We start from the raw sequence: 55625 nt of genomic DNA on the forward strand, positions 1-55625 counted from the left end.
ACCGACCGTAGAGTTTCACCCATGCGTGCGTCCGAAGCTGCTGGCGGATTGCGGTGTAGCAGCTTGATTCTACGGCGCTTTCAGGCGCACGCAACCTTCCCCAACCGATTTGGATGAATAAGCCGGGTTTATACCTTCCAGATCGAGCCGCATAACTACGGGTTCGCCTTCATCGTCAATATCCTTACGGTCGTGATCCTGGGTGGCCGGACGACCCTGCTGGGACCGATCATGGGTGCGCTGATCATGGCGCTGCTGCCCGAAATCGCGCGCCCCCTGGCCGAAAACCGGCAGGCCGTGAACGGCATCATCCTGATCCTCGTCATCACCTTCCTGCCCAACGGGGTGGGCGACGAGATCGTGTTCTGGTTCCGCAGACGGAAACAGGCCCGCCATCAGGCGGCGGCCAAGAAAAAGGAGGCCCGCGATGCCGTCACTTCATCTTGAGAACGTGGCCAAGCACTTCGGCGGCCTGAAGGCCGTCGACCAGGTCACGATGGAGGTCCGCCCGGGTGAAATCACCGGGCTGATCGGACCCAACGGCGCTGGCAAGTCCACGGTCGTCAACATGATCTCCGGCGTGCTGTCGCTGACCCATGGGGACATCACCGTCGACGGCACCAGCCTTGCGACCGACCGGGCCGATATCGTGGCGCGGAAAGGCGTGGCGCGCACGTTCCAGAACATCCGCCTTCTGCCCGAGGCGTCGGTTCTGGAAAACGTCCTGATCGGCTTTCACAGGCGTGAGGAGGCGTCCATCCTCAGCCAGCTTCTCGGGCTGCCCTCGGCGCGCCGGGACACGAAACGGTTCGAGGCCAAGACCTGGGATCTATTGCGCCGCTTCCGCATGGAGGACTACGCCGAGTTCGAGGCCGGAAACCTGGCCTACGGCCACCAGCGGCGCGTCGAGATGATGCGCGCCATCGCGGCCGAGCCTGATATCGTCCTGCTGGACGAGCCTGTGGCGGGCATGAACGACGTCGAAAGCGAGGAGCTGGCCACGATCTTCAAGGAGCTTGCCGCAAGCGGCATGGCGCTTTTGCTGATCGAGCATAATGTCGGCTTCGTCACCCGGCTGTGCAAACAGGTCTACGTTCTGGACAGCGGGCGCATGATCGCATCGGGCACACCGGAAGAGGTCATTCGCGACCCGCAGGTGGTCGCCGCGTATATCGGAACATCGGGGGGGCAGTGACATGACCAAACTCAAGATCAACGATCTGCATGTCGCCTATGGCGGTGTGAACGCCTTGCGGGGCGTCTCGCTCTATATCGAGGAAGGCGAGATGGTCGCGCTGATCGGGTCCAACGGGGCCGGCAAGTCGACCCTGCTGAATGCCCTGTCCAACGTGGTGAAACGCAAGTCGGGCGAGATTGCGTTCGAAGGACGCGATACCCGCGGGATGTCGCCTTATGCGGTCGCACGTCAGGGTTTGCTGCACGTGCCGGAAGGGCGCCAGATCCTGTCGGACATGAGCGTTTTCGAGAACCTTCAGGTCGGCCTGATCGCCCGGGGAAAGCGTAAGGCGATGTATACGCTGGATCACGTCTATGAGCTGTTTCCCGTGCTGGAAGAGCGTCGCGACCAGATCGCGGGCACCTTGTCGGGCGGTCAGCAGCAGATGCTGGCCATTGGCCGTGCGCTTATGGGCGGTCCGCATCTTCTGTTGCTGGACGAGCCGTCGCTGGGATTGTCGCCGCTGATCACGGATCAGGTGTTCGACGCGCTGAAGAAGCTGAATGCCGAGGGGCTGACCGTCCTGCTGGTCGAACAGAACGCGCATCGGGCGTTGGCGGCCACCAGCCGGGCCTATGTCCTCGATCGCGGAACGATCTCGTTCGAGGGCAAGAGCGCCGAGATCGCGGGCAACAAGGCCGTGATCGACAGCTATCTCGGCGCCTGATCCATGCACCGACTTGCCCTTCATCAACTCAGCCTGCGCGATGTCGCGCCGGTCGATCTTCCCGGCATCGCGGCCTCGGTCGGGGTGGATACCGTGTCGGTCTTCGTCACGCCGCCGTCCCCGGATCTCGACATTTTCCCGAAGGTCGAACGCGGGACGGCCGCCGCCTTCCGGTCCGCCTGTTCCGAGAACGGGGTCGGGGTCCACAATATCGAGGTGTTCTCGATCGGCCCCGAGACCGATGTGGCCCAGTTTTCATCGGCGCTGGACCTCGGGGCCGAGATCGGGGCCAAGCGCCTGACGGCCCTGGTCCAGGACAGCGACACGGGCCGGGTGGACGATCGCATGGGCGCGCTTGCCACAGCGGCGGCGTCCCGCGGGATCGCGGTCAGTATTGAGTTCATGAAGTTCTCCGAATGCCGGTCGATCGGCGCGGGCAGCGATCTTCTGACCCGGATCGGGCATGACAACCTCAGCCTGCTGGTCGATCCGCTGCATCTGTTTCGCACGGGCGGAACCGTGGCCGATCTGGCCGCCGTGGATCCGGCACTGATCGGTGCCGCGCAGGTTTGCGACGGGCCGCTGGACGCCCCGAAGAACCCGTTCGCCGAAGCGGTCGAGGATCGCGGCATCCCGTCTGAAGGCGGGTTTCCGCTTCTCGATTTTCTGAACGCTTTGCCGGACGGGACGCCTCTGGACATGGAAATCCCGATGAAGCGCCTGGAAAAGGCCGGCATGGGCCCGGTGGAACGTGCGCAAAAGCTGGTCGATGCCACGCGCGCCCTAATGGCTCGCAAAGGTGCTGGAAGGGGCTGACCCCGCCCCGGCAAGCGCGCCAATCCCACAGACACGATGAATAAAATGGACGGACACAGAATGACCCAAGGCCGCGATGGTGACGCAACAACGGATCGCAAACCTGCATTCGGCGCGGACACGGCAGGCGTGAAACGGGCCGCCGTCATCGGCGCCGGGGCGATGGGAAGCGGCATCGCGGCGCAGTTCGCGAATGCGGGCATACCGGTGGACCTGATCGACATTCCCGGCAAGGACGACCGGAACGGCCCCGCCGAAGCCGGGATCGCCCGTCAGTTGACGGCGGGCGGGTTCATGGCGCCACAGGCGGCCGATCTGGTCGTGCCGGGCAATACAGAAGATCACTTGGACAGGGTCGCCGGGGCCGACTGGATCGTGGAAGCGATCATCGAGGATCTAGACCTCAAGCGCGACCTCTACCGCCGGCTCGAAGCTCATCGCCGACCCGGCAGCACCGTGTCCTCGAACACGTCGACGCTTTTGCGCGGCACGTTGGTCGACGGGTTGCCGGACGGCTTCGATCGGGACTACGTGATCAGCCACTTCTTCAACCCGCCGCGCCACATGCAACTGCTCGAGGTGGTCGAGGGGCCGAACTCGGACCCGGCCAGCGTGCAGCGCGCCTGGGACGCCGGACATCGCATCCTCGGCAAGACCGTGGTGGCCTGCCGCGACACCCCCGGCTTCATCGCGAACCGGATCGGCTGCTACTGGATCGCGATGGCCGTCCTGGAAGCGGACCGGCAGGGTCTGACCGTGGAAGAAGCGGATGCCGTGATCTCGGCATTCGGGGTTCCGCGCACCGGCGTCTTCGGTCTTCTGGACCTGATCGGGATCGACCTGATCCCGCTGGTCTGGGGCAGCCTCATCAAATCCCTGCCTCAGGACGACGGGGCACACGCGTTCGACCTGAACGCATCCGAGCTGTCGCAAAAGATGCAGACGGCCGGGCGGTTCGGGCGCAAGTCCGGCGGCGGCTTCTATCGCAAGGCCGAGGACAAATTGCGCGAGGCGCTGGACCTGACCACCCACGCGTATCGTCCGCAGCACAAGGCCCCCGACCTCCCGGGCAACGGGCGCGACCTTGCGGCCCTGATCGCGGCGGGCGGCAAAATGGGCGACTATGCGTGGTCGGTCCTGCGCAACCTGATCACGTATACCGCGTCGGTCGCCCCGGAGATTGGCCATGACCTGCCGGGGATCGATACCGCCGTCGCGCTGGGATACGGATGGCGCGAAGGCCCGTTCCGGCAGGCGGATCGCGTCGGTGTCGCCGAAATCGTGCAACGGATGAAAGCAGAAGGATCGGCCGTGCCGGCCCTGCTGGACGCCGCGGCCGGGGCAGGGGGCTTCTACGAGGGCGACGCCCCGCGCATCGACCTGTCGGGGACACCCATCGCGCGGACCGACGACACCGCCCCGGCCGCGCCTGCCGTCCTTGCTGGCAACAGTGCCGCCAGGCTCGAGGACGCGGGCGACGGGCTGGGCATTCTGCGCGTCACCACGAAGATGGGGGTGTTCGCACCGGATGTCTTCGATGCGTTCGAGTCCGCGCTGTCGCGCACCGATCTGACCGCGCTTGTCCTTGCACCGGCGTCGCCCAAGGCCCTGTCGGCCGGGGCCGACCTAGCCAGCTTCATGGAATTGGCCAAGGATCCGGCCGCGTTGGATACGTTCCTGTCCCGCGGACAATCGGTCTTTTCGGCCCTGCGCACGGCCCCGATCCCCGTCGTGTCGGCGGTCCGGGGTCTTTGCCTGGGCGGCGGGTGCGAGATGACGCTGCACAGCGACCGGGTCGTCGCGCATGCCGAGGCCAAGATGGGCCTGCCCGAAACGCGGCTTGGCATTCTGCCCGGCTGGGGCGGTTGCACGCGCCTGCTCGCCCGGTTTTCGGACAGCGCGGCCGATCCGGGCTCCATCGCAGCGCGCGTCATGGACACCGTGCTTCCCGGCCCCGTCGCCAGTTCGGCCATGGAGGCGCGGACGCTCGGATTGCTGCGAGCCGAGGATGAAATCGTCATGCACGGGGACGACGTCGAAACCGTGGCCTGCCAGATCGCGCGGACCATGGCGCGCGACGGCTACACCGCCCCCGGACCGGCGTTTCTGAATGTCTCGGGACCGGCGGGGTTGAACGCCGCGCTTGCCTCGGCACGGGCCGCCCATGAAGAAGGCCGGATCGACGAAGCGACGTTCCAGATCGCCGAAGACCTTGCCGCTGTTCTGACGGGTGGCGCAAAGGGCGCTCCCGCGCAGCCGATGGCCGAGACCGCCATGCACGCCCTGGAACGCGACGCGGTCCTGCGGATGGCCGCGCGTCCCGAGACGATGGACCGGATGCGGCAGACCCTTGGGCGGTGATCCCTAGACCAGCTTTTCCACCTCTTCGCGCAGGATCTTTCCGCTGACCGACCGGGGCAGGGCGTCCATCTCGACGAAGATGACCGCCTTGGGGCGCTTGTAGCTGGCCAGTTCGGCGCGGCAGAGCGCGATCACCGCCGCCTCGTCCAGGTCCGCGGCGCGCGCGATCACGGCGACGGGCACCTCGCCCCATTTCGGGTCCGGCTTGCGCACGACGATTGCGTCGGCCACGCGCGGGTCGGACAGAAGCACACGCTCGATCTCGGCGGGATAGATGTTCTCGCCGCCTGATTTGATGAGGTATTTCGACCGGCCGACGAACACGTATCCATCGCCCTCGCGGCGGAACATGTCGCCCATGTGGAACCAGCCCTCGGCAAAGTCCTTCTGGTTGACCGCGGCGTTGTTCCAGTACCCGGAGAACACCGTGGGGCCGCGCACCCAGGCTTCGCCCGCCTCTCCGTCCGGCACGTCGCGGCCTTGAGGATCGCACAGGCGCAGTTCCGTCAGGCTCGACAAGCGTTTGACGAATTCCGTGGGGCGGTCCCCGACCGGGATCAGATGGCTTGAAAGCGGGCCCATTCCGGTTTCGGTCGCGCCGAAGGAATCCAGGTACGGCGCGCCCACCAGACGGGTGATCTTCGCGATCACGTCCGAGGGGACAAGATCCGCCATGCACCCCACCGCGCGCACGCCCCGGATCGTCGGCTTGCGGACTTCGAGGCGGTCGATCAGCGGCTCGATCGTGGCCGGGACCAACAGCAGCCACCCGACCGGGAAACGTTCCAGCGCGTCGATGATCGCATCCGCGTCGAACCCGTCGACCACATAGCCGGGCGCGCCTGACATGAGGGTCGAGACCAGATGCTCCGTGCCGCCGATATGATACATTGGCGCCCACGACACATAGCCGTCCCCGGGCAGGATCCCGAGGTCCAGGCGCAGCGTGCTCATCCGTGCCAGCTGGGCGCGGTGGCTGATCACGGCCGCCTTCGGACGGCCGGTGGTGCCTGACGTATAGATGATGAACAGCCCGTCTTCCGGCCCGGCCGCGCAGGTCGTGTCGCCGTCCGCCGCCAGGCTGTCGAAGCCGGTCACCTCAACGCCCGCCGTCAGGCCGCGCGCCACGTCCATTTGACGCGCCGAGGCCACGATCAGGGACGGCTCGACCAGGGTGGTGCAGTAATCCAGCTCTGCCGGGGACAGCCGCGTGTTCTGACAGGCGGTCATCAAGCCCAGCTTCGCCCCGGCCAGTCCCAGAACGACATAGTCGAGGGAATTTTCCGAGATGACGACCACCCGCTCGCCCCGCACCAACCCCCGGGCGGCAAGACCGGCGGCGCATCGGTCGATCCGCTGGACAAGCTGGTGAAAGGTCAGATCGGTCGCCCCGTCAATCAGGGCAAGTTTGTCTGGCGTCGTTCGCGCCCGCATTGCGATCAGCGGATAGACGGTCGTCTGCGCGGCCTGGGCGATTGGATCGGTCATTGCGCTATCTCCGAACCTTGACCACGGGCAGGTCATCCCCGGCGCGGTAGAGCGCGGCGTGATCGCCTTCATCGCGGGCGATCACGGTGTCGCCCTCCACGACATTCCCAAGGAATTGCGCGTCGATCCGGCTGACGTCGCCGTCCGGATCGGCCGCCATCATCGCGCTGATCAGGTAGGCCAGGTTCGCCGGACCGGGGTTCACCCGGTTGGGCCCGAACCCGGCGGCGGCGGCGGCATCGCGCGAAAGGTGTATCTGGTTGTCGTCTGCCAACAGGTCGCACCACAGGGCCATGTCATCGGCCGAGATCGGGCCGTGGGCGGTATCGGGAAATCGGGTCATGGGGTCTCCGTCGCCGGGAAGATGATGTGAAGGCGCGTCTCGGTGAACGGGGCGCCGTCAGACAATGTGATCGCAAGATGCAGATGATCGGCCTGCCCGAAGCGACGGCTTGGCTTGCGCTGAATGTCCAGGATGCGGGCGGTGACGGTATAGCAGCGCCCCACCTCGAGCGGTCGGGTGGCGTCGATCTGGCACCGTGCCAGAACGGGCCCGTCCGCGAAGGCAAGTCCCAGCCCGGTGCTCAGATCCGCGATGGGTAGGGGCAGCCCGCCAAGCGCGCCCACGAAGGCAAAGATCGGATGTGCCCTTTGGTCCGACCGCGCGGGTGCGTCCGACATCCGCCGCACGAGGTCGTCACGCGCCGCGGTCAGGTCGAACCGGCCGGCGGGAAGGGTCTCTCCGACCTTGGGGGCGGCGGCTTGCGTCATCCGGTCGGGATGGCAAGGTCGATGGGAAGGCGCTTGGCCTCGGCGTGGACCAGATAGGCCGTGGCACTGACGCCACGCGCGTGCAGATCCGCAAGCCCGTCGAGAAGCAGCGTCAGGGTCTGGTCGATGTCGCCGCGTTCCGGAAGCTCGATGAACAGGAAGGCACCGGGCGGGTCGCCCAGATCATCGGCCGGCGGACCGACGCAATCCTCCACATGGCAGGGCAGGGTGGCGCCGATACGTTCCGCCAGGCTTGCCAGCCGGCCCCGCGCGGCCTGGTCTTCCGTGGCGGGGCGATTGACCTGCACCACGATGCGGCGTTGTGCGGGGGGGATCGCAAGATCGCCCGCATGGGTCCAGCAGCCGTATCGGGCAGACAGGAAGCGCCCCTCGTCTTCGCGCAGTTCGTCCACGCGCGCCCATCCATCGATCCGGTCGAAAATGGCACCCGGGGTGTCGAACGCGATCTCGGCGATGCCAAGGTAGGGGGCGCTTTGGCCCGGCGACGTCCACAGGACGCGGCGCACGTGGTTCTGGACGTACCAGACAAGGCCGGGCAGATCGCGCGCGATCTCGGCATGCGGGCCGGACCAGTGGGCGTGAAACGCCGCATCGGTCATGTCGCGGCGCTTCTCGATCAGGGTGACGCGCTTGTCGGGCTGCACGGGGGTCATGTCGACGGCTCGCGCGGGGTGTCATCGAACGCCAGCGCAATGACCGACCGGGCGCCGGCAAGGGCGCGTTCGCACAGCTCGAAATCGGTGGCGCCGGGATGGGCGCGGGTCGGCGCCTCGATATCGATGGTCACGGTGGGGGGCAGGGCGCGCAGGAAGGTGACTATGTCGAAATCGCCTTCGCCGGGCAACCGCCGGTCGCTAATCGCCTCGTCCAGCCAGTCCGCCCGGGGCCGGTCCAGGGGGCCGTCGCACAGCTGCCCGTGGCCGATCGGTCCCGTGTCGCCGCCAACAAGGGAGTCCAGGCCCCCCTCGTTGCGGTAGAAGTGAAGCACGTCCGCACTGATCGTCGCAGGCGCCGTTGCCGAGGCCACGAAATCCCGCGTCTGGGCCAGGGTGTTCAACGTGCCGAAGGCGTGAAACTCGACATGAACCTGCAGATCGCGCGCGGCGGCCATGCCGCAAAAGACGTCGAACCGGTCCCGGGCGCGCGACAGGTCCGGATCGCCGATCGTCACGGTGACCCGCTGGCCGCCAAGCGCCGCGCCGATGTCCAGCGCTTCGTCGAAACTGTCGGGAAGTGCCGCTTCACCGATCGAGAACACGTCGAGGCTGCAAACCCCCACACCCAGCGACGCCGCCTGCCGCCGCAGGTCCCGCGCCTCGGCCACCGTTTCCACATGCCGGCAGGCGCTGCGGCCCGCATGGACGAAGAACGAGACCGTCGGGCAGGACAGGCGCGCGGCGATATCGAGGAACTCGGACGGGGTCGAGCGCACCGCCGTCAGGGGATGTAGAGAGAGCCGTTCCAAGAAGCGTCCTCCTTTAGGGGTCAAGGCTGGCAGTGCCGGCGATGGAGATTGGGCACTGGTTGGGTGTATAAGCCGGGACTAGTTGGGGTATACGAAGCCGGCGCGCTCTTCGCGCGGTCAGGGGGCAGACATGGACACGGAAAAACTCGCGATCCTCGAACGGATCGGCGCATATGGGGATGCCGTGAACCGGCGGGACAAGGCATCGTGGATTGCCTGCTGGGACGAGGATGCCGTCTGGTCGATCCGGGATCACGAAATCCGGGGGACCGCAGACATCCTGAGCGCGTGGGAGACGGCGATGGACGGCTATGCGGCCGTTCATTTCTTTTCGCATATCGGCCGTATCGACATGTCGGGCGACACGGCGTCGGCCCAGGTCTACACGATCGAGTATCTGACCACGACGGCCGGTGAGTCCCGCACGCAGCTGGGTGAATACGACGACACGTTTCGCCAGCGCGACGGAATCTGGCGGTTCTCGCACCGTGCGTTCCGGGTGCGTGAGACCCGGTAACCCGGGAGCAGCCCCTCATGCCGATATCGGCAGAACTTGCTGCGCGGCCCAATCCTCCAGCGGTGTGAGGGAAACCGGAAGCTCTTTCAGGACGGGGCCCATATCGACGTAAAACGGGCGGTCGTCGGGGTCGTTGTACCAGACGTATTTGCGCGTCATCTCGCGCGCCAGCGTCTCGCTGTCCAGGGAGGCGGTGCTCTTGAAAACGGAGGCCATGACCTCGCCGCAGGTTTCCGGCGGCATGCTTTGAAACCGAAGCGGCCGGTCCCAGACCGCGCCAAGCCTGCGCGCAAGATCCGGCCCGCGAATGGCCTCGGGGCCGCCGACCGCCAAGACCCGCCCGGCAAGGGCGGGGCGTTCCGCCGCCGCAACCATGAGCTTGGCCAGATCGGCATGGCAGATCCAGCAGACGTCCAGCGTTTCGCTATGCGGATAATGGATCAGGTTCTCGCGGTCGATCTGGGGCCAGGCCCAGGCTTTCAAAAGGTTGTCCAGATAGACGACCGGCTGGATGACGATCACCGGCGCGCCCGAGGCCAACAGGATCTCGCGCATCTCCAGCCGGGCGTCCTGGGCCGCGATGTCCATGCGAATGTCGGGCACGGGCATGCTGGTGTTGAACACGAGCGTCTTGAGAGTCGGAGAATTTGCGGCCGCCGCCGCGATCACCCGCGTCGCCTCGATCAGCGGCTCGGCTGCCTGGAACGAGGTCGAAGGCAGGTTCAGAAGGATCGCCTCGGCCCCCTCTACAGCCTTGAGCAGGCTGTCGTGATCCGCGTAATCCGCCGGTTGCCGTTTGACCGTTTCGGGCAGCTCCGACGCCTGGGGCCGGCGCGAGACTGCGGTCACATCGTGGCCTGCCGCGATCAGGGCCTGCACTTGGGCCAGTCCCTGGTCTCCGGTCGCGGAAAAGACGGTGGTTTTCATGGCAACACCCTTTGGTTCACGGGATCACAGCAGTCCCGGCAGAAGCAGCACGAAGGCGGGCACGAGGACGATGGTCACGAGGACGAGCATATCGGCGACCAGAAACCACGTCGTTCCCTTGAAGATCGTGCCAAGCGAGATGGATCGGTCCACGACGTTTTTCAGGACGAACACGTTCAGCCCGATGGGCGGCGTGATCATCCCGACCTCGAGGATCTTGGCCAGGAAAATGCCGAACCACAGCTCGTTCACCCCCAGAGTCGACGCCACGGGCAGCACGATCGGCAGCGTGATGATCATCGCGCCCGTCGGCTCCAAGAACATGCCCAGCACCAGATAGATCGTCACGATCCCCAGAAGGAACAGCACCGTCGACGAGCTGACGGCCGCGACGACGTCCGCGATATAGGCGTCCACCCCGCTGAGGGCGACGAACCGGGCCAGCAGATTGGCCCCGATGACGATGAACAAAAGCGCCGAGGTCGTGGCGAAGGCTTCCCCGACCGAAATCCGGAAGTTTCGCATGGTAAGCTTGCGCTGTCCGGCCGCGATCAGCGTGCAAAGCGCCGCCCCGACGGCCCCGGCCTCGGTCGGGGTGAACAGACCCGCGAACAGCCCCCCGAACACCATGAAGGCCAGCAGAAGGGCGGGCAGGACCTTGCGCAGCATGGTCAGCCGCTCGCGCATCGTGTGGGATTCGTCCGACCGCGGGGCAACGTCGGGCCTGAGTTTGACCCAGATGATGACGACAAGGACATAGGCGAACGCGGACAACAGCCCGACACCGGCCCCGCCGAGGAACAGCTTGTTGATCGGCACCTCGGCGATGATGCCGTACAGGATCAGCAGGATGCTGGGCGGGATCAGCGCACCGATCGTCCCGGCGGCGGCGACCGTTCCCGTGGACAGCCGCGGGTCGTAGCCGTGGCGCTGCATTTCGGGCACCGCGATCTTGCCCATCGCAGCGGCCGTCGCGACCGACGATCCGGTCACGGCCGCAAAGCCCGACGCGCCGAAGATGCTGGCGATGGCCAGGCCGCCCGGCAATCGCGCCAGCCAGACGCGCGCCGCATCGAACAGCCCTGCCGTGATGCCGGTGTGATAGGCCAGATACCCCATGAGCAGGAACATCGGGATCGAGCTCAGCTCCCAGCTGGCCGCGAAATCGTAGGGAATGACCTTCAGCGCGCCAAGCGCGGGGCGCCAGCCGAACATCGCATAGATGCCGGCAAACGGGACCGAGAACAGCGCGATAGCAATCGGCACCCGCAGGCCGATCAGGATGATGAGAACCGCAAGCCCGGTCAGACCGATCTCGACATTGGTCATTCGTTCGGCCCGCCGTCGTTTTTGAAGATATCCAATCGGTTACGCGTATCGGGATGCATGCTGGCACCCGCGAGGTAGGCGATGAATTTCAACAGGAACAACAGGCACAGAAGGCCATAGCCCGCCGGTGCCGCGAACCGGACCGGCCAGTTCACGATCTTGATGCCGCGTTCAATGCTGAACGACCCGATGTGGAACTTGTCGACCGCCTCGATCCAGGTGGCATAGGTCAGCATTCCGCAGACGATGCAGCAAAACAGGAAGATCCAGCCGTGGAGGTGCTTCTGACCCCGCGCCGGAAAGAACTGGGTCATCACCTCGACCGAGATGTGGCTCTCAAGACGCTCGACGAAGGCGAGTGGAAGGAAGGTGATGAGGGGCATGTAATAGCCCGCCACCAGCGTCAGCGTGGCCGGGACCGGCGTGCCGAACAGGACGTCCATGACGACGTCCAGGCTGACCTGAACCATCATCGCGACGACGGCCAGCCCGGCGACGATCGCCAGGACGAAGGTTGCCGGGTCGATGAGGGATACGATGAATCGCATAAGTCAGGACCTCTGGGACAGACCCCCTACGGGCACGACGGAAGCCGTGGCGGGCGGATCATTTTGCGGGATTGCGGCGCGGGGAACGTCCCGGTCTCAAGCCGGGCGGTCGTTACCGGGTGACGGGCGGGGGGCGCTGTCGCACGCCCCCGCCGCTGCAATCACTCAAGCCCGTAGGTCGAGGTGTCGATCTTCGAATAGATCTCCTGGACGTACAGGTCCGAGAACGCCTGTATGTCGGCGCCGTCCACCTCGTTCGTCAGGCCCTTCCACTTTTCGACCAGACCCTTGATCATCTCGGCCTTCGCCTCGACGTTCTCCAGGCCGTACTGTTCGGCGAACTGAGCCGTGACGACGGGGTAATCCTGTTCGACGAACGCGGTGATCTTCGCCTTGTCGTCTTCCGAGATCTGGATGACCTCCTTGCCCTCGTCTTCCATCGCGGCAAGCCCGGCCTCGTTGCGCTCCTTGAGGATCTCCCACGCGTTCAGGGCAAGCCGGCCGCCGGCTTCCATCACGGCGCGGCGCTCGTCCTCGGTCAATCCCGCCCAGGTGTCGCGATTCATGTTGGCCGTTCCCAGCCCCGAGAACATGCTGCCGGGCATCAGGTGGGTGATCGAGTCGACCACCTCGATATACCGCAACCCGGTCAGGTTCTCGGGCGAGTTGGTCGAGCAATCGACGTTGCCGGTGCTGAGGGCGTCGTAGATTTCATTGCCCGACAGGGCGACCTGCGTGCCGCCGTAATATTCGATGAAACGCCCCATGTCGGGCGTGCCGGTGCGGACCCGCTTGCCGGCGATATCCTCGATGCTGCGGACGGGGGTGTTGCAGACCAGCCCGTAATCCACCGCGGCCCCGCCACTGAGATACACCGTGTTCAGGCTTTTCAGCTGCTCCTGGCAATCGGGGCAGTTCAGCATGATGTATTCCATCGACGCGCCGATCATCGCGGGCCCGGCATTCTGCGCCGGGGTCCCCGAGGTGGCCAGCATCGACAGGTTGGCCGGCAGGTTCAGCTCCGAAAACTCAGCCGGGAAATACGGAAACAGCGTATATCCGATATCGGCAAGCCCGTCGCGAATGCCCCCCGGAATCTCGTTCAGCCCGAGCAGGGACATCCCGAAAACCTTCACGTCGAGATCGGTGGTCTCGGCCAGTTCTTCCGAGAATGCGACCGCCGCATCGAAATTATAGCTGCTTTCCGGCAAACCGACGGCATAGCGCAGGTCCTTCGCGACCACCGGCCCTGCGGCAACCGCGCCCAGAACCATCCCGGCGAGGGCAAGCCCTGAGCAGCCGGACATCGTCCACTTTCCCGTTTTCATATTCATTCTTCCCTCCCGAAAGTTTGAGCACGTGATTTCAAGCGTATGTCAGTCGCAAATTTCCGCACGGCGGCGTCGGCGCGGCTTGTCCGTTCGATCGGCCATGGCAAGATTCCCCTCCCTTGCCCCTGTCGATCGCCGCAGGTCATCGGTGTTCCCCACGCGCTTCAGCCGACCTTTGTGTGATTGCATCCGCAAGTCAATACACAAGATCTATCGCTAAGTATGCAATACGTCATTCAAGGTTCTGGGGCTTGGCGATTTTGGCCGGACACCCAACACCGTGCCCGGGACATGAAACAGCCCCCCGAACGCGTGTCCGGAGGGCTGTTCAGTTTCACGCACAGGCACGTCCCTGCTTATTTCGGGGCCAGAACGAATTCTCCGTCCTCGACCGTCAGGACGTTCATCCCGTAATGCGGCACGCGCTCGTCGTCATAGCTGAAGCTCAGGTCGCCGATGACGATCTCGACGTCGCGCACATCGTTGACGGCGGCGTTGAAGCTTTCCCGCGTCGGGTTGGGGCCTGCCGCCTTCATCGCATTCGCCAGGACGTGCATCGCGGAATAGCCGATGGCCGCCCAGTTGTCGGCTTCCTTGCCATACGTCTCCTGGTAATGGGCGGCGAACTCTTTGCCCATCTCGCTCGATCCGCCGGGAACCCAGTCGCTCATCAGGTAGGTGCCTTCGACGGCGCCGCCGCCTTTTTCCACGTAGGCGGCAGAGGCAAAGGCCGTGTGCCCCATGATCTTGACGGAAGGATCAAGTCCGGCCTGCTTGAGCTGAAGGACGATGTTCCCGCCCTGCGCCCCCGGCGCGCTGATATAGATGCAATCCTGATCCCCGCCTGCCAGCTTGGTGGCGAGCGACGAAAAATCGCTGTCATTGACCGAAACGCCCTCGCTACTCAGCAGTTCGACGCCATTTTCGGTCATGTATTCCTCGAAATCGCGGGTCAGAGCGACGTAGGCTTCGACTTCCTTGATGCCGATCGTGACGCATTTCGTGACGCCCAGCGTCTCGATGGCGTAGTCGCCGATCGCGGGGGTCGTCACGTAATAGGGCTGCGTGAAGATCGACCCCCATTTCCCGGCGTCCAGAACCTCGGTGCTGTTGCCGGTCGCAAAAAGATGGGTTTCGCGTTCCTGCGCCATCTGGGCCGCACTGCCGGCGACGGCGCTGCTGGTCGGCCCCATGATCGTCAGCACGTCGGGATCGGCGGTATAGCGGGTCATCAGCGACATGGTCTGCGTGCGGTCCGTGGCGTCGTCTGCCGCCTCGTAGACCAGCTTGTTTCCCTCGCCGAAGAACCCGGCCTCGTTCAGTTCGTCCGCTGCAAGCCGCGCGCCTTCCGACAGCGGCGCGCCGATGAATGCGGCCGCGCCGGTCTGCGATTGCAGGATCACGATCTTGTAGTCCTCCGCCTGGGCGGCCGCGGTCGTGGCGACGATGGCAAGTGCCGTCTTCAATATCACTCTTTTCATGGTGTCCTCCCGGTTATGTATCGGGCACCGGGCCTGCGTTGCCCGCCCGTGACCCGCGGCAGGTTGCCCTGCATCGCCCATTATGAGGCCGTTCGTTGTATACACAAGGCATTATTGTGTGTTTTTATGACTGGAGCAATTGTGCGACGCGAAATGGGGGCCCAGCATGGACCATCAGACGAAAGACCAGGCCGAGATCAGCCTTCTTGACCCGATGACGCAAAGCGATCCGTTCGACGCCTATGACGTCATTCGCGAGATGCCGGGGATCTACAGGATGCCCGAAACGGGGTTTTTCATCGTCACGCGATATACCGATCTGCGCGCCGTGCTGACGGACCCGAAAACCTATTCCAACGAAGTCGATCGGGCCTCGTTGCAGGGACCGGAAAACGCGGCATTCCTGCACGATTACCTGCAACAGCACGGATGGCCCCATATCGCGACCCTGCAGCGCACCGATGCACCCGCCCACACGCGGTATCGCAAGCTGGTCGACCGGGTGTTCACCGTCAAGACCGTGCGCGACCTGACCCCGCATATCCAAAGCGTCGCGAACCGGTTGATCGATACCTTCGCGGATAACGGCTCGTGCGAGTTCATCGAGGATTTCGCCGTTCAGCTGCCCGGTGTCATCCTGGCAGAACAGATGGGGCTGAACGCGGACGAGGTTTCGACTTTCCGCAAATGGGCCAATGCGCTGCTGGCCCCGGCATCCTATGTCATGTCCCGGGACGAGCTTCGCGCGAATGCGGATATCGAGCTTGAGGCCCAGCATTTCCTGCGCGACGTGTTCGAGGATCGCCGCAAGGCGCCGCGGGACGACCTGATCTCGAAACTGGTCCATTCCCATCAGGAGGGCGAGGACCCCCTGACCATGGGCGAGCTTCAGTCGATCATGGCGCAGCTGATCGCGGGCGGGTTCGAGTCGACCACCACCACCATCGGCCATGCGTTGCGCCAGCTGATCCTGAACCCCGACCAGATGAACGCGCTTCGGGCCGACGAAAGCCTGATCCGCGGTTTCGTGGACGAGGTCATACGCTATGAAAGCCCCACCCAGGGTCTGCGGCGGCGCACCACCCGGGACGTCGAACTTGCCGGGACGCTGATCCCGAAGGATTCCGTCGTCATCGTCCGCTACGGCGCGGCCAACCGGGACGCCGAAAAGTTCGAATGCCCGCACGCTTTCGACATGCAGCGCAAGAACGCGGGTCAGCATCTGGCCTTCGGGGCGGGACCGCATTTCTGCATCGGCGCGATCCTGGCCAAAGCCGAGATCTCGGAGGGGATCCTTGCCGTCCTGAACCGACTCGAAGACATCCAGCTGGCGCATCCGCTGGAGGAGCCGATCCATCACCCGAACTTCCTGACGCTGCCTCTGAAGACGCTTCCAATCACGTTTTCCAAGCGCACGGGCTAAACGACAACCGGCACCGCGTGGCCGGTCCTTGATTATCATAATACCGATTACAGGCTTTGAAGATATAGCCTGTCACTGGCCGGATCGATCGGCCTCCGGTTCCAGGAACGCGCGGATCTCGGCGGCAACGGCGTCGGCCGTTTCGATGTGCAGCATGTGCGGCGCGCCGTCGATCACCTTCAGCCGTGCGCCCGGAATGGTATCCGACAACGCTTCCATCGCGGCGCGCGGGGTTGCCGGATCGGCCCCGCCGGCAAGGCAGAGCGCGGGGCACGTGACCCCGCCAAGCCGGTCGCGCAGATCGAAGCGAGAGATCGTCTGCCACGCGGCCGCATAGTTTTTCGGATCATCCGCCATAAGCCGCTGGCGCACGGTCCGCGCCGGGGCGGTGTCGCGGAAGCTGTCGGTGAACCATCGGGCCATCGTGGTCTCGACAATTGCTTCCATCCCGCCTTCCAGCGCGGGGGTGCCGCGTGCGGCCAGGCTGGGGCGGTTCTGTTCCAAGATGCCGGGCGGACAGGCACAGCAGATCAGGGCAGCGACCTGTTCGGGATGGTTGACCGCCAGCGCTTGGGCGACCATCCCGCCGAACGAGACACCGATCACCGGCACCGGCACCGGCACCGGCACCGGCCCAAGGTCGAGATCTGCCAACAGGTTCAAGACCAGCGCGGCGTCGTCCTCCACAGTCTGATCCGCGTGGCGGTCCGGCGACGCACCGTGTCCGGCCAGATCGACGCAGACCAGTTGATAGCTGCCGGTCAGGCGTTCGGACAGTTCGGCCCAGCACGTCCGGTCCAGCCCGATGGGATGAAGACAGACCAGCGGGGCGCCCTGCCCCATTCGTTCATATGCCAGGACCGTCATCGCACCCACCTTCAGTTCATGGCCGTGGGCAGCCAGGTTGCAATGCCCGGAACCGCCACGACCACCGCCATCAGGACGATGAAGACGCCGACGAACGGCCACGCGGCCCGGTAGATGGGGCCCAGGCCGATCTCCGGGGCCGTCGCCTTGAACGCGAACATCGTATAGCCGAAGGGCGGCGTGATCCCTCCGACCGACAGGTTCAGAAGCACCAGCAACCAGAACCAGATCGGATCGAAGCCAGCCGCCTCGACCAGGGGTTTGTAGATGGGGACCAGGATCAGCATCAGAGCGATCTGGTCGATGAACATGCACAGCACGAAGACGATGGCCAGAAGCAGCGTCAGCAGCACGCAAGGATTGTCGGCCAGCGCCCCGCCCCAGTCGATCAGCCCCCGAGTCGCGCCGGTCAGCCCCAGCATCTGCCCGAACAGGTTTGAACTTGCGACGATGACCATGATCATCGCGGTGATCAGCATCGCGCTGGACACGCTTTCCCGAATCATCCGCAGAGAGAACCTGCCATAGATCGCCGCGACCAGCACCGATCCCAGAACGCCCGAGGCGGCGGCCTCGGACGGGGTGGCGACGCCCAGCAGGATCAGGCCCATGACCGCGAAGATGATGATCGAGAACGGCAACAGCAGCCCGATGGAGCGCACGATCTCTCGCCATCCGCGCCGCGCCGTGTCGGGAACCTCTGGCGCCGATTTTTCCCGGCGGGAGACGCGCAGGGCGATATACAGCAGGATCAGAACGGCGGCGACCAGCCCCGGCCCCACACCCGCGATCAGCAAACGCCCGACCGACACGTCGGCCAGCGTGGCGATCACGACGATCAGGACCGAGGGCGGGATGATCGGCGCCAAGGACGCCCCCGCCAGGATCGTGCCGATGGACAGCCCCCGGTCATAGCCGCGGTCGATCATCGTCGGGTACAGCGACCGCCCCAGCATCGCCGCGACCGCCATCGCGGCCCCCGAAAGCGCGCCGAAGATGACCGAGATTGCGACCGTCAGCACGTATTGCCGCCCCGGCACGCGCCCGATCAGCCCGTCCATCGCGCGAAACAGGTTCTCGACCGAGCCCGAGCGCGTCAGGATCTCGCCCATCAGGATGAACAGCGGAATCGCGGAAAGGCTGGCGATATTGGCACTGTCGAAGATCGAGTTGGCGACGAGGATCAGGCCCCGCTCGCCCAGCAGCATCAGCACCGTGCCCAGATTGACCAAAAGGAACGACACGAACAGCGGCGGGCCGCTGAGGAACAGGACCAGCAACACGCTGAGGCTGACCGACAGGAAGACGTACCATTCGATCACGGTGCGGCGCCCGTTTCGCCCGCGGCCTGCCGCAGGAAGTGCAGGCTTGCGCCCAGAAAGCCGTAGGTGATCCAGGCCGAAATCCAGATCTTCGGGATCGGCGTGATGCGGGTCAGCATCTCGCTCCGCGCGACCTGAGAGATATTGCCATCCAGAAGAACCCACCCGACATAGAGGCAGACGATCCCGGCCACGCCCGCGATGACCCGGGTGACGGTCCTGCGGACGCCCCCGCGTAGCACGTCCGTCAGGATCGAGATCGAGATATGCCCTCCCTGCCGGGTCACTTCCGGCAGGGCAAGGAACGTGCCGATGCACAGCGCATAGGCCACCACCTCGTTCGACCACGAGGTCGGCGCCGCGAAGAAGTATCGCGACACCGTCTCGAAGCTGTAGGCCCCGACGATGACCAGAAGGCAGATCTGCGCCAAACCGAAGCCGGCGCGGGTGACGGCATCATGCGCGGACGCAAGGCGCGACAGGGCTGGCGTCACCCGGACCCCCTCAGTCCGTCAGGCCGGCATCGCGCGCGGCGCTGCGGATCTCGGCCGACAGCTCTTCCCCGCAGCATTCGGCCGCCAGTGCCCAGACACCGTCGTAATAGGCCTGTTCGACCGCCTCGAACTGCGCCTCTGGCAGCTCGGTCACTTCGACGCCTTCTGCGGCCATCGCCTCCAGATCCGCGTCAATCACCTCGTCGCCGATGCGGATTGTGTCACTTTCGGTTTTCTGCGCGGCCTCCATCACGGCGGTCTTCTGCTCGTCCGTCAGCCCGTTCCAGGTATCGAGGTTCATCGCGATGTAGGAGACCAGCTGCCCGAAAGTCGGCTCGGTGCGATAGGGCGCGACCTCGTAATGCTTGGTGGCGCGATAGACCGATTGCGGCGCGCAGGCGCCATCGACGACGCCGCGTTCGATCCCGGCATAGACCTCGCCCATGGGCGTGTTGACCGCCGCGCCGCCCAACGCCTCGATCACCGGCACATAGGTCGACACACCGCGCAGCTTGCGGCCCTGCCATTCTCCGCCGTCCAGCGGCTCGCTCAGATAGCAGTGATACCCCGCCGAGCCCACGGCGACGTTCGCCAGAAGCTTCAGGTTATGTTCGTCCTGGAAATACGTGTCGATCATGTCGAACACGCCCGAGGACCGGATCTTTTCCGGCTCGGGCGTCATCGCGTTCGCCACCACCGTCAGCGCCTTCGAGTGATAGGCGGGATAGGTATAGATGATGTCGAAGACGCCCATGCTGGTGGGCGTGATCTGTTCGAACGGCGGAACGCTTTCGGGGCCGTTGATTGTGACCGAAAGGCCGGTGTCCTTGGCCTCGAGGTTCTCCTTGAAGCGGGCGCCGGGCATCCACGCCATCTCGTTGGTTTCGGGCCAGCTGACGATCATGCGCAGATCCTGCGCCATCGACGGGGCGGCCACGCAGGTAGAGACTGCCGCCGCGACGAGACTGGCGGCCAGTGTGGTCGTTTTCATTCTTTCCTCCCTTGATCGGCGGATCCTGTCCGCCCGGCAGCCCGGGGCGTTGAGATTCTGAGGTGCTGCTGGGAGGAGCATCCCCCATATGGGGAAAGCCCGTCAATTCGCGCGCCACGGCGCGGATCCGACAGCGCCGGCCCGTACTGGACGGCTGGGCCACAGAGATCCGGCTTAGGCGGGGCGCATGTAGGTAATTGATTTATATGCTAATTACATGATTTAGCATCCCGAGCTGTTGGCCCGTGTGTCGCGCTTTGAAACGACATTGCCGCATCGTTCCGTATTCCGGAAAACAGGTTCTTGCCCGGATACAGCACCTTTCGTCCGTCCCACGGGGCAGGTCTGATGGCGCCGAACCGAACTGACAGGGAAACCACCATGTTCTTCGAGCCGGCTAACGGGCACGGTCTGCCCCACGATCCGTTTCGCGCCATCGTCGCCCCGCGGCCTATCGGCTGGGTCTCGACCCTGTCGGACACGGGCCTGGTCAACCTGGCACCCTACAGCTTCTTCAACGCGGTGGCAGGCCGTCCGCCCATGGTCGCGTTGTCCTCCGAAGGGATCAAGGACAGCATCACGAACATGCGCGACACGGGCGAGTTCGTCGTGAACCTCGCCACGATGGCCCTGGCAAAACAGATGAACGAGACGTCGCGCGATTTCGACTCGGACGTGGACGAGTTCGGACCGGCCGGCCTGACGCCCGAGCCGTCGAAGCTGGTCAAGCCGCCGCGGATCGCGGGCGTGGCCGCCGCATTGGAATGCAAGGTGACGCAGATGGTCGACCTGCCCGATCTGCAAGGCGACAAGGGTCAGCGCCTGATGGCTGTGGGCGAGGTCGTGGGCATCCATATCGACGACGCCATGCTGACCGACGGCAAGTTCGACATGGTCAAAGCGGGCACCATCGCGCGCTGCGGCTACTGGGACTACCAGGTCACGAGAGAGCTATTCGACATGCCCAAACCCGACGTGCCAGGCGCGCACTAAACCCGGTCACGTCAGGACGCGGACCGGATCGCCGTCCAGCCAGGCGGCGATCGCCTCGACCGCGCCGCCGAAATAAACCCGGTACGAGTCTTCGGTGACATACCCGATATGGGGCGTGACCAGCACGTTCGGCAGGTGCAGGAAAGGATGATCCGCGGGCAGGGGCTCGGTCGCGAAGACGTCCAGCCCCGCCTGGATCCGGCCGGACCGGAGCGCTGCGATCAGGGCGTTTTCCTCGACGATGGGACCGCGCGAGGTGTTTACCAGGATCGCGCCCGGCTTCATCTGCTCCAGGCCGTCCGCCCCGATCAGCCCGCCTGTCGCCCTGGACAGGGGCACATGAATGCTGAGCACATCCGACGTTTCCAGCAGCGTGCCGAGGGTTTCGGCCCGCTTCACCCCGTGGTCTGCCGCGTCGGCATCGGTCAGGCTGCGCGACAGGGCCTGAACGCGCATGCCGAAGGCCGCGCCGAACCCGGCCATGCGTTTGCCCAGTTTGCCGAACCCCAGAAGGCCCAGCGTCTTCCCGTTCAGCGTCATGCCCAGGCCCGTCTGCCACGCGCCATTCTTCCGCAGCGCGCGATCCTCCTGCGGGATCCGGCGCGCCAGGGCGATCATCAGCGCGAAGGCCAGTTCGGCCGCGTCCGGCCCGCCGCTCGACGTGCCGCAGACGGTCACACCCTGTTCGCGGGCCGCATCCAGGTCGATGGACGCGTTGACCATCCCCGTCGTCACCAGAAGCTTCAGATCGGGCAGGCACCCCAGCATGTCGCGGTCGAAGACGGTCCGCTCGCGCATCGCGACGACGATCTCGACCCCCGCAAGACGGTCGGCCATCGCAGCCCGGTCGCCGATATAGCGCCGCTCGACCTCGATATCGGCGCGGGCCTCCAGGGCCCGCCAATCGGCCATGTCGCGGGCCACGCCCTGATAATCGTCCAGGATCACGATGCGCATCGGCTCAGCGTCCCTTGAATACGGGTTGCCGCTTTTCGACGAAGGCGCGCTGCGCCTCTTTCGCGTCCTCGGTGCGCGAAAGGCCCACGGTCAGCGATTGTTCGTAGCGATAGGCGTCGCGCACTGGCATCTCCTGCACCGTCCCGAAGGCGCGCTTCGCGAACTGGATCGCAACCGGGCTTTTCGCGGCAATCTCGCGCGCATAGGTCATGGCTTCGTCCATTAGCTTGTCCACGGGCACGACCGCCTCGATCACGCCAAGGCGATACAGCTCCGACGCCGGATAGCGCCGCCCGGTGTAATACATCGCACTGCACCGGGACTTGGTGAAATGTTCAAGGATGAATGCCGCCCCGCCCGCAAGGCCCACGTTGACCTCGGGCATCTGGAACCACGCATCGTCCGAGGCCAGCATGATGTCCGCCGACAGCATCAGCGCGAAGCCCGCGCCGATGGCCGCACCGTTCACGGCGGCGATCACCGGTTTTTCGCAATCGGCGACGGCATGGAAATACTCGCGCGCCAGCCGGTTGTGGCGCACGTAGTCGCCCCGGCTGGCCTCGATCCCCGTCCGTTCGCGAATGTCGGCCCCGGCCGAGAACGCCTTGCAGCCCGAGCGCAGGATCACCACGCCGACACGCTCGTCGTCGGACAGGGCGTCGAAGATCTCGATCAGCTCTTCGCGCATCCGGCGGTTTTGGGCGTTGACCGGCGGGCGGTTCATGGTGACGACCGCGATCCGGTCCTCGATCGTGACGTCGTGATACTCAGGCTCGGCCATGGCCGGCGGTCTCCTTCTTGCGGCAGGCCAGACGGGCGGCCCCGATGGCGGCGAACTGCCGTGCGGCTCCCCCGCCGGTCGCGGCCCTCTGGCGGATCGAGATCAGGCGATGGTGCAGCCCCATGTCCCATGTGAACCCCATCGCCCCATGGGCGTGGATCGCGTTTTCGGCCACGATCGGCCCGTGATCGGCGGCCACGGCCAGCGCGATGCGGGCCAGGTCGATGGCCTCGGGCGCGTCCTGATCGTGGGCAACGGCGGCCAGGTCGACGGCGGTACGGATGTCCTGAAGGCGCACCCAGTCGTCCGCGGCGCGGTGGCGCAGGGCCTGATAGCTGCCGAGCTTACGGCCGAACTGCTGCCGTTCGCTCAGGTGGACGACGGCGGCGTCAAGAAGGGCCTCGGCCGCGCCCAGGATCTCGGCCGCGGTCAGCGTCCAGGCGATGCATCGCAGGTCGATCTGGCGCGTCTCTGCGGTGGCGGGGTCCAGTTGAGCCCAGCCACCATCCCCAAGCGGGTCCGAGGTCGGTCCGGGTGAAACGGGGCCGAGAAGACTCGTCGCACCCTCTTCCGGCAAAAGCACCGCGACCGGATCGCCATTCAAAGGCGCATGTATGCCGCCGCCTTCGTCTTGGATGGCCAGAACGGCCCGCAGCGTTTCGGGCTTTCCGGCCTGCCCCGTCAGGGTGGCATGGCACAGCGTTGCGGCAACGGGAAAGCCAATTCCGGCCCGGGCCGCTTCGCGCGCGACGATGGCCGCCGACACCAGCGTCAGGTCGCCGCCGACCGGGCCGATCAGGCCCAGATCACCCAGCGCCGCGGCCCCTGCCCCGGCGTCCAGCGCGCGCCGGACCGAGTCCGTTAGCATGGTGTCGAATTCGTCCTCGTGGAACCCGATCGTCATGCCCGGTCCCCCCTCGGCTGGCGCGGCAGGTTCAGAATGCGGTCGGCGATGATGGTCCGCTGCACCTCGGACGCGCCGGCATAGACCGTCTCGGCCTGCGCTTGCAGGTAGGCGTGGCGCAGGTCGGCCCAGTCGGGATCGGCATAGAACGACACGCCGGCCATCTCCTGCGCCGCGCGCAGCATGTCCATGTGAAGTTCGGACCACGCGATCTTCTGCAGGCTGGCCTCGGCGCCGATGGCCTGGCCGGCCGCGACCCGGCTGACGATGCGCAGGTTGTGGCCGCGCAGAACCTCGAGCGCGGCATGCAGCCGTCCGATCCGTTCCGGATCGGCGCGATCCTGAAGACGGTCGATCATCAGGTCGAGTTCGGCGGCGAAGCGGGCCTGCCGGTAAAGCCGCGTCGTTCCACGCTCGAACGCCAGCACGCCCTGGGCGACGCCCCACCCCTCGTTCACGGGGCCCAGACGTTGCGCATCGGGGACGCGCACGTCGTCCAGGAACAGTTCGTTGAACGTATGCTTGCCGGTGATCTGGCGGATGGGACGGCAGGTCAGACCCTCGGCGTCCATTGGCACCAGGAACAGCGTCAGGCCCTTGTGCTTGGGCGCGTCTGGATCGGTGCGGGCGATCAGGATGCACCAGTCAGCATATTGGGCATAGCTGGTCCAGACCTTCTGTCCGCTCAGACGCCAGCCATCGCCATCCCGCACGGCGCGGGTAGCTACGGCCGCCAGATCCGATCCTGCCTGCGGTTCGGAAAAGCCCTGACACCAGATCTCGTCGCACGCGACGATCCGGGGGATAAACCGGTGCTTCTGATCCTCGGTGCCGCGGGCAAGTATGATGGGGCCGACCAGTTCGCGCCCGATATTGTTCGCGCCTTCGGGCGCCATGGCCGATCCGAGCTCGACCATGGCAAGGTAATGCTCGGTGATGCCAAGGCCCTGCCCGCCGTAGGCTTCGGGCCAGTGAAGACCGGCGAACCCCGCCTGCGCCAACGCGCGTTCCCACGCGACCTCGGTCGCGAAGGCCGTAGCTTCATCGTGGGCAGCGGCGGCGGCGCTGCGGTGGTCGGCCAAGGCTTGCGGCAGCCATGCGCGCAGGCGTTCCCGGAACGCGATCTGGTCGGTGCCAAGCTCGATCTTCATCGTTCAGGCCATCTCTGTCAGGGTCGTGTCGCCGCCAAGATACCGCGCCGAGATCTCCTCGCGCGTGCCGATGGTGTCGCGGGTGCCTTCCAGCGCCACCCGGCCGTTTTCCAGGACATAGACATATTCGGCATAGCGCAGCGCCAGCCCGACATTCTGTTCCACGATCAGGATGGTCAGGCCCGTATCGGCATTGATCCGGCCCAGGATCTCGAAAATCTGTTCGGCGATCATCGGCGCCAGTCCCAGCGAGGCCTCGTCGACCAGCATCACGCGCGGCTCGGCGGCGATGGCCCGGCCGATGGCCAGCATCTGCTGCTCGCCCCCCGACAGGTATCCGGCGGTGCCGCGACGCCGTTCGCCCAGAACCGGAAAATAGCCATAGATCCGGTCGGCGATCCGCGCCGTCTCGGCCTTGGACCGGGGCGGGGCGGCGAACCCCGCGACGTCCAGGTTTTCCTCGACCGTCATGTTCGACAGGATGTGACGGCCTTCACGGACATGCGCCACGCCCATGCGGGACCGGCGATGGACGGGGATGTCGTTCAGCTGCTGGCCGCCGAACGTGACACGGCCCGTCGAAATGCGCCCCCGCTCGAACTCGAGCACGCCCGATATGGCCTTGAGCACGGTGGATTTCCCGGCCCCGTTCGCGCCCATCAGCGCCGTCATGCGGCCCTCGGACACCGTCATCGTGACATCGTCGAGGGCCGCGATCGCCTGACCGTAGACGACCGAAAGATTTTCTACGGTCAGATCGGTCATTCCTCGCCAAGCTCCGTCATCGAGAAATCGTCCTCGGACACGTTATAGCGGTAGAGGACCGTCGCCGGGATGCGCTGATCCTCGAAGCTGACATCGCCCACGATGCCCTTGCTGTCCCACCCGTCCAGCGCGTTCACCTGCGCGATCAGGTTGTCGCCGTTCAGCTCTTCGCCCGCCTCGATGGCGTTGCCGATGGCCTCGCGCAGGACCAGGGCCGTGATCCAGCTTTGCACGTACCCCATGTTGGCATAGCCGTTGTATTCCTTGACCTCCCAGTCCTGCAGGCTGTCGCGGATGGCGGTCGCATACTCGCCCTCGGCGTCTTCCATGGTCAGGTCATAGGGCACCACGCCGACATAACCGTCGGCCGCCGGGCCCACGCCGCGCACCATCTCGGGGTCCGAGTTGTAGGCCGTGCCCATGAAGGTCGTCTCGACGCGGTAATCCAGCGCGGTCTTCATAATCTCGGGCCAGACATTGCCGGCGTATCCGTGGAAGATCGTGTAATCCGGCGCGGCGTTGCGCAGCTTGATGGCCGAGGACGTGACGTCCACGCCCGTCCACTTCGTCTCTTCCTCCAGCACGATCTCGACGCCCAGTTCTTCGGCATAGGCGCGGGCGTTCTCGATGGGGTCGCGGCCGAACTCGGTCGTCGAATAGACCAGCGCGACGGTCGGGTTCTCGGTCTCTTCGACCATGTACTCGAACAGCGCGCGGATCATGTCGGAATAGGTCGGACCGGGCAGGAAGTGATACTTGTAGCGTTCCGTATCCACCAGGTCCGACGCGAAGCCCGTGGCCGACATCAGGATGCGGTAGGTGTCGTTGTTCTCGGGGCTGATCGCGCGGACGAAGGGCGTGCCGTCGCCGGCGGCAAAGACCAGATCGCCCTGCGACGCGGCCCGCTTGAAGCCTGCGACGCCCAGATCGACCTTGTATTCGTCGTCATAGAACTCGGCCTCGATCGGGCGCCCTTCGATGCCGCCGTTGTCGTTGATGTATTCGATGGCTGATTGCCAGCCCGCCTGCTGGACCTCGCCGGAAAAGGCCAGCGGCCCCGACAGCGGCAGCGCAATGGACAGCTTGACGGGCTCGCCCTCCTGCGCGGCGGCGCCCTGGGCGAATGCGGCCAGCGCGAAACCCGCGGCCAGTCTTGCGATATGCTTGGTCATGTCTTTGTTCCCTCCCAGAAATCTGACGTCAGTCTGCTTCGGATTCGGCGGCTCGGTCCTGTCGGCCGGTGATCCGGTCCAGGATGCCTTTCAGCCCGCGCGGCTCGAACATCAGGAAGCCGATGATGAGCAGGCCGAAGATGATCTCGCGTAGCGGCGACAGAAGCCCCGCCACATTGGTCTGTCCCTGCGTCGGCATCGCGCTGAGGATCTCGCGCAGAAGTTCGGGCAGCAGGGTCATGAACGCCGCCCCCAGGATCGAGCCGACGATGGACGCCCGCCCGCCGACGACGACCGCCGCCAAGAAGAAGACCGACACCAGCAGCGTGAACTGGTCGGGGTTCACGAGGCGCAGGAAATGCGCCGTCAGCGCGCCCGACACACCCGCGAAGGCCGCGCCGATCCCGAAGGCCAGAAGTTTGGCGCGCACGACGTTGATCCCCAGCACCTGCGCGGCGTAATCGCGTTCGCGCACCGCGATGAAGGACCGCCCCAGACGGGTGCGGAACAGGTTCGACGCGGCGACGAACAGGATCGCCGCGATCAGAAGCACGCCGTAATAGAAGCCCGTGTCGCCCATCCCGAACAGGTCCGTGGGCGGCAGCGACAGACCGCGATCCCCGCCGGTGACCGAGGTCCACTGCTGAAAGATGAAATACAGCGAATACTGCGCGGCCAGCGTCGCGATGGCCAGATAGACGCCCTTGATCCGCAGCGACGGGATACCGAAGACCAGCCCGACAAGGAACGCGGCGACCCCGCCGATGATGACGTTCAGAAACAGCGGTGTGCCCAGGTGGATCATCGACAGACCGGCGGCATAGGCCCCCACGCCGATGAACGCCGAATGGCCGATGGACAGCAGGCCCGCATAGCCCACGGTCAGGTTCAGCCCCACTGTCGCGATGGAATTGATCGCCACCAGCGACGCCATGTAAAGCACGTAGACCGAGGCATAGGCGGGCAGCGTCAGGGCGATCAGCCCCAGCACCACGACCGCCGTCCATTCGAAGTACGGCGTGCGGCGCGGCTGTGATGCGATCTGCGGCGCGATGGGATCGACGGTCGACTGGGTCATCAGATACGCTCCACCCGTTCTTCGCCGAACAGACCGCTGGGCTTCACCATCATGACCAGAAGGACGATCACGTAAGGCAGGAAGCTTTGCCACGCGGCCGACAGGTACGCGCCCACGATGGTCTCAAGCCACCCGATGAAGAGGCCCGCGACGAGCACGCCGAAGACGCTGGTCATCCCTGCCAACATGATGACCGCCAGCACGTTCAGCGCGACGAAGCCAAGCTGGGGCGAGACGCCGTTGACCGACGCGGCCAGGATCCCCGCCACTGCGGCCAGCACACCTGCCAGCATCCACGCCAGCGTGTAGACCCAGCGGACGTTGACGCCCAGAACCTCGGCCGTGACCAGATCGCTGGCGGTCGCACGGATGGCGATGCCGGCGCGGGAAAAGCGGTAATAGGCCACGAACCCGCCCGCCACGACCGCCGCGGCCAGGAACGACCAGGCCAGCTTGCCGGGGATCAGGATGTCGCCCAGGAAGATCGGATCGCGCGGGATGAAGTTGGGCAGGGTCACGATCTCATGCCCCCAGATCAGGCCCGCGATGCCGCGCATCACCGACCCCGCGCCCAGCGTGACCATGACCAGCACGACGACCGGCCGCCCGATCATCCGCCGCATGACTACCCGTTCCAGGATCAGAACGATCACGATGCCGCCCAGGATCGCGACCATAAGCGCCAGCACCCAATGCAGGCCGACCGTCGCCATGGCCCACAGGAAGATGAACGCGGGCAGCATCATCATCTCGCCCATGGCGAAGTTGAAGATCCGTGTGGCCTTGAAGATGATGACGAACCCCAACGCCGACAGGACGTACATCCCCCCCGAGGCGATGCCGATGATGCTGAATTCCAGGAACTGCCTCAGCATCACGCGGCCCCCAGATAGGCTTCGACGACCTCGCGGTCGTTGCGCACCGTCTCGGGGCGGCCTTGCGCGATGACCTTGCCGAAATTCACCGCGACGACGTGGTCGGACAGGCCCATGACCATGCCCATGTCGTGGTCGATCAGCAGCACGGTGGTGCCGAAACGGTCGACGGTCTTGCGCACGTAATCTGCCATCTTCTCCTTTTCGGGCGGGGTCATGCCCGCCACCGGTTCGTCCAGAAGCAACAAGCGCGGCCGGGCGGCCAGGGCGCGGGCAAGCTCGATCCGTTTCTGCAGGCCGTAGGGCAGACCCGCGACCTGCGCATCGCGCACCGCGCCGAGCTCCAGGAAATCGATGATCTCGTCGTCGATCCGCTGCGTCAGGGTCCGTTCCTCGTGCCGGGCGGGCCCAAGCCACAGGGCCGACCGGAAGAGCCCGGATTTCAGCTGCGCGTGTGCCCCCAGCTTGATGTTTTCCAGGACCGTGAGACCGGCGAACAGGGCGATGTTCTGGAAGGTGCGCGCGATCCCCAGCTCGGACCGGGCATGGGCCGGCGCGCCGTCCAGCCGTGTCCCGTCGAACGAGATCGCCCCGGATTTGGCCGTGTAGAAGCCCGAGATGACGTTGAACAGGGTCGTCTTTCCCGCGCCGTTCGGGCCGATGATCGACGTGACCTTGCCCTCTTCCGCGGCAAAGCTCACCTCGTCCATGGCCTTCACGCCGCCGAAGCTGACGCTGACCCGATCGATATCGAGCAATGCCGTCATGGCTGCCGTCATCCTCCCCCTGTGAGGCGCCCCTCCCAGCGCCGATCCGACGCCACGGCCCCGGATTGGGTCAGCCTAGTCCCGGAAGATGCAGGGCAGGAAGTGAGATGATCGCAAAGCATCTTTCCGGATCTCGGAAGGTCGTGGCTTCATCGTTGCCTGTACCGTAAAGACAGAACCAGACTCACAGGGGAGGAGACCCGCATGATCCGTATCGGCCGCTTTACCATCGACTGCGTCGAAGAAATTGTCCTGCGCGAGCCCAAGGAGCTTTATGCCGACTGGGACGAGTCGGCCGTCGATCCCATCGCGGACTGGTTCGTCGGGCCCTATTACGATCCCGAAAGCGGGACCTTCGCGACCTCGATCCATTCCTGGCTGGTGCGCGACGGCGAACGGACGATCGTGATCGACACCGGCGGGGGCAACGGCAAACCACGCCCCGCGTCCGGCCGGTTCGACGGGCTGAACCAACCTTACCTCGAAGAACTCGCCGGCAAGGGCGTCCACGCCGAGGATGTGACGCATGTCCTTCTGACCCATCTGCACGTCGACCATGTCGGCTGGAACACCCGTCGGCAGGGCGATGCCTGGGTGCCCACCTTTACGAACGCCCGCCACGTGATGACCGAGGTCGAGCGCGACTGGCGCGACCCCGAACGCGGCGCCGCCGGCAAGCCCGAAGGCCCCACCATGCCCTTCGTGGACAGCGTGAAGCCGATCCTCGACGATGACAGCGTGGACGTCGATCTGGTCAAAGGGGACGAGCAGGAGTTCCTGCCCGGCATCAGCTTCATGCAGGTGCCCGGCCATGCGCCCGGCATGATGGCGATTCAGGTGCAGGACGGGGGCGAAGAGGCGCTGTTCATCGCCGACGTCATGCACCAGCCGATCCAGATCTATAACCCTGACTGGTCCAGCCGCTATTGCGAGGACAAGCAGGTCGCGACCGAGACCCGCAAGCGCGTTTTGGAACACGCGGCCGAGACGGGGTGCCTGATCCTGCCCGCGCATTTCGGCGGCACCCATTGTGGGTACGTGCGCAAGGACGGCGCCGGCTATGCGTACGAAGCCAGCAAGATCATGCCCTAGGCGGGTGTCGTCTCCGCCGGCGCCAGACGGCGGCGGAACTCCTGCGACAGGAAATCGACGAAGGCCCGCGTCTTCAGGGGAAGGTGCGGGCTTTTCTGGAAGACGGCGTAGATGCCGTTCTCGAAATGGGTATAGCTGACCTCCCATTCGTCCAGCAGCACGACCAGCCGCCCGGCGGCGACGTGATCGCGGACCGACCAATCGGCCATCAGCGCGATTCCCAGCCCGTCCAGGGCCGCGCTGAGAATGGCGTGCCCGTTATCGCTCTGCATGGCGCCGGTGGCCGGGATCGACAGTTCCGGCTCTCCGGATTTGCGGAAACGCCATGCCGATTCGCCCAGATCCAGCCGGTAGGTCAGGCAGGAATGGCGGTTGATATCGTCAGGGCGCAGAAGCGGCGGTGCTTTCGCCAGATAGTCCGGCGTGGCGACCATCACGCGGCGGCTGTCGGCCAGCTTGCGCGCCACCAGCAAACTATCGGTCAGCTTGCCGATGCGGATATCGACGTCGATCCCCTCGCTGACGACATCAACCGGGAAGTTGGTCATCTGCAGGTCGAAGCGGATGCCGGGATGCTGGGCGATGAACGCCTTGAGGCAGGGCACCACGTATTGCTCGCCCACCAGCATCCGCGAATGGACCCGCAACAGGCCCTGCGGCACGGCCGTCAGTTGCAGGACCGCGTTCTCGGCTTCGGCGATCTGGATCAGGATATCCTCGACCTTGTCGTAATAGATGCGCCCCGCTTCCGTCAGGCTCAGTCGGCGGCTGGTCCGGTTCAGCAGGCGCACGCCAAGCGCGTTCTCCAGATCGTTGATGTGGCGCGAGACCGAGGCGGGCGACAGCCCCTGATGCCGCGCAGCGGCCGACAGCGATCCATGATGCACCACGCTTTCATAGACCTTCACGGCCTTCAGCCATTCCATCGCACCAGCCTTTCGGTTTTCCACAACATACGGTCGGATCGTATCGTCTGACGAAAAGATGCTCCTTGGACATTTCTATGTCCACCCTATCCCGCCTTTCCTAACCTGACCCCGAACCCGTTGGCGTTGTCCGCCCGCCGGGTGAGCAATGGGGGGAGACCGGGAATGGCCACGGGCCGATATGTCAGCGATCTTGCGACGGGTGATCGGCTGGGACCGATCCGCTACAGCGTCAGTGCGTTCACGGTTCGCGAATACTGCCACTCGGTCGAGCTGAACCACGAGGCGTTTCTGGGGATCGACACGCCCGTCGCGCCGCCCACGCTGATCCACCTGGACAAGCTGAAGCTGTACGAGGCCGCCTGCCCCGAAGGCACCGGCCCGGACGCCCGCCTGCATATCGAGTTCGACGCCACCTGGCACGCACCCGTCCCCGTCGGCACCGAAGTCGAGGTCGTGGGCGAGACGACCGAACGGTTCGAGAAACGCGGACGCACATATGTCGTCACCGAAATCAACATGACCGAGGCCGGAACGGGCCGCGCGCTGGTCGACTACCGCGACACGGTGATCCTGGCCTTCCGCTCGGACGCCAAGGGGGAGGCCGCCGAATGACCCGACTTGCGCCGGACTCCGAAATCGTCGCCCCGCCGCGCGCCATGACCCGCGAACGGATGCGGTGGTATGTCGACGCGCAGGCCACGGCGGTCGCCAATGACGGCCGCCCCCGCCATGGCGGTCCCACCATCCATGACGACGACGACTATGCCCTTGCGCAGGGACTTCCGGGGATCATCGCCGATGGCATGGTCTCTACCAACTGGATCCTTGCGCTGATGATCGACACCTTCGGCGCCGAGGCCGCGCAAAGCGGGCGGTTGCGGACCAAATATGTCCGCCCCGTCTACGAGGACGACGTGCTGCGCAGCCGGCTCAGGATCACCGAACGGGTCGCGACCGAGGACGGCGACCGGATCCGGATGGACGTGTTCTGCGAAATGCAGGACGGCACCCCCGTCACGGTCGGCGAGGCGGAAGTCCTGGTGCGCGATGCTTGAGGCCGGACGCTATTCGCTGCTGGAGGGGATCCGCGTGCTCGACTTCTCGCGCGTGTTCGCGGTGCCCGCCTGCGGCCAGTTCCTGGGCGATCTGGGCGCCGAGGTCATAAAGGTCGAGGCGCCGGGCAACGGCGACGAGGCGCGGTATTACGGCATGACCGATGCCGAGCTTGAGGCCGTCGGCGGCGTCAGCCCGTCGTTCCACGCCTTCAACCGCAACAAACGCTCGATCACGCTGGACTTGCGCACCGAGGCGGGGCGCGAAACCGCGCATCGCCTGATCCGCGGGTCGGACGTTTTGCTGCACAACTTCCGCGTCGGCACGATGGAGAAGTTCGGCCTGGGCGCCGAAGCCATCCTGGCCGCCCATCCGCGCCTGGTCTACGGCGCGTTCTCGGCCTATGGCAGCCGCGGCGCCAAGGCCCGGATCGGCGCGAACGACCTGGCCCTGCAAGCTCATAGCGGCCTTCTGCACATCACCGGAGAGGCCGACCGCCCCCCCGTCCGCGTCGGCACGGCCGCCATCGACCTGCACGCCGGAATGGCGCTGGCCGCCGGGATCCTGGCGGCGCTCTTCCACCGCGAGCGCACGGGCAAGGGCCAGCTTGTAGAGACCTCGCTTCTGCAAGGTGCGGCCCATCTGATGAGCTATTTCTACGCCGAATACTGGATGACCGGCGCCGAGCGGCAGCGCATGGGCACCGCGAACCACCTGAGCGTGCCGAACCAGGTCTTCCCGACGGCGGACGGCTATGTCGTCATCATCGCCCCCTCGGACGAGATGTGGGACCGGCTGGCGCGCACCCTCGACCCCGAGACGTTGCTGCGCCCTGAATTCGAGACCATCGGCGGCCGCCACAGCCACCGCGACGCGGTGATCGACGCGATCTCGGCCGTGACGCGCACGCGCAGCTCGGACGATCTGCTGATCGCGCTGGGGGCGGCGAAGGTCAACGTGGCGAAGGTCAACACGATCGGCGAGGCGGCCGAGGATGCGCAACTGGCCGATATCGGCGGGCTGACATCCGTGCCCCATGCCGATGGCCCGAAACCGGCGGTGTCGATGCCGGTGGCGTTCGGCACGGCGGATCGCCAAAGCCACGCCCCGGTCCCCGGGCTTGGCGAGGATACCCGCACCGTCTGCACCGAGTATGGGATCGACGACGCGGAATACGACCGTCTGCACGCGGCCGGGGCCTTCGGTCCTTGCGGGACGGAAACCGAGACATGAGCGGAGGACACGACATGGCCGAACACCCCAAACAGGGGGCCCTGTCGCACCTGAAGGTCCTGGACCTGTCGCGCGTCATGGCAGGGCCCTGGGCCGGTCAGGTGCTGGCCGATCTGGGCGCAGACGTCATCAAGGTCGAACGCCCCGGCAGCGGCGACGACACCCGGGGCTGGGGACCGCCCTTCCTGGATCGCGACGACGGGGCGGCGTCGCAGGAATCGGGGTATTACCTGTGCTGCAATCGCGGCAAGCGGTCCATCACCGTCGATCTGCGCGACCCCGACGGGCAGAAGATCGTGCGCAAGCTGGCCGCAGAGTGCGATATCGTGCTGGAGAACTTCAAGACCGGCACACTGGCCCGGTACGGGCTGGACTACGACACCCTGCGCGAGGCCAATCCGCGTCTGATCTACTGCTCGATCACCGGTTACGGGCAGGACGGGCCGCGCGCGGGCGAGGTTGCCTATGACTTCCTGATACAGGCCATGGGCGGCATGATGTCGATCACCGGCGAAGAAGAGGGCAAGCCCGGGGGCGGGCCGCAGAAGATCGGCGTGCCGATGGTGGACCTGACGACGGGCCTCTATTCCGTCATCGGCATCCTCGCCGCCATCGCAAGACGGGCCGAGACCGGGCGCGGCGAGTTCGTCGACATGGCCATGCTCGACGTCCAGACCGCGCTTCTGGCCAACCAGGCGATGAACCACCTTCTCAGCGGGAACACCCCCCGCAGCTACGGCAACGGGCACCCCAACATCATGCCGCAGCAGGTCTTCGCCTGCCGCGACGGCTACATGGTGCTGGCGGTCGGCAATGACGGGCAGTTCGCGCGGCTGTGCGACGCGCTCGGCGACCGTGAGCTGGCCGAAGACGACGAACTGAAGCAGAACAAGGGCCGCGTAGCCCGGCGCGACTGGCTTCTGGCGCGGCTGGCCGGGCATTTCTCGGGCTATGACCGGGCCGATCTTTTGAAGAAACTGAATGCGGCGAATGTGCCCGCCGGGCCGATCAACACCATCCCCGAGGTGTTCGAAGACCCGCAGGTGAAGGCCCGCGGCCTTGTCGGCACGCTGGACCACCCGACCATGGGGACCGTCCCGCAGGTCTTCGGCCCGGTGCGCCTGACCGACGCCGCCTTCCGCCCCGACCGCCCGCCCCCGGGGCTGGGCGAACACACGCGGGACATCCTAGAAGCGTTGCGCTACGAGGCCTCCGAGATCGAGGATTTGCGGCAGCGCGGGGTTGTTTGAGCGATATGGTTGAAGCGGAGCAGTATGATTTCATCGTCGCGGGCGGCGGGTCGGCAGGGTGCGTTCTGGCCAACAGGCTGAGCGAGGATCCCAAGAACCGAGTCCTTTTGCTGGAAGCCGGAGGGCGCGACAACTGGATCTGGTTCCACATCCCGGTAGGTTACCTCTTCGCCATCGGCAATCCGCGCGCGGACTGGCGCTTCAAGACCAAGGAAAGCGCTGGGCTGAACGGACGGTCCCTGTCCTATCCCCGCGGGCGCGTGCTGGGGGGATCGTCGGCGATCAACGCCATGATCTACATGCGCGGGCAGGCCGGGGACTACGACCACTGGCGTCAGCTTGGCCTCGACGGTTGGGGCTGGGAGGACGTGAAGCCGATCTTCATGTCGCACGAGGATCACCACGCCGGCGCATCCGAACATCACGGCGCGGGCGGCGAATGGCGGGTCGAGGAAAAGCGCGTAACCTGGCCGGTCCTCGCCCGTTATCGCGAGGCGGCGGCCGAAACCGGCATCCCCTTCACCAAGGATTTCAACACCGGCGATAACGAAGGCTCGTCCTATTTCGAGGTGAACCAGAAGCGCGGCCGTCGTTGGTCCGCCGCGCGCGGTTTCCTGCGTCCGGCGCTGGACCGCAAGAACCTCGAGGTACGGACGAACTGCACCGTCGACCGTGTCATGGTCGAGAACGGCCGCGCCACATCCATCGAATGGATCGAGGGCGGCACCCGCCGCAGCGCCTCGGCCAAGGCTGACATCGTACTGACCGCCGGGTCGATCGGGTCAGTGCAGATCCTGCAACGCTCCGGCATCGGCGACCCGGAGTTCCTGCGCGGCAAGGGCGTGACCCCGGTCGTAGACCGCCCGGGCGTGGGGCAGAACCTGCAGGACCACCTGCAACTGCGCCTCGTTTACAAGGTCCACGGGATCCGCACCCTGAACGAGACCTATTACAACCTGTTCCGCCGTGCCTGGATGGGGGTCGATTACGTCCTGCGGCGGCGCGGACCGCTGACCATGGCCCCCTCGCAATTGGGCGTCTTCGCGAAATCCAGCGAGGACGTTGACCGCGCCGATCTGGAAATGCACGTCCAGCCGCTGTCGCTGGACAAGTTCGGCGATCCCTTGCACGAGTTCCCCGCGATCACCGCAAGCGTGTGCCACCTGCGCCCCGAAAGCCGTGGGACGGTGGGGATCACGGGGCCGGAGCCGGACGCCGCGCCCGAGATCGACCCCAATTACTTGTCGACCGAGGGCGACCGCGCGGTGGCCGTGCGGGCCATCCGCCTGGCCCGCCGGATCGCACAGGCCCCTGCCCTGCAACCCTATTCCCCGACCGAGCTTCTGCCTGGGCCGGATGTCAGTGACAGCGACGCGGATCTGGTGCGCGCGGCGGGCGATGTCGGCACCACGATCTTCCACCCCGTCGGCACCGCCAAAATGGGGCGCGAGAGCGATCCGATGGCGGTCACCGATCAGCGCCTGCGTGTTATCGGAGTCGACGGCCTGCGCGTGGCAGATGCGTCGGTCATGCCGAAGGTAACCAGCGGCAACACCAATTCGCCCACGATCATGATTGCCGACAAGGCCGCGCGCATGATCCTGGAGGATGCGAAGGCGCGTTGATGATCAGGTGACGCGGGCTTTGGCGCGGTACTTCTCGTCGCGCCAAAGCTCGTTCGACAGCACGTCGTCCAGCACATCGACCGCCGCCGTCACGTCGCCCGCATCCAGATAGAGCGGCGTGAACCCGAAGCGCATGATGTCGGGCGCTCGGAAATCACCGATCACGCCACGGTCGATCAGCGCCTGCATCGCGGCATAGCCCTCGGCAAAGCGGAAAGAGACCTGGCTGCCGCGCTGCGCGGGGTCACGCGGGCTGGCGAGCGTCAGTTGCGGGCAGCGCGCTTCAACCTCTTCGATGAACTGCTCCATCAGGGCGACGGCGGCGTCGCGGACCGCGTGCATCGACACGCCGTCCCAGATCTTCAGAGCCTCTTCCAGTGCGGTCATCTGGATCACCGGGGGCGTACCGACGCGCATCCGTTCGATCCCGCCTGCGGGGGCATAGTCCAGATCGAAGGCGAAGGGCGCGTTGTGGCCCATCCATCCCTGCAACGCGGGGCGCACGGTGTCCGACAGATCGGGGCGGACATAGATGAAGGCGGGCGCGCCCGGCCCGCCATTCAGGTACTTGTAGGTGCAGCCGACCGCGAATTCTGCGTTGCTGGCCGTCATGTCCACCGGGAACGCGCCCGCGCTATGGGCCAAGTCCCAGATCATCACGGCGCCCGCATCATGGGCCTTTCGCGTGATCGCGGCCATGTCGTGACGTCGCCCGGTGCGATAGTCGACCTCGGTCAGCATCGCGGCGGCGACGGTGTCGTCCATCGCGCCGGCCACCTCCTCGGGGGCGACGACGCGCAGTTCGTGCCCCTGCCCCAGCATCTCCAGCAGGCCGCGCGCCATGTAGAGGTCAGTGGGAAAGTTGCCGCTGTCGGACAGGACGACCTTGCGATCCGGACGCAATGCCAAAGCGGCCGCCAACGCCTGATAGACCTTGATCGACAGCGTGTCGCCCATCACGACCGACCCGACCGGCGCGCCGATCAGCGCGCCCACCACATCGCCGACGCGGCCCGGCTGGCCGAACCAGTCGGCCTTGTTCCAGCCACGGATCAGCAGGTCGCCCCATTCGTCGGTCAGCATCGACTGCGTGCGCGCCGCGACTGATTTCGGCAGCGGGCCCAGAGAATTACCGTCCAGATAGATCACGCCGTCGGGCAAGTGGAACAGATCCTTGCACAGGATGGGCGTGGGGGCATGACGGGTATCGGGCATAGTTCAAAGTCCTCCGCGGACGCTCCAGAGCTCAGGGAATAGTTCAACTTCCAGCATCCTGCGCAGATAGCTTACGCCGCTGGTCCCGCCGGTGCCGCGTTTGAAGCCGATCACACGCTCGACGGTGGTGACATGATTGAAGCGCCACCGCCGGAAATAGTCTTCGAGATCGACCAGCTTCTCGGCCAGTTCGTAGAGGTTCCAGAACCGGGATGTGTCGGTATAGATCTCATGCCATGCGCTCTCGATCTCGGCATCTGTTTGATGCGGCGCGCGCATCCGATAGCTTTCGGGATCGAAGCGGCGTCCGGTGGCGTCGGCCAGGCGATCTAGCGTGACATGATACAGCGACGGCCGCGCCAGTTCTTCCTCGAGCGTGGCGTGAAGATCGGGGCGATGTTCATGGACCTTCATCAGGGCCGTGTTGCGGTTGCCCAGAGCGTATTCGATCAGGCGATACTGGTGGGATTGAAAGCCCGAGGACCGCCCGAGGCTTTCGCGAAAGGTCGTGTAGTCGGACGGGGTCATCGTGCGCAGCACGTCCCACGACGCGTTCAGCTGATCGAAGATGCGTGCCACGCGCGCCAGAACCTTGAACGCGGGCTGAAGCGCCCCCGACGCGATGGCCGTGCGCGCCGCGCCGATCTCGTGCAGCGCGAGTTTCATCCAGAGCTCGCTCGTCTGATGCTGGACGATGAACAGCATCTCGTCATGGGCGTCGGACAGGGGTGCCTGGGCTGTAAGGATCCGGTCGGTATGCAGGTAGTCGCCATAGCTCATGTCCTGCGCGAAAGACATCTTTGCGCCATCGGAAGCCGGGTCGTAGGCGTCGGACATGAGGGCCCCTTTGCACCTGCAAGAGCAGTCGAACGATAGGGAGACGCGGACTATTCTTCAAGCCTGAAGATTTCAGGCTTGAAGAAATCAAGAGAGCGTTCGCCGCAAGGTCGTGCACAGCCTGTCCACCGCATCCATCGTCGTCGTGGCCCCCGGGGACAGGCGCAGGATCGACCCGCGCGCGTCCGTGAACAGTCCTTCCTCGCGGCAGGCCGAGACCACGCCGGACGGATCCGCCCCCTCGGGCAGACGCAGCATCACGCTGCCGCCACGGCTTGCGGGATCGGTCGGCGAGGCCGGTTTCAACTCCGGCAGCCCCTCCAGGATCGCCGCCCCTAGCGTCTGCGCATGATGCAAAAGCGCGGCACTGCCCCGCCCCGCCTGCCATTTCAGCCCGGGGGCCGAGGCGATCGCCGCCAGCGGCGCGGGCGTTCCGGCATCAAACCGTCGCGCGTCGGGGGCGTAGGCGAAGGCGTCGAGGTCCCACGAGAATGGGTTGGGCTGGCTGAACCAGCCTCGCAATTCGGGTCGGCATTCGTCCATAAGGTCGGGCGCGACATGCACGATCCCCGCCCCCGGCGCGCCGCCCAGCCATTTCAGCGAGGTCGACACCACGATGTCGGGCGCGTGATCGGCGACCGAGAACGGGACCACCCCGATACCTTGCGTCAGGTCCAGCGCAATCACGCTTCCGGCGGCCCGGATCCGGGGCAGCAGCCGGTCCAAGTCGGCCCGGTATCCCGCAGTCGAGGTGACCAGCGTCACCAGCGTCAGCGCCACGTCCGGGCCAAGCCGCGCGATCATGTCCTCTTCGCGCACCCATGTCTCGCCCGCGCGCAGGGGCACCGTGTCCAGCGTGAAGCCCCGCCGTTCGGCAAGACCCGCCAGCAGGAAATGCAGGCTGGGGAAGCAGTCCGCGGCCACCAGCACGCGCTTGCCCGCCAGCCGATCGGGCGGCAACCCGCCCAGCACGGAATAGAGCCCGGACGTCACCGACTCGGACGTCGTCAGCGTGCCCTCGGGCGCGTCGATCAGCGCCTCCCACAGGGCGATGAACTCGGCCCGGGCAGCCAAAGCGCGGGGCCATTGGCTGTCGTCGGGGGTGGACCACAGGGCCGCGAACTCGGCCGTCGCCGCCTGCATGTCCCGTTCCTTGCCGGGATAGAGGCCGATGGAATGGTTGAGGAAATAGCCCTCGCCGCTCATCCCTGCATCGTCTCGAACGTGCCGGGGAGGGAGACCTCCAGAAGCTCGATATCGCTCGACGGATCGGCATAGCGCGTGCGCATCCCCGGCGGGATCACGAAGGCATCGCCCGCCGCCAGCGGCACAGGATCGCGGCCTTCGCCTTCCAGCGTCATCGTGCCTTCCATCACGAAGGTGAACAGGATGTCGGCGTCATGGGCGGTCCAAACCGGATCGCCCTCGGCCCGGCGCGCGACCATGACGCCCGCAACGTTCCCGGTGTTCTCGGCAATCGTCGTATCCCGCGCGGTGAAGCCGGGCACGCGGAAAGGGCGCCAGTCGGCCTTGTCCTTCTGGTGGTGCACGAAGCGCTGGCCCTGGAACCGACGGTCAGGGTTCGCAGGCCCGTTGGGCAAGGTCATGTCATGGTCGATGGTCGTCACATGCTCGGCCGGGACGCCGATCTCGATCACCTCGATGTTTTCCGAGGCATAGAGGACGCGGTGCCGGATTTCGGGCGGCTGGATCACACAGTTCCCGGCATGCAGGCGGAAGGGTTCTCCCTGATCCTCGTAGACCAGATCGACCCAGCCGCGGTAACAGAAGATCAGCTGAAACCCGACCGTGTGGTAATGCACCATGTCCGGCACCGGCCCGCCATCGGGGATCCGGATATGGCTGGCGATGATCGACCCGCCCAGCCGGTCGGGGATCAGGTCGCGGTAATGCATCCCCGCGCGCCCCACGATCCAGGGCGCCTGATCGGCGAGTCGTCGCACGATGAAGGAGTTCAGCGCCTGCGGCACCACCAAGGGCGGCTGCATCTCGTCGATCTCGATCCGGGTGCCGTTGGGCGCGGTCAGTTCGCGCGCGCCGTTCGCGAAGCCGTCCGGGTTGTCCATCCGCAGGCGCAGGGTGCCCGGAGGTTCGGTCGCGCCCTTCTCGATCCGCAGCCGAACGCCGTGACCGGAGAACACCGCGACTGAAGGATCGTCGGCGGGATAGATCATGTCCAGCCGCATCCCCAGTGTCTTCGTATAGAACGGAATGTCGTCGCGCAGCTCATCCGTCGGCAGACGGATCTCGGCCAGGATGTCGCTCATCGGGTTGCCCTTATCGTATGCAAATGCATGGTATTCCGAAGGGTCGACGGACCGCAAGCAGGGGGATGGACTATGGACAGGATCGCGGCAGTAACGGGCGCGGCCGGGGGGCTTGGGCGGGCCATCGTGGCGCAACTGGTGGGCGACGGGCTGACCGTCGCGGCACTGGACCGGGACGAGGACGGGCTGGCCGCGCTGACCTCGGCCCATGGCGATGCGGTCCTGCCCTGCCCGGTGGACCTGATGCAGACGGACGCCATCCGCACGGCGTTCGACGGGATCGCGGAAAAGCTGGGCGGCCTCGACGCGCTGGTCAACAATGCCGGTACCTGCTTCATGTCCGAGTTTCCGGATATCCCCGAAGACGAGTTCGAGGCGCAGATGCGGCTGAATTTCGGGGCCGCGTTCCATTGCTGTCAGGCTGCCGTGCCGCGGATGCTGGACCGGCCGGGCGTGAAGAAGATCGTCAACATCTCTTCCAACGGGGCCTACAATTTCGACGTGTTCGACCCGCCCCATTACCGCGCCTCGAAAGCGGCGCTGGACACGCTGACCAAGGATCTGGCCCGCCGCTATGCCCGGCAGAAGATCGCGGTAAACTCCATCGCGCCCGCCATGACCGAGACGCCCCTGTTCGGCGTCGTCAGCAAGGAGGTGCTGGAGGCCGCGATCGCGCAGATGCCCCACGGCCGCGCCATGCAGCCGGGCGAGGTCGCGGCCTGGGTGGGGTTCCTGATCTCTCCGGCGGGGGACGTGTCCAGCGGCAACGTCATCATCCTGAACCAGGGCCGGGACGTGCGTTAAGCGTAGTGGTTGGGGGATTTCAGCAGTTCGGGCCACTGGGCGGGATCGTGGCCATAGATGACGAAGGCCCCCCGCTGGTCCGCGATCCGCATCAGCCGGTCCGCGCTGGCGATGGCTTGCGCGGGATCCCAGGCGGTGTTGAATCGCTCGTCGATCTCCGAAGGGCGAGAGATCGCGTCGGAGGCCAAAAGCACCGGCCCCATCTCCGGAAGCTCGACCAGCAGGGCGATCTGTCCCGGCGCGTGGCCGGGCGTCTGGAACAGCGTCACGCCGGGGCCGATCTGCGCATCCTCGGCAACCCTTACGTACTCCCGATCCGGCCAGTCCCAAGGTTGCCCGCCGCTCCAATACAGCGGCTTGGGCAGTGCGCGCTCGACGTCGGAGATCAGCATGGGCGCCTGCGCAAAGTCGAACAGCCCGCCCAAGTGGTCGATATGGGTGTGGGTCAGGATGAACAGATCGATCTGGTCGGGCGTAACGCCCGCCTTGGCCAGTTGCGGCACCGGCATGTTCTCGGGCCCGATCGACAGCACCTCGCCGAAACTGCCAAGCGCGTCGTCTTCGGTGGCCTTGGCCTGATCGTCGGCGTATTTGGCGGGAAAGCCGCTGTCGATCAGTACATGCTCGTTCGCATCGGTGGTCAGCAGGAAGCCGCAGATGCCGATGTCGCGCGGGCCCGCGTGGACGCGGAACAGCCCGAAATCGAGGACGGTCAGCCGCGCGGGGCGGCCTTTGAGAAGATTGAGATGTAACATGGGGGCAAGGTGCCGATGAAGGTCAGGATACACAAGCTGTTCGAGTATCTGCTGGATACCGTCGATGCCGAACCCGAGGCGATCGTCGGGTTCTCGCTGTCGACCTCGCCCAAGCTGGGCGAATTTCTGGACGACATGGACCCCGACCTGCCGCTGGACTGGAACCAGCGGTCCTTTCGGGGCCTGCCCGAGCTGCGCGACCATGTGCTGCGGCAGGCGGGGCTGACCGGCCTCTGCGCGCCCGACGACGTTCTGATCACCGCCGGTGCAGCCGAGGCGAACTATCTGGCGCTGCGCCAGCTTCTGTCCCCCGGCGACCGGATGGTCACGGAAACCCCCGGCTGGCCCCAGGCCGAGGTTCTGGGCCGCGCACAGGAGGCCGAGATCGTCACAGTTCCCCGCAACGAGGCCGACGGATGGCGCATGCCGCTGGACAAGCTGGCCGAGGCGGTGACTCCGGGGACGAAACTGATCTTCCTGTCCAACCCGAACAACCCGACCGGGCGGATGATGGACGCGAGCGAGCTGATGCAGGTGGCCGAGATCGCGCGCCGCGCCGATGCCTGGCTGATCGTGGACGAGGTCTATGCAGGTCTGGAATGGGAGGGGGAGCGTGCCCCGTCGATCGCGGGCCTGTATGAGAAGGGGATCACCACGGGCAGCGTCTCGAAGGCGTTGGGGTTGCAGGGGCTGCGCACCGGCTGGCTGATCTGCCGCGATCCCGGAATGGTACAGGACGCAGTCATCCTGCGCGAAAATGCCAGCGAGATCATGAATATCCTCGGCGAAGTCGTGGCCGAGATCGCGCTCCGCCCCGAACGTCTGGACCCCGCGCTGAAGGCCGCGCGAGAGGAAGGGCGCGCCGGGCTGGCCCGGATGGACGAATTCGTGGCCCAAACCGACGGGCTGTCCTGGGTGCGCCCTCAAGCGGGGCTGATCGGTCTGGCCCGCCTGCCCCACGACATCGACGGAGAAGACTTCGCGCGCCGCCTTTTGGGCGATCCGTGGCGCACCTTCCTTCTGCCCGGCGCTGCCTACGAGCAGCCGAACCACATCCGGCTGGGCGTCGGCGGCGGGCCGGGCACGAACCTCGAGACCGGGCTGGAGCGGTTGGCCGACTGCCTGAACAGCTGGCCGGGGCGGTGATCAGGCCGACCCGGCGGTCGTGAAGCTGCGGATCGTCTGCAGCGCGCCCTCCAGCGCCTCGCCCTTCGGGTCCTTCAGGGCCGCCGCGATCAGCCGCGCGGTCCAGTCGGCTGCATCCTCGCGCCCCTCGACCAGGGCCGCACCCGACATGGCCTTGTCGAACTTCGCCAACCCGCGGGCGTGGGTGTCGCTGTAGCCCTTGATCAGGCGGCGGATCTTCAGCGTCTCGACCGCGTGGGCATAATCGCTGTCGATCCGCCCCAGCGCGGCCGTCATCCACGCGTCGATATGGTCCATCTCACGCCCGTGCCGCAGCAGCGACCGCCGCCAGCGCCGCAGTCCCGCGGCAAGGTACAGCGCGGTGAAGCCGGCCAGGCGATCCGTCCGCACCCGGCGCCCGCGGTTGACCAGCCAGTCCAGCCGTCGCAAGGCGTTCGGCCGCGCCTCGACCCAGGCACCAAGGCGGCGGGGCATGACGCTGATCGCCTCGGCCGATCCGGGGTGAAGGTACTCGGTCACCTGGACCAGCGTGCCCTCGGGGGCGCGCATCTCGTCGGTGATCCGGGCAAACCGGCCCCTGCGGGTCTTGAGATCCGCGACACGCAGGATGTCGTCATAGGCCATCGCGTTCGCAAGATATTTCGCCGCGGTGGCGGTGAATTCGAACGCCTTCGCCTCGCCGCCCGCGGTACGGTCACGCGCAAGGATCGCGTCCAGCCGGTCGAGGTAATCGCGCCCGTAGTCCAGATCTTGGTAGTCCACCAACTTGCGCAGGCCGACGCGCGCCATTTCGGCAACCGGCCCGGGCAGTGCGGTGGCGCGGTCCGACAGCTTGGCCCACTCGCGCAGCATCCCGTCCGGGCCTGCCATACGCTCGGGGCCGGCATCCTCCTCGACCGGGGTCGCGGCGGGGGGCAGCGTGCCACCGGGGGCGGGGGCATCCTTGTCCAGTTCGACCGTGGTCGGGGTCCGGCCCTGTGCGGCGGCCTCGCGCGAGATTTCGAACGCGGCGAGCGAGGCCTCGACCCCGCGGCCCGAGGCGCGGATCGTCTCGCGATAGGTCTCGACCTCGAAGGGCAGCGCGTCCGATCCGGCCAGCGCGCCGAACAGGCTGGCCGAGATCACGCTGCCCGCCTCGCGGGCCATTTCCTCCATGTCGAAGGCGATGAAGCGGGCGGCACTTTCGCCCGCGGCCTTCGCCACCGCGCTGCTGTCCGCCAGCCCCGAGCCCGGAACGATCTTCTCGCTGACGGCCAGCGCACGATGCGACGACGCGATCAGCGTGGTTCGGTCGGAAGTGACAAAGCCGCGCATGATGGCGCGCCCGGCTTCCATCATCTCGGCCGCGATCAGAATGTCCACGTCCCCTTCGGCCGGGGCCAGAGCGAAGACGGGCTGCCGACCGCTTTCGGGCAGCATCTCGACATAATAGATCGTGGCGCCCGTGCGCTGTGCGACGCCCGCGACCGAGGTGGCCTGCACCGCATATCCGTTGCGCTCGGCCAGGTCGACGATCCAGTTCGTCAGAACACCGCCACCCTGCCCGCCCACGGCCATCACGGCCAGCTTGACGACCTGGTCCAGACGCATGTCGGGGGCCTTCGGCTCGAGTATTGCCGCATCGTTCATCGCACCACCTCCCGCGCCAGACGGGTCGAGGCGCGCCGTTCCTGCAGCCAGTCGATGGCACGGCGGTGCCAGCGGGCCATGCGGCTCTCGGCCTTGCCGGGGTTATGGACCAGATCGGCCTGATAGAAGGACGGGCACAGCACGGCGGCATCGGCAACCTCGCCGCAATTCCCGCAACCGACGCAGGACTGGTCGATATGCGCGATGGGATCGTCGCGCAGCGGGTCGTCGGGCATCTTCAGCGTCAGGGACGGACAGCCCGACAGGCGCATGCAGGCGTGATCACCGGTGCAGACTTCCTCGTCCACGCCGAACTTGGGGCGTTCCACCCTGCGGCCGTCCTTGATCGCCTTGGCCAGCAGGGGCTTCTCGCGCCTTTGCCGGTTCAGCATGCATTCCGAGGAGGCCACGATGACCTTCGGCCCCTCGTGGTCGGTGGTCAGTGCGTCGCGCAGGGTCTTTCGCATCCGGCCCACGTCATAGGTCCGGTCGATCTGGCGCACCCATTTGACGCCGACGCCCTTCAGCGCATCGGTGATCGGGTTCTTCGTGGCCTTGGTGCGGTTGCTCGCGCGGCTGGACAGGATGTCCTGCCCGCCCGTTGCGGCGGAATAGTAGTTGTCGACGACGATGGTCACGCCGTCCGACTTGTTGAACACCGCATTCCCGATCGAAGACGACAGCCCGTTATGCCAGAACCCCCCGTCCCCCATGATCGAGATCGGGCGCTTCTCTCCCCCGCCATCGAACGCCGCATTTGACGCGGGGCCAAGCCCGTAGCCCATCGTCGTGCCGCCGATTTCAAAGGGTGGCATGATGGAAAACAGGTGGCAGCCGATATCGGCCGAAATCTGGTGGGGGCCCATCTCTTCCTCGACCAGCTTCATCGCGGCGAAGATGGGGCGTTCGGGGCAGCCGGTGCAGAAGCCGGGCGGGCGGCCGGGCACGACCTCGGAGAGGTCGGGCGGGGCCGCGGGGCGGTTCGGGGCGCGGCCGCGATCGGGCAGGATGTCGGGGGCATGGCGGACCATGAAGCTTTCGATTCCGTCCAGCATGACCTGACCGGTATATTCGCCCGCCATCGGCAGAACGTCCTTGCCCGCGATCTTCACCGCGTGACCTGCCTTGTGCAGGATCGAGCGCAGCGCCTGTTCGATGTAGTCGGGCTGGCCTTCCTCGACGATCAGGACCGCGTCCTTACCCTCGCAGAACGCCAGGAACTCATCCTCGACCAGCGGGTAGGTCACGTTCAGGCAATAGAGCGGCACGTCGGTGTCGCCATAGACATCCGCCAGACCCAGCCGCTGCAGGGCGCGAATCACGCCGTTATACATGCCGCCCTGAAGAACGATCCCGACCTTGCCGGCATCCGGTCCGAAGCGTTCGTTCAGCCCGTGGGACTTTATGTAGTCGACTGCGGCGGGCCAGCGTTTCTCGATCTTCTCGTGCTCGTGCCGGAACGAGGCGGGGGGCAGGACGATGCGGTTCGTATCGCGGCGCGGCTCCGACAGGGCGTCTTTCACGGTCAGCGGCGGCGGCACGTTGTCCTTGGCCTGAAACGCGCCGTGGACGTGGCAGCATCGGATGCGGACCTGAAGCATGACGGGGGTGTTCGACGCCTCGGACAGCTGGAACCCGTGCGTGACCGCGTCGGTGATCGAGGGCAGGTTGGGCCGCGGATCCAGCAGCCAGATCTGCGACTTCATCGCGAAGGCGTGGCTGCGTTCCTGCATGATCGAGGATCCTTCGCCGTAATCCTCGCCCACGATGATCAAGGCACCCCCGGTCACCCCGCCGGAGGCGAGGTTGGCCAGCGCATCGGACGCGACGTTGGTCCCCACGGTGGACTTGAAGGTCACGGCCCCGCGGATCGGGTAGTGCACGCTGGCGGCCAGCATGGCGGCGGCGGCGGCCTCGGACGCGTTGGCCTCGAACCTGATGCCCAGTTCGGCCATCAGATCCTCGGCATCGGCCAGGACGTCCATCAGATGGCTGATCGGCGCGCCCTGATAGCCGCCAACATAGCCCACCCCGTTCTCCAGAAGCGCCTTGGTGATCGCGAGGATGCCTTCACCGCGAAATGTCTCACCCGCGCCGATGCGCAGGTGTTCGATTTCTTTCTTGAAAGACCGCTCGGCCATGGGGCTCCCTTTCGGCTGGGGTTTGGCCATTTATATCCATTTGCATAGAACTTTGCCAAGCGTCTTACGGCGCTCCCCATCCAGAAAAGCCGCTGCGCCGCCGATGTCCCATGCGATTGCCGGGCACCGCCCTGACGATGCGATCAAAGATCGTGCAGGCGCACGTTCTTCAGCATCTTCTGCAGCGTTCCGACGAAGGCCGCGCGTTCGGCATCGTCGATCCCGGTGAACAGTTCCTGATAGCGGGCGTACATCGTGGGCCAGACGGCATCGAACTCGGCCCGTCCCGCATCGGTCAGATAGATCTCGCGCACGCGGGCGTCGCTTGCGCGCGCTTCGCGCCGGATCAGGCCGGATTTCTCCATCGCCTCCAGCGTGCGGGACATGGTCGACTGTTCGGTCACGGCATAGACCGACAGCTCGTTGATGGTCAGGCCGGGCACCACCGCCAGAACGGCCAGCGTGCGCATCTTGGCCGTCGTCAGGCTTTGCGCGCGGACGGACCCTTGCAGATTCGCGTTATAGCGGCCCATGATCCGGTTCATCAGGTAGGGCGCGAAGTGCCACAGCCCGATCTCGCCCAGCGTCTGGTCCGGGCGATCCTCTTCGGGGGACTGGTCTTCCGCCATGCGCGCTACTTGATCCGGTTCGCCACGAGAACGCCTGACCCGCCACCTAGCCCCGGCCCGGGATGGGTCGAGGCACCGATATGCCACAGGTTGCGGATCTCGGTGCGGTGATTGACCGCCCCCTTGAACGGACGCCAGAGGAAAAACTGGTCCAGCGCGCAGGATCCGCCATAGGGATCGCCGCCGACCAGGTTGACGTTCATCGCCTGAAGATCCGCGGGCGAATGGGCGCTGCGGGCGATCACGCTGTCACGGAATCCATCGATATGCCGTGCAAGGATGGCCTCGATCCGGTCTGCGTATTCCTCACGCAGGGCGTCTGTCCAGCGACCGTCCGCGGGCACGTCGATCATGCCGGCCGCATCGCCTTTGATCTGCACGGGGGCCTCGGGCATCTGAAGCCACAGGGTCGCCTTGCCTTCGGGCACCCGTGACGGATCCAGCGCGCTGGACTGGCCGACGCAGATCGTGGGGGTTTCGGGCAGCATCCCGCGCGCCGCCTCGTTGACGGCCTTCGACACCCCGTCGAGGCCCGGCGTCACGTGGACCAGCGCCACCTTCTCCATCCCCGGTGTCTTCCAGCGCGGTGGGGCGTCCAGCGCATAGTGCATCTGGAAATTGCCCATGCCGTGCCGGAAGGTCTTCGCGGCTTTGGCAGGCTCGGCCGGGGGATCGTCCAGAAGCTGGTCGTAAAGCTGCCCCGGCGCGACCGAGGCGATGACGTGGTCCGCGGCGATCCGCTCGCCCCCGGCCAGCCGCACGCCGGTCGCCGCACCGCCCGAGGTTTCGATCCGCTCGACCGGGGCGTCGGTGCGGATCGTTCCGCCGTTCTCCTCGATGATGGCGCGCATCCCCTCGACCAGCCGCGCGGCGCCGCCTTTCACCACGGGCGCGCCCGCGGCCTCGAGCGCGAAGGCGATGACCTTGCCCATCTGCGCGGAATAGGCGGATTCGGGGCCAAGCCCGCAATGCAGCACCCAGGGCGCGAAGAGGGCGCGGGACGTCTCGGAGGTAAAGGCCGTTTCCAGCCAGCCGCGTGCGGGGGCCAGCCCCTCACCCAGGAACGCGGCCAGCCCGCGGGCACCGCGCCGCCACGCCTCGCGTGCCAGAAGGGTTGCGGTCTGGCGCGACCACAGTCCCTGCCCCAGCAGGCCGAAGATAAGGTCGGCATTCGCACCGACCCCATCTGCAGCCTGGGCGAACGCGACCCCGTCCCCGGCTGCCAGAGCCTCCAGCGCCGCGACGTTCTTCGCCCGGTCCGTGGTCAGAACGACCGAGGATCCGCCGGGCCGAAGGACGGCGGTGGGGTGGTCGGTATGCGCGAACTCGACCCCGTGGCGGGCCAGATCGTCCCCCAGCACGGCATAGGCCGGCCCGGTCAGGAACAGGACGAATGTCGTCGCCATCACGTCATGCAGGAAACCCGGCGCCGTGATCTCGGCGGTGCGCATGCAACCGCCAAGCTGGGATTCCCGCTCCAGCAGAAGGACCTTGCGGCCCTTCTTGGCCAGCAGCGCGGCGGCGACTAGGCCGTTGATCCCGCTGCCGATGACGACGACATCCCGGCTCACGCGGGGACGAGCGCCATTGCCCGGATCGGGCTGCCGGTGCCGCGCTGGATCTTCAGCGGTGCCGCGATCAGGACCGCGCCCTTCGCCGGAAGCTGGTCCAGGTTGGCCAGCGAGGCGAGGCCGAAGCAATTGTCGCGGTGCAGGAAGTTGTGGGCGGGGAACGGCGGCTCGAGGCCCCCCGCACAGCCCGCATCGGTGCCGATGCATTGCGTGCCCCAGCCGACGATCTTCTTCGACAGCAGGTATTCGATGCATTCAGGCGTCGGCCCGGGCGAATGGGGGCCATTCTCGTCCGCGTTCAGAAACTCGTCCTGGCTGCCCGCGCGCTTGTCCCAGTCGGTGCGCATGACGACCCATTCGCCCGCACCGATCTCGCCATGCTCGGCCTCCCACGCCTTGACGTGATCGGGGGTCAGCAGGAAATCGGCATCCTCGGCGCCCTCTTTCGAGAAATCGAGGACATTGACCGGGGCGACCACGCGCTGAAGGTCCAGCGTGTCGGTGAAGCCCTCGTCGTAATCCTTGCCGGTGATCCAGTGGTGCGGCGCGTCGAAATGGGTGCCGGTATGCTCGCCCAGCACCATCCAGTTCCACGCGAAGAACGGGCCGTCCTCGTCATATTCCGAGATCTTGTGGATCTCGACCTTGGGGGTGTTCTTGGCGAAATCGGGCGGCAGCTGGAGGATCGGTGTATCCGGTCCCAGCGATCCCGTCAGGTCCACCACCTTGATCTCACCGGCCAGAAGCCTGGCCCCCAGATCCTTCACGACGTCTTCTGCGGACATATGCGCGCTCCCTGTTGTGGAATTCCTTTTGGTCGGAAGCGTAGACAGAAAAACATGCACATGCAAATATCTCTGCGGCAACGACAGGAGATTTGCATGGCAGACGCAGTGGTGATCGGCGCAGGCCATAACGGGCTTGCCGCCGCGGCGGCGCTGGCGGCGAAGGGCTGGTCGGTCGAGGTGTTCGAACAGGCCGACATGCCCGGCGGCGCGGTCAAGACGCGCGAAGCGACCCTGCCCGGCTTCCGGCACGACATGGGCGCGATGAACCTGTCGCTGTTCGCAGGCTCGGCCTTCGCGGGCGAACACGGCGCGGCGCTGGCCAGGCATGGCATGGCCTTCGCCCCCGCGACAGACTGCTTCGCGACGGCCTTTCCCGATGGGCGCTGGCTTGGCGTGTCCACCGATCTGGACATCACCACCGCGCGCATCGCGGGCCATTCCCAGCGGGATGCCGAAACATGGCGCCGTCTGGTCGCCGAATTCGCCGAAGACGCGCCCCATATCTTCGCCGTGCTGGGCGGCCAGATGCGCATCCCCGCGTTAATGAAGACGGCCTATGGCGTGGCCCGCAAACGCGGCGTCAACCACGTGCGCAGCCTTGCGCGGCTGATGCTGCAAAGCCCCCGAGACTTCTTGGACGAGACGTTCGAAAGCCCGCGTGTGAAGGCGATGTGCGCCGCTTGGGGGATGCACCTGGACTTCCCGCCCGACCAGTCGGGCGGCGCCGTCTTCCCCTATCTGGAAGCGATGGCGAACCAGAGCTTCGGCATGGTGATCGGCCAGGGCGGCGCGGACACCATCATCCGCGCCATGGTCGGCATGATCGAAGACGCGGGCGGCAAGGTGACCTGCAATGCGCCAGTGTCCGAGATCCTGACCGCGGGCGGGGCCGCGAAAGGGGTCTGGCTGGCCGATGGGCGGCGGGTGAAGGCGGACAAGGCGGTGATCGCGACCGTTGCGCCCTCGGGGCTTGCGCGGCTGCTTCCGCGCGGGTCCGGCAACGCCCGGTTCGACGAAGGTCTGGCGCGCTATCGCCACGCGCCGGGCACGATGATGATGCATCTTGCCATGGACGGTCTGCCCGACTGGGCCGCGGGGGCCGAGCTGAAGCGGTTCGCCTATGTCCACCTTGCCCCGTCGCTGCGCCAGATGGCCACGACCTATGCCGAGGTTCAGGACGGCCTGCTTCCGCGCGAGCCGGTGATCGTCGTCGGCCAGCCGACGGCCGTGGACCCGAGCCGCGCGCCTGATGGCAAGCACGTGCTGTGGGTGCAGGTTCGCATGGTTCCGGGGACGATCCGGGGCGATGCGGCGGACAAGATCGATGCGCGAGACTGGGCCACCGTGAAGGACGCCTATGCCGAGCGTGTGCTAGACATCATGGAGGGCTACGCCCCCGGCCTGCGCGCCCAAATTCTGGGCAAGCACATCCAGTCGCCCGAGGATCTCGAGGCAGACAACCCCAACCTCGTCGGCGGCGACCAGATCTGTGGCAGTCACCACCCCGCGCAGAACTTCCTGTTCCGCCCGGTGCCCGGATTCTCGGACGGATCGACGCCGATTAAGCGGCTTTGGCTGGCCGGCGCGGCCACCTGGCCCGGTGCAGGAACCGGCGCGGGATCGGGCACCTTGCTTGCGAAACGGCTTGGGAAGTAACGCCGCGAGATATATGCATTGACACGTTTCAGGCTTAAAGTATCGTCATGGGCAGAAGGTCGCCCAAGCGGCCCGTGACATGTGCAGCCCACGCGCTGCCGTCCAACAGATCAGGAGGTTGCCATGACCCTCTCTCGCCGCTCCGTCCTCGGGACGGGCGCCGCCGGCCTTGCCGTGGGCCTGACGGGACTGCCCCGCCTTGCCGCCGCACAGGATGATGGACTGACCATCGCCTATAACGTCAACCTGCCCTCGTTCGACCCGACAGTCGGCCCCTCGGCGGTGAACCCCACGATCCAGGGCATCTATCAGTCGATCTTCGACCAGTTCATCGCCCAGAACGCCGATCTCAGCTTCCGGCCCGGCCTTCTGACCGATTGGGGCTGGACCGACGATAATACCAAGGTGCAGATGACCGTCCGCGAAGGTGCCACCTGGCACAACGGCGATCCGGTCACGCCCGAGGATGTGGTGTGGTCGCTGGAACGCGCGGGCGACCCCGAGGGCGGGAACCCGATCCAGTTCGTTTGGGCCAAGATCGGCAATTTTCAGATCGACGGCCAGACGATCACGGCCGATGTGCTGGAGTACGACCCCACGCTGTTCAAATGGATGGGCTTCCTGACCGGTTACGTCCTGCCAAAGGCATATTTCGAGGAAGTCGGCCCCGAAGGCTTCGAGGAAGCGCCGATTGGCTCCGGCCCCTATATGGTCGACCGGTTCGAGCGGAACGCCTTCATCCGCCTGAAGGCACACCCCGGCTATTGGGGCGACGCCCCCGATTTCGAGACGGTGACGATCAAGTTCGTCACCGACGCCTCCAGCCGCGTGGCCGAGGTGGAATCGGGCCAGTCCGACCTGACGCTGGAAATCCCGTATGAGGAATTCGACCGCCTGCGCGAGCAGGACGCGCTGGAGGGCACGTCAATCCCCGTGTCGGATATCGGGATGATCTTCATCAACGATGTCGAGCCGATGAACGACCCCAACGTCCGTAAGGCAATGCACCTTGCCATCGACAAGCAGCTTATCATCGACCGGCTGCTGTCGGGTTACGGCGTCCCGATCTCGACCCTGCAAACGCCGGAATACGTCGCCTACGATCCGTCGATCACGGTAGATTACGACCCCGACCGCGCGATGGAGCTGCTGGCCGAATCTGGCTATGGCCCCGACAACCCCGTGACCTTCACCATCCAGACCACCCGCGGCTTCAAGCCCAAGGATTACGAGATGATCCAGGCCATCGTCGGCCTGTGGCGGCGCGTCGGCATCGAGGCCGAGATCGAGGTCTACGAGATCGCCAAGCATTACGAGCTGCGGGCCGCCGACACGCTGGCCCCCGCCGCCTTCTACAACTGGGGCAACTCGGTGGGCGATCCGTCGACCTCGACCGGGTTCACCATGTTCGGCCCCTCGCCCCATTCGGTCTGGGACGGGCAGGAAATGATCGACATGATCGGCCCCCTCTGGGGCGAGGCGTACGAGGAGAAGCGTATCGAGGGCTACAAGGCCGTCGACCGCAAGGTGGCCGAGGACGCGCTGGTCATTCCGATCCTGCAATATGTCCAACCCATCGTGCACCGCGCCGGCCTGACGGTCGAGGCGCAGGCGTCAGGCGCCCTGACCGCCCAGGCCATCAAGCGCGGTTAAGGCCCACGGGCGCCCCGCGGCAGGGGCGCCCCATTCCCCATGCAAAACGCCATTCTCCGCCTTCTGACGACCCTCGTCACGCTGTTCGGCGTGGCCGTCGTGGTCTTCGTGGTCATCCGGCTTGCCCCGGGCGACCCCATCGCGATGATGCTGCCCCCCGGCGCGTCCGAGGACGACATCGCCCGCCTACGCGCGAATTACGGGCTGGACCGCTCGGTCCCCGCGCAATTCGGCATATGGCTGTCGGGCGTGGTGCAGGGGGATTTCGGCACCTCGATCTCGCTGCGGCAGGACGTGGGGTCGCTGGTGCTGGGCCGCCTGCCTGCCACACTGGAGCTTGCGGGCCTTGCGCTGATCCTCGCCATCCTTCTGGGCACAACGCTCGCGGTTATCGGCACCCTGCGGCGACAGCGCATGGCCGAAAGCGCGGTGGACCTGTGGAATGGCATGATGCTGTCGATCCCCGATTTCCTGTGGGGGCTGATCTTCATCGTGCTTCTGGGCGTGGTGGTCCCGCTGTTCCCGATCTCGGGGCGGATTGACCCGTCGCTGAACCCCGATTACGCCACCAATTTCCTGCTGCTCGAAAGCCTTGTGCGTCTCGATTTCCGGGTCACGGCGGATCTGCTGTCTCATATGTTCCTTCCCGCGCTGGCGCTGGCCCTGCCCCTGTCGGCCGTCATCGCGCAGGTGCTGAAGCAATCGCTGAAAGAGGTCATGCATCTGGATTACGTCGTGCTGGCCCGCGCCAAGGGGTTCACGGAAATCACGGTCTTGTTCCGCGAGGCGCTGCGCAACGCCGTGCTGCCCACGCTGACGCTGGTTGGCGTGCAGTTCACCTTCCTGATCGGCGGGACCGTCATCGTTGAGAAGTTGTTCTCGTACGAGGGGCTGGGCAACCTTGCCATCGACGCGGTGATCAACCGCGACCTGCCCCTGATCCAGGGCATCGTGCTGCTGTTTGCCGTGCTGTTCATCGCCACGAACCTGATCGTGGACCTGACCTATGCCGCCCTGAACCCGAGGCTCAGGCATGGTTAGGCTGTGGCTCTCAGGCGGGTGGCTGGCGATCCTTGTCCTGGCCGCAATCTTCGCGCCGTGGATCGCGCCGCACGATCCGCTGGCACAGGACCTGTTCCTGGAACGCTTGCCCCCGGTCTGGATCGACGGCGCGGAACCCGGATACTACCTTGGCACCGACAGTCTGGGCCGGGACGTGCTGTCGCGGATGATCTACGGCGCGCGCATCGCGCTGATCGTGGCGGTTCTGGCGGGCGGGGCGGCGGCGCTGATCGGATCGACGCTGGGGCTTCTGGCGGGCTTCTACGGGGGCTGGACCGACCGGATCGTGGGACGGATCATCGACATCTGGATGAGCTTCCCGCCGGTGCTGTTCGCGATCCTGCTGGTCGCCGTCCTGGGCACGGGCCTGCATTCGGTGATCCTGGCCATCGCCATCATCGACTGGACCCGTTTCGCCCGCGTCATCCGGGCCGAGACGATGGCCCAGTCGCGCATGGACTACGTTGCCAGCGCCGTGGTGATCGGGCGATCCCGCCTTGGGACGCTGGCGGCCGAGGTGCTGCCCAACGTCCTGCCCACACTTCTGGTGCTGTTCTCGCTGGAGATGGGGATCGCGGTCATCGTCGAGGCGATCCTGTCCTTCGTGAACCTGTCGATCTCGTCCGACGACCCGACATGGGGCGGCATGATCGCCGAGGGGCGCACGCAGATCCACTTCGCGCCCTGGGTCTTGGTGGTCCCGATGGTAGCGCTGTTCCTGACGGTCCTCTCCTTCTCGCAATTCGGCGAGGGGTTGAAGGATCGCATCG

General features: G+C 65.9%; 54 protein-coding genes (1 of these 54 running past the window's edge). 20 read left to right on the forward strand and 34 right to left on the reverse strand.

Annotated features, from left to right (window positions below):
• The first annotated feature begins 141 nt into the window (after positions 1 to 141).
• The 5 genes from PAA8504_RS15940 to PAA8504_RS15960 are packed head-to-tail and all read left to right on the forward strand — an operon-like array spanning position 142 to position 5081.
• Positions 142 to 447, forward strand: coding sequence for an ABC transporter permease subunit (locus PAA8504_RS15940; protein WP_281259961.1), 306 nt, complete (start codon positions 142 to 144; stop codon positions 445 to 447).
• On the forward strand, positions 428 to 1195 hold the full coding sequence (locus PAA8504_RS15945) for an ABC transporter ATP-binding protein (RefSeq protein ID WP_108895201.1): 768 nt from the start codon (positions 428 to 430) through the stop codon (positions 1193 to 1195). Before PAA8504_RS15940 ends, PAA8504_RS15945 begins: the two co-directional genes overlap by 20 nt.
• A 1-nt stretch (position 1196) precedes the next feature.
• Positions 1197 to 1904 (forward strand): ABC transporter ATP-binding protein, encoded by a 708-nt coding sequence (locus tag PAA8504_RS15950; RefSeq protein WP_108895202.1) that lies wholly within the window; start codon positions 1197 to 1199, stop codon positions 1902 to 1904.
• Positions 1905 to 1907: 3 nt separating this feature from the next.
• Entirely contained in the window at positions 1908 to 2720 is an 813-nt protein-coding gene (locus PAA8504_RS15955) for a sugar phosphate isomerase/epimerase family protein (RefSeq protein WP_108895203.1), read from the forward strand.
• Between the two features lie 45 nt (positions 2721 to 2765).
• Entirely contained in the window at positions 2766 to 5081 is a 2316-nt protein-coding gene (locus PAA8504_RS15960; protein ID WP_181375826.1) for a 3-hydroxyacyl-CoA dehydrogenase/enoyl-CoA hydratase family protein, read from the forward strand.
• 3 nt (positions 5082 to 5084) lie between these two features.
• On the opposite strand, the gene PAA8504_RS15965 is transcribed toward PAA8504_RS15960, so the two are convergent.
• From PAA8504_RS15965 to PAA8504_RS15985, 5 genes are read right to left on the reverse strand one after another with little or no spacing between them, the layout of a single operon-like run.
• Entirely contained in the window at positions 5085 to 6569 is a 1485-nt protein-coding gene (locus PAA8504_RS15965; protein WP_108895205.1) for a class I adenylate-forming enzyme family protein, read from the reverse strand.
• A gap of 4 nt (positions 6570 to 6573) precedes the next feature.
• Positions 6574 to 6912: a MaoC family dehydratase gene (locus PAA8504_RS15970; protein WP_108895206.1), complete on the reverse strand. Its 339-nt coding sequence runs from the start codon at positions 6910 to 6912 to the stop codon at positions 6574 to 6576.
• Positions 6909 to 7340 (reverse strand): hypothetical protein, encoded by a 432-nt coding sequence (locus PAA8504_RS15975; RefSeq protein ID WP_108895207.1) that lies wholly within the window; start codon positions 7338 to 7340, stop codon positions 6909 to 6911. Before PAA8504_RS15975 ends, PAA8504_RS15970 begins: the two co-directional genes overlap by 4 nt.
• Positions 7337 to 8014: an EthD domain-containing protein gene (locus PAA8504_RS15980; RefSeq protein ID WP_108895208.1), complete on the reverse strand. Its 678-nt coding sequence runs from the start codon at positions 8012 to 8014 to the stop codon at positions 7337 to 7339. The genes PAA8504_RS15975 and PAA8504_RS15980 overlap by 4 nt, the downstream gene beginning before the upstream one ends.
• On the reverse strand, positions 8011 to 8826 hold the full coding sequence (locus PAA8504_RS15985) for a sugar phosphate isomerase/epimerase family protein (protein ID WP_181375827.1): 816 nt from the start codon (positions 8824 to 8826) through the stop codon (positions 8011 to 8013). Before PAA8504_RS15985 ends, PAA8504_RS15980 begins: the two co-directional genes overlap by 4 nt.
• A 130-nt stretch (positions 8827 to 8956) precedes the next feature.
• On the opposite strand from PAA8504_RS15985, the gene PAA8504_RS15990 reads away from it, so the two are divergent.
• Complete coding sequence (locus tag PAA8504_RS15990) at positions 8957 to 9343, forward strand: nuclear transport factor 2 family protein (protein ID WP_108895210.1); 387 nt, start codon at positions 8957 to 8959, stop codon at positions 9341 to 9343.
• 15 nt (positions 9344 to 9358) lie between these two features.
• Here PAA8504_RS15990 and PAA8504_RS15995 read toward each other — a convergent pair whose 3' ends face one another.
• From PAA8504_RS15995 to PAA8504_RS16015, 5 genes are all read right to left on the reverse strand, one after another.
• Positions 9359 to 10270: an SDR family oxidoreductase gene (locus PAA8504_RS15995; protein ID WP_108895211.1), complete on the reverse strand. Its 912-nt coding sequence runs from the start codon at positions 10268 to 10270 to the stop codon at positions 9359 to 9361.
• A 24-nt stretch (positions 10271 to 10294) separates the two neighbouring features.
• A complete protein-coding gene (locus PAA8504_RS16000) occupies positions 10295 to 11599 on the reverse strand; it encodes a TRAP transporter large permease (RefSeq protein WP_108895212.1) in 1305 nt (434 codons plus the stop codon).
• A complete protein-coding gene (locus tag PAA8504_RS16005; RefSeq protein WP_108895213.1) occupies positions 11596 to 12147 on the reverse strand; it encodes a TRAP transporter small permease in 552 nt (183 codons plus the stop codon). Before PAA8504_RS16005 ends, PAA8504_RS16000 begins: the two co-directional genes overlap by 4 nt.
• A 161-nt stretch (positions 12148 to 12308) precedes the next feature.
• Complete coding sequence (locus PAA8504_RS16010; protein WP_108895214.1) at positions 12309 to 13481, reverse strand: C4-dicarboxylate TRAP transporter substrate-binding protein; 1173 nt, start codon at positions 13479 to 13481, stop codon at positions 12309 to 12311.
• A 353-nt stretch (positions 13482 to 13834) separates the two neighbouring features.
• Positions 13835 to 14959 (reverse strand): ABC transporter substrate-binding protein, encoded by a 1125-nt coding sequence (locus PAA8504_RS16015; protein WP_181375828.1) that lies wholly within the window; start codon positions 14957 to 14959, stop codon positions 13835 to 13837.
• 166 nt (positions 14960 to 15125) lie between these two features.
• Here PAA8504_RS16015 and PAA8504_RS16020 point away from each other — a divergent pair, with 166 nt between their 5' ends.
• Complete coding sequence (locus tag PAA8504_RS16020) at positions 15126 to 16382, forward strand: cytochrome P450 (protein ID WP_108895216.1); 1257 nt, start codon at positions 15126 to 15128, stop codon at positions 16380 to 16382.
• Positions 16383 to 16454: 72 nt separating this feature from the next.
• Here PAA8504_RS16020 and PAA8504_RS16025 read toward each other — a convergent pair whose 3' ends face one another.
• Genes PAA8504_RS16025 through dctP form a run of 4 tightly spaced genes read right to left on the reverse strand, consistent with a single transcriptional unit; the run spans position 16455 to position 20056 of the window.
• Complete coding sequence (locus tag PAA8504_RS16025; RefSeq protein ID WP_108895217.1) at positions 16455 to 17249, reverse strand: alpha/beta fold hydrolase; 795 nt, start codon at positions 17247 to 17249, stop codon at positions 16455 to 16457.
• A gap of 11 nt (positions 17250 to 17260) precedes the next feature.
• On the reverse strand, positions 17261 to 18571 hold the full coding sequence (locus PAA8504_RS16030; protein WP_219928934.1) for a TRAP transporter large permease: 1311 nt from the start codon (positions 18569 to 18571) through the stop codon (positions 17261 to 17263).
• The gene (locus tag PAA8504_RS16035) at positions 18568 to 19065 is read right to left on the reverse strand and encodes a TRAP transporter small permease (protein WP_108895218.1); all 498 of its coding nucleotides are present in this window, start codon (positions 19063 to 19065) and stop codon (positions 18568 to 18570) included. The genes PAA8504_RS16030 and PAA8504_RS16035 overlap by 4 nt, the downstream gene beginning before the upstream one ends.
• Positions 19066 to 19075: 10 nt before the next feature.
• Positions 19076 to 20056, reverse strand: a complete 981-nt coding sequence (dctP, locus tag PAA8504_RS16040) for a TRAP transporter substrate-binding protein DctP (protein ID WP_181375829.1) — start codon at positions 20054 to 20056, stop codon at positions 19076 to 19078.
• 381 nt (positions 20057 to 20437) lie between these two features.
• On the opposite strand from dctP, the gene PAA8504_RS16045 reads away from it, so the two are divergent.
• Positions 20438 to 21049 carry a flavin reductase family protein gene (locus PAA8504_RS16045; RefSeq protein WP_108895220.1) on the forward strand — a complete coding sequence of 204 codons (612 nt, stop codon included), beginning with the start codon at positions 20438 to 20440 and terminating at the stop codon, positions 21047 to 21049.
• A 6-nt stretch (positions 21050 to 21055) separates the two neighbouring features.
• Here the strand turns inward: PAA8504_RS16045 and PAA8504_RS16050 are convergent, their stop codons facing one another.
• The 9 genes from PAA8504_RS16050 to PAA8504_RS16090 are packed head-to-tail and all read right to left on the reverse strand — an operon-like array spanning position 21056 to position 29499.
• Positions 21056 to 22006: a D-2-hydroxyacid dehydrogenase family protein gene (locus PAA8504_RS16050; protein WP_108895221.1), complete on the reverse strand. Its 951-nt coding sequence runs from the start codon at positions 22004 to 22006 to the stop codon at positions 21056 to 21058.
• A 4-nt stretch (positions 22007 to 22010) separates the two neighbouring features.
• The gene (locus PAA8504_RS16055) at positions 22011 to 22787 is read right to left on the reverse strand and encodes an enoyl-CoA hydratase/isomerase family protein (protein ID WP_108895222.1); all 777 of its coding nucleotides are present in this window, start codon (positions 22785 to 22787) and stop codon (positions 22011 to 22013) included.
• Positions 22774 to 23691 carry an acyl-CoA dehydrogenase family protein gene (locus PAA8504_RS16060; protein ID WP_108895223.1) on the reverse strand — a complete coding sequence of 306 codons (918 nt, stop codon included), beginning with the start codon at positions 23689 to 23691 and terminating at the stop codon, positions 22774 to 22776. Before PAA8504_RS16060 ends, PAA8504_RS16055 begins: the two co-directional genes overlap by 14 nt.
• Positions 23688 to 24842: an acyl-CoA dehydrogenase family protein gene (locus tag PAA8504_RS16065; RefSeq protein WP_108895224.1), complete on the reverse strand. Its 1155-nt coding sequence runs from the start codon at positions 24840 to 24842 to the stop codon at positions 23688 to 23690. Before PAA8504_RS16065 ends, PAA8504_RS16060 begins: the two co-directional genes overlap by 4 nt.
• 3 nt (positions 24843 to 24845) lie before the next feature.
• Positions 24846 to 25607 carry an ABC transporter ATP-binding protein gene (locus PAA8504_RS16070; RefSeq protein WP_108895225.1) on the reverse strand — a complete coding sequence of 254 codons (762 nt, stop codon included), beginning with the start codon at positions 25605 to 25607 and terminating at the stop codon, positions 24846 to 24848.
• The gene (locus PAA8504_RS16075) at positions 25604 to 26779 is read right to left on the reverse strand and encodes an ABC transporter substrate-binding protein (protein WP_108895226.1); all 1176 of its coding nucleotides are present in this window, start codon (positions 26777 to 26779) and stop codon (positions 25604 to 25606) included. Before PAA8504_RS16075 ends, PAA8504_RS16070 begins: the two co-directional genes overlap by 4 nt.
• 28 nt (positions 26780 to 26807) lie before the next feature.
• Positions 26808 to 27857 carry a branched-chain amino acid ABC transporter permease gene (locus PAA8504_RS16080; RefSeq protein WP_108895227.1) on the reverse strand — a complete coding sequence of 350 codons (1050 nt, stop codon included), beginning with the start codon at positions 27855 to 27857 and terminating at the stop codon, positions 26808 to 26810.
• A complete protein-coding gene (locus tag PAA8504_RS16085; RefSeq protein ID WP_146190510.1) occupies positions 27857 to 28732 on the reverse strand; it encodes a branched-chain amino acid ABC transporter permease in 876 nt (291 codons plus the stop codon). Before PAA8504_RS16085 ends, PAA8504_RS16080 begins: the two co-directional genes overlap by 1 nt.
• A complete protein-coding gene (locus tag PAA8504_RS16090) occupies positions 28732 to 29499 on the reverse strand; it encodes an ABC transporter ATP-binding protein (RefSeq protein WP_108895229.1) in 768 nt (255 codons plus the stop codon). The genes PAA8504_RS16085 and PAA8504_RS16090 overlap by 1 nt, the downstream gene beginning before the upstream one ends.
• A 204-nt stretch (positions 29500 to 29703) precedes the next feature.
• Here PAA8504_RS16090 and PAA8504_RS16095 point away from each other — a divergent pair, with 204 nt between their 5' ends.
• The gene (locus PAA8504_RS16095) at positions 29704 to 30591 is read left to right on the forward strand and encodes an MBL fold metallo-hydrolase (protein WP_108895230.1); all 888 of its coding nucleotides are present in this window, start codon (positions 29704 to 29706) and stop codon (positions 30589 to 30591) included.
• On the opposite strand, the gene PAA8504_RS16100 is transcribed toward PAA8504_RS16095, so the two are convergent.
• A complete protein-coding gene (locus PAA8504_RS16100) occupies positions 30588 to 31517 on the reverse strand; it encodes a LysR family transcriptional regulator (RefSeq protein ID WP_108895231.1) in 930 nt (309 codons plus the stop codon). The two genes, PAA8504_RS16095 and PAA8504_RS16100, sit on opposite strands and share 4 nt — an antisense overlap.
• Positions 31518 to 31682: 165 nt before the next feature.
• Here PAA8504_RS16100 and PAA8504_RS16105 point away from each other — a divergent pair, with 165 nt between their 5' ends.
• From PAA8504_RS16105 to PAA8504_RS16125, 5 genes are read left to right on the forward strand one after another with little or no spacing between them, the layout of a single operon-like run.
• Positions 31683 to 32132, forward strand: a complete 450-nt coding sequence (locus PAA8504_RS16105; protein WP_108895232.1) for a MaoC family dehydratase N-terminal domain-containing protein — start codon at positions 31683 to 31685, stop codon at positions 32130 to 32132.
• Positions 32129 to 32575 carry a MaoC family dehydratase gene (locus tag PAA8504_RS16110; protein ID WP_108895233.1) on the forward strand — a complete coding sequence of 149 codons (447 nt, stop codon included), beginning with the start codon at positions 32129 to 32131 and terminating at the stop codon, positions 32573 to 32575. Before PAA8504_RS16105 ends, PAA8504_RS16110 begins: the two co-directional genes overlap by 4 nt.
• Complete coding sequence (locus PAA8504_RS16115; RefSeq protein WP_108895234.1) at positions 32568 to 33806, forward strand: CaiB/BaiF CoA transferase family protein; 1239 nt, start codon at positions 32568 to 32570, stop codon at positions 33804 to 33806. The genes PAA8504_RS16110 and PAA8504_RS16115 overlap by 8 nt, the downstream gene beginning before the upstream one ends.
• The gene (locus PAA8504_RS16120; RefSeq protein WP_245897667.1) at positions 33803 to 35056 is read left to right on the forward strand and encodes a CaiB/BaiF CoA transferase family protein; all 1254 of its coding nucleotides are present in this window, start codon (positions 33803 to 33805) and stop codon (positions 35054 to 35056) included. The genes PAA8504_RS16115 and PAA8504_RS16120 overlap by 4 nt, the downstream gene beginning before the upstream one ends.
• 5 nt (positions 35057 to 35061) lie before the next feature.
• A complete protein-coding gene (locus PAA8504_RS16125) occupies positions 35062 to 36681 on the forward strand; it encodes a GMC family oxidoreductase (RefSeq protein WP_219928939.1) in 1620 nt (539 codons plus the stop codon).
• Between the two features lie 3 nt (positions 36682 to 36684).
• Here the strand turns inward: PAA8504_RS16125 and kynU are convergent, their stop codons facing one another.
• The 4 genes from kynU to PAA8504_RS16145 form a co-directional block, all read right to left on the reverse strand.
• Positions 36685 to 37896 (reverse strand): kynureninase, encoded by a 1212-nt coding sequence (gene kynU, locus PAA8504_RS16130; protein WP_108895237.1) that lies wholly within the window; start codon positions 37894 to 37896, stop codon positions 36685 to 36687.
• A 3-nt stretch (positions 37897 to 37899) separates the two neighbouring features.
• Complete coding sequence (locus PAA8504_RS16135) at positions 37900 to 38733, reverse strand: tryptophan 2,3-dioxygenase (protein ID WP_108895238.1); 834 nt, start codon at positions 38731 to 38733, stop codon at positions 37900 to 37902.
• Between the two features lie 87 nt (positions 38734 to 38820).
• Positions 38821 to 39939: an aminotransferase class V-fold PLP-dependent enzyme gene (locus PAA8504_RS16140; RefSeq protein ID WP_108895239.1), complete on the reverse strand. Its 1119-nt coding sequence runs from the start codon at positions 39937 to 39939 to the stop codon at positions 38821 to 38823.
• On the reverse strand, positions 39936 to 41021 hold the full coding sequence (locus PAA8504_RS16145) for a cupin domain-containing protein (protein WP_108895240.1): 1086 nt from the start codon (positions 41019 to 41021) through the stop codon (positions 39936 to 39938). Before PAA8504_RS16145 ends, PAA8504_RS16140 begins: the two co-directional genes overlap by 4 nt.
• Before the next feature lie 72 nt (positions 41022 to 41093).
• Here PAA8504_RS16145 and PAA8504_RS16150 point away from each other — a divergent pair, with 72 nt between their 5' ends.
• Positions 41094 to 41825 (forward strand): SDR family NAD(P)-dependent oxidoreductase, encoded by a 732-nt coding sequence (locus PAA8504_RS16150; protein WP_181375830.1) that lies wholly within the window; start codon positions 41094 to 41096, stop codon positions 41823 to 41825.
• On the opposite strand, the gene PAA8504_RS16155 is transcribed toward PAA8504_RS16150, so the two are convergent.
• Entirely contained in the window at positions 41822 to 42580 is a 759-nt protein-coding gene (locus tag PAA8504_RS16155) for an N-acyl homoserine lactonase family protein (protein ID WP_108895242.1), read from the reverse strand. The genes PAA8504_RS16150 and PAA8504_RS16155 overlap by 4 nt on opposite strands.
• A gap of 15 nt (positions 42581 to 42595) precedes the next feature.
• Between PAA8504_RS16155 and PAA8504_RS16160 the strand changes: the two genes are divergently transcribed.
• Positions 42596 to 43726 carry an aminotransferase class I/II-fold pyridoxal phosphate-dependent enzyme gene (locus PAA8504_RS16160; RefSeq protein ID WP_108895243.1) on the forward strand — a complete coding sequence of 377 codons (1131 nt, stop codon included), beginning with the start codon at positions 42596 to 42598 and terminating at the stop codon, positions 43724 to 43726.
• Here the strand turns inward: PAA8504_RS16160 and PAA8504_RS16165 are convergent, their stop codons facing one another.
• From PAA8504_RS16165 to PAA8504_RS16185, 5 genes are all read right to left on the reverse strand, one after another.
• Positions 43727 to 45355 (reverse strand): indolepyruvate oxidoreductase subunit beta family protein, encoded by a 1629-nt coding sequence (locus tag PAA8504_RS16165; protein WP_108895244.1) that lies wholly within the window; start codon positions 45353 to 45355, stop codon positions 43727 to 43729.
• On the reverse strand, positions 45352 to 47496 hold the full coding sequence (locus PAA8504_RS16170) for a thiamine pyrophosphate-dependent enzyme (protein ID WP_108895245.1): 2145 nt from the start codon (positions 47494 to 47496) through the stop codon (positions 45352 to 45354). Before PAA8504_RS16170 ends, PAA8504_RS16165 begins: the two co-directional genes overlap by 4 nt.
• Positions 47497 to 47639: 143 nt before the next feature.
• A complete protein-coding gene (locus tag PAA8504_RS16175; RefSeq protein WP_108895246.1) occupies positions 47640 to 48125 on the reverse strand; it encodes a MarR family winged helix-turn-helix transcriptional regulator in 486 nt (161 codons plus the stop codon).
• A gap of 5 nt (positions 48126 to 48130) precedes the next feature.
• Positions 48131 to 49696 carry a phytoene desaturase family protein gene (locus tag PAA8504_RS16180; RefSeq protein ID WP_108895247.1) on the reverse strand — a complete coding sequence of 522 codons (1566 nt, stop codon included), beginning with the start codon at positions 49694 to 49696 and terminating at the stop codon, positions 48131 to 48133.
• A complete protein-coding gene (locus tag PAA8504_RS16185; RefSeq protein WP_108895248.1) occupies positions 49693 to 50481 on the reverse strand; it encodes a cyclase family protein in 789 nt (262 codons plus the stop codon). Before PAA8504_RS16185 ends, PAA8504_RS16180 begins: the two co-directional genes overlap by 4 nt.
• A 96-nt stretch (positions 50482 to 50577) precedes the next feature.
• Between PAA8504_RS16185 and PAA8504_RS16190 the strand changes: the two genes are divergently transcribed.
• From PAA8504_RS16190 to PAA8504_RS16205, 4 genes are all read left to right on the forward strand, one after another.
• Entirely contained in the window at positions 50578 to 52140 is a 1563-nt protein-coding gene (locus PAA8504_RS16190; RefSeq protein WP_219928936.1) for a phytoene desaturase family protein, read from the forward strand.
• 123 nt (positions 52141 to 52263) lie between these two features.
• A complete protein-coding gene (locus tag PAA8504_RS16195) occupies positions 52264 to 53793 on the forward strand; it encodes an ABC transporter substrate-binding protein (protein ID WP_108895249.1) in 1530 nt (509 codons plus the stop codon).
• 39 nt (positions 53794 to 53832) lie between these two features.
• Positions 53833 to 54834: an ABC transporter permease gene (locus PAA8504_RS16200; protein WP_108895250.1), complete on the forward strand. Its 1002-nt coding sequence runs from the start codon at positions 53833 to 53835 to the stop codon at positions 54832 to 54834.
• A protein-coding gene (locus tag PAA8504_RS16205) for an ABC transporter permease (protein WP_108895251.1) crosses the window boundary here: on the forward strand, positions 54827 to 55625 show its 5' portion. 17 nt of this gene lie beyond the right edge of the window; the window shows 799 of its 816 coding nt (coding positions 1-799); the start codon lies at positions 54827 to 54829; its stop codon lies beyond the right edge, outside the window. The genes PAA8504_RS16200 and PAA8504_RS16205 overlap by 8 nt, the downstream gene beginning before the upstream one ends.

This window comes from Palleronia abyssalis (genome assembly GCF_900302445.1).
In the GTDB taxonomy this organism is placed as follows: domain Bacteria; phylum Pseudomonadota; class Alphaproteobacteria; order Rhodobacterales; family Rhodobacteraceae; genus Palleronia; species Palleronia abyssalis.

What these genes read in the sequence shown, in the direction of transcription:
- PAA8504_RS16090 (WP_108895229.1), bottom strand. Translation starts at nt 29,499, where the DNA reads ATGACGGCATTGCTCGATATCGATCGGGTCAGCGTCAGCTTCGGCGGC.
- PAA8504_RS16005 (WP_108895213.1), bottom strand. Translation starts at nt 12,147, where the DNA reads ATGCGATTCATCGTATCCCTCATCGACCCGGCAACCTTCGTCCTGGCG.
- PAA8504_RS16165 (WP_108895244.1), bottom strand. Translation starts at nt 45,355, where the DNA reads ATGAACGATGCGGCAATACTCGAGCCGAAGGCCCCCGACATGCGTCTG.
- PAA8504_RS16200 (WP_108895250.1), top strand. Translation starts at nt 53,833, where the DNA reads ATGCAAAACGCCATTCTCCGCCTTCTGACGACCCTCGTCACGCTGTTC.
- PAA8504_RS16095 (WP_108895230.1), top strand. Translation starts at nt 29,704, where the DNA reads ATGATCCGTATCGGCCGCTTTACCATCGACTGCGTCGAAGAAATTGTC.
- PAA8504_RS16070 (WP_108895225.1), bottom strand. Translation starts at nt 25,607, where the DNA reads ATGACCGATCTGACCGTAGAAAATCTTTCGGTCGTCTACGGTCAGGCG.
- PAA8504_RS16135 (WP_108895238.1), bottom strand. Translation starts at nt 38,733, where the DNA reads ATGTCCGACGCCTACGACCCGGCTTCCGATGGCGCAAAGATGTCTTTC.
- PAA8504_RS16010 (WP_108895214.1), bottom strand. Translation starts at nt 13,481, where the DNA reads ATGAATATGAAAACGGGAAAGTGGACGATGTCCGGCTGCTCAGGGCTT.
- PAA8504_RS16045 (WP_108895220.1), top strand. Translation starts at nt 20,438, where the DNA reads ATGTTCTTCGAGCCGGCTAACGGGCACGGTCTGCCCCACGATCCGTTT.
- PAA8504_RS15965 (WP_108895205.1), bottom strand. Translation starts at nt 6,569, where the DNA reads ATGACCGATCCAATCGCCCAGGCCGCGCAGACGACCGTCTATCCGCTG.
- PAA8504_RS15955 (WP_108895203.1), top strand. Translation starts at nt 1,908, where the DNA reads ATGCACCGACTTGCCCTTCATCAACTCAGCCTGCGCGATGTCGCGCCG.
- PAA8504_RS15950 (WP_108895202.1), top strand. Translation starts at nt 1,197, where the DNA reads ATGACCAAACTCAAGATCAACGATCTGCATGTCGCCTATGGCGGTGTG.
- PAA8504_RS15960 (WP_181375826.1), top strand. Translation starts at nt 2,766, where the DNA reads ATGGACGGACACAGAATGACCCAAGGCCGCGATGGTGACGCAACAACG.
- PAA8504_RS16055 (WP_108895222.1), bottom strand. Translation starts at nt 22,787, where the DNA reads ATGGCCGAGCCTGAGTATCACGACGTCACGATCGAGGACCGGATCGCG.
- PAA8504_RS16115 (WP_108895234.1), top strand. Translation starts at nt 32,568, where the DNA reads ATGCTTGAGGCCGGACGCTATTCGCTGCTGGAGGGGATCCGCGTGCTC.
- PAA8504_RS16000 (WP_108895212.1), bottom strand. Translation starts at nt 11,599, where the DNA reads ATGACCAATGTCGAGATCGGTCTGACCGGGCTTGCGGTTCTCATCATC.
- PAA8504_RS16065 (WP_108895224.1), bottom strand. Translation starts at nt 24,842, where the DNA reads ATGAAGATCGAGCTTGGCACCGACCAGATCGCGTTCCGGGAACGCCTG.
- PAA8504_RS16075 (WP_108895226.1), bottom strand. Translation starts at nt 26,779, where the DNA reads ATGACCAAGCATATCGCAAGACTGGCCGCGGGTTTCGCGCTGGCCGCA.
- PAA8504_RS16190 (WP_219928936.1), top strand. Translation starts at nt 50,578, where the DNA reads ATGGCAGACGCAGTGGTGATCGGCGCAGGCCATAACGGGCTTGCCGCC.
- PAA8504_RS15995 (WP_108895211.1), bottom strand. Translation starts at nt 10,270, where the DNA reads ATGAAAACCACCGTCTTTTCCGCGACCGGAGACCAGGGACTGGCCCAA.
- PAA8504_RS16100 (WP_108895231.1), bottom strand. Translation starts at nt 31,517, where the DNA reads ATGGAATGGCTGAAGGCCGTGAAGGTCTATGAAAGCGTGGTGCATCAT.
- PAA8504_RS16110 (WP_108895233.1), top strand. Translation starts at nt 32,129, where the DNA reads ATGACCCGACTTGCGCCGGACTCCGAAATCGTCGCCCCGCCGCGCGCC.
- PAA8504_RS16195 (WP_108895249.1), top strand. Translation starts at nt 52,264, where the DNA reads ATGACCCTCTCTCGCCGCTCCGTCCTCGGGACGGGCGCCGCCGGCCTT.
- PAA8504_RS16145 (WP_108895240.1), bottom strand. Translation starts at nt 41,021, where the DNA reads ATGAGCGACATCCTGGCCGAGATCCGTCTGCCGACGGATGAGCTGCGC.
- PAA8504_RS16105 (WP_108895232.1), top strand. Translation starts at nt 31,683, where the DNA reads ATGGCCACGGGCCGATATGTCAGCGATCTTGCGACGGGTGATCGGCTG.
- PAA8504_RS16085 (WP_146190510.1), bottom strand. Translation starts at nt 28,732, where the DNA reads ATGCTGAGGCAGTTCCTGGAATTCAGCATCATCGGCATCGCCTCGGGG.
- PAA8504_RS16160 (WP_108895243.1), top strand. Translation starts at nt 42,596, where the DNA reads ATGAAGGTCAGGATACACAAGCTGTTCGAGTATCTGCTGGATACCGTC.
- PAA8504_RS16125 (WP_219928939.1), top strand. Translation starts at nt 35,062, where the DNA reads ATGGTTGAAGCGGAGCAGTATGATTTCATCGTCGCGGGCGGCGGGTCG.
- PAA8504_RS16185 (WP_108895248.1), bottom strand. Translation starts at nt 50,481, where the DNA reads ATGTCCGCAGAAGACGTCGTGAAGGATCTGGGGGCCAGGCTTCTGGCC.
- dctP (WP_181375829.1), bottom strand. Translation starts at nt 20,056, where the DNA reads ATGAAAACGACCACACTGGCCGCCAGTCTCGTCGCGGCGGCAGTCTCT.
- PAA8504_RS15970 (WP_108895206.1), bottom strand. Translation starts at nt 6,912, where the DNA reads ATGACCCGATTTCCCGATACCGCCCACGGCCCGATCTCGGCCGATGAC.
- PAA8504_RS16170 (WP_108895245.1), bottom strand. Translation starts at nt 47,496, where the DNA reads ATGGCCGAGCGGTCTTTCAAGAAAGAAATCGAACACCTGCGCATCGGC.
- PAA8504_RS16020 (WP_108895216.1), top strand. Translation starts at nt 15,126, where the DNA reads ATGGACCATCAGACGAAAGACCAGGCCGAGATCAGCCTTCTTGACCCG.
- PAA8504_RS16175 (WP_108895246.1), bottom strand. Translation starts at nt 48,125, where the DNA reads ATGGCGGAAGACCAGTCCCCCGAAGAGGATCGCCCGGACCAGACGCTG.
- PAA8504_RS16080 (WP_108895227.1), bottom strand. Translation starts at nt 27,857, where the DNA reads ATGACCCAGTCGACCGTCGATCCCATCGCGCCGCAGATCGCATCACAG.
- PAA8504_RS16015 (WP_181375828.1), bottom strand. Translation starts at nt 14,959, where the DNA reads ATGAAAAGAGTGATATTGAAGACGGCACTTGCCATCGTCGCCACGACC.
- PAA8504_RS16120 (WP_245897667.1), top strand. Translation starts at nt 33,803, where the DNA reads ATGAGCGGAGGACACGACATGGCCGAACACCCCAAACAGGGGGCCCTG.
- PAA8504_RS15975 (WP_108895207.1), bottom strand. Translation starts at nt 7,340, where the DNA reads ATGACGCAAGCCGCCGCCCCCAAGGTCGGAGAGACCCTTCCCGCCGGC.
- PAA8504_RS16060 (WP_108895223.1), bottom strand. Translation starts at nt 23,691, where the DNA reads ATGACGATCGGGTTCCACGAGGACGAATTCGACACCATGCTAACGGAC.
- PAA8504_RS16050 (WP_108895221.1), bottom strand. Translation starts at nt 22,006, where the DNA reads ATGCGCATCGTGATCCTGGACGATTATCAGGGCGTGGCCCGCGACATG.
- PAA8504_RS15980 (WP_108895208.1), bottom strand. Translation starts at nt 8,014, where the DNA reads ATGACCCCCGTGCAGCCCGACAAGCGCGTCACCCTGATCGAGAAGCGC.
- PAA8504_RS16155 (WP_108895242.1), bottom strand. Translation starts at nt 42,580, where the DNA reads ATGTTACATCTCAATCTTCTCAAAGGCCGCCCCGCGCGGCTGACCGTC.
- PAA8504_RS15945 (WP_108895201.1), top strand. Translation starts at nt 428, where the DNA reads ATGCCGTCACTTCATCTTGAGAACGTGGCCAAGCACTTCGGCGGCCTG.
- PAA8504_RS16150 (WP_181375830.1), top strand. Translation starts at nt 41,094, where the DNA reads ATGGACAGGATCGCGGCAGTAACGGGCGCGGCCGGGGGGCTTGGGCGG.
- kynU (WP_108895237.1), bottom strand. Translation starts at nt 37,896, where the DNA reads ATGCCCGATACCCGTCATGCCCCCACGCCCATCCTGTGCAAGGATCTG.
- PAA8504_RS16140 (WP_108895239.1), bottom strand. Translation starts at nt 39,939, where the DNA reads ATGAGCGGCGAGGGCTATTTCCTCAACCATTCCATCGGCCTCTATCCC.
- PAA8504_RS16025 (WP_108895217.1), bottom strand. Translation starts at nt 17,249, where the DNA reads ATGACGGTCCTGGCATATGAACGAATGGGGCAGGGCGCCCCGCTGGTC.
- PAA8504_RS15990 (WP_108895210.1), top strand. Translation starts at nt 8,957, where the DNA reads ATGGACACGGAAAAACTCGCGATCCTCGAACGGATCGGCGCATATGGG.